The organism is Kitasatospora sp. NPDC088548 (genome assembly GCF_044753005.1).
GTDB lineage: Bacteria > Actinomycetota > Actinomycetes > Streptomycetales > Streptomycetaceae > Kitasatospora.
Window position 1 is genome coordinate 54,280 of sequence record NZ_JBIVMI010000018.1, and the last position, 56,223, is coordinate 110,502.

Here is a 56,223-nt window from a genome sequence, read left to right on the forward strand (position 1 = left end):
TGGGCGGGCTATGTGGCGGCGGCCGCCGAGGCGGGGATGGTCGGCGCGCTCGCCGACTGGTTCGCCGTGACGGCGCTGTTCCGGCGCCCCTTCGGCCTGCCGATCCCGCACACCGCGATCATCCCGACCAAGAAGGACGCCTTCGGCCGGTCGCTCGGCGACTTCGTCGGCGACAACTTCCTCTCCGGGCACGTGGTGCGCGGCCGGCTCGCCGCGCTCGGCATCGCGCGCCGGCTGGGGGAGTGGCTGGCCGCCCCCGGCAGCGCCGAGCGGGTCACCAAGGAGGCGTCGGCGGCGCTGCGCGGGGTGCTCGCGGTGCTGCGGGACGACGACGTGCAGGCGGTCGTCGGCGAGGCGGTGACCAGACGGGCCGCCGCCACCTCGGTCGCCGAGCCGATGGGCCGGATGCTCGGCAAGGTCGTCGCCGACGGCGGCCACCACGGGGTCGTCGACCTGATCGCGGTACGGGCGCACGGCTGGCTGACCGAGAACCACGAGGAGGTCATCCAGCGGGTCACCCAGAAGACCCCGGGCTGGACGCCCCGGTTCATCGACCACCAGGTCGGCGAGCGGGTCTACAAGGAGCTGATGCGGTTCGTCACCGACATCCGGGACGACCAGGACCACCCCGCGCGCGGCGCCATCGACAACTTCCTCGCCGACTTCGCCACCGAGTTGCAGACCGACCCGGAGACCATCGCCCGGGTCGAGCGGGCCAAGGCCGATCTGCTGGCCCGCTCCGAGGTGCAGGACCTGATCGCCTCCACCTGGGCCGCCGTTCGCACCCTGGTGCTGAACGCCGCCGAGGACGAGGACAGCGAACTGCGCCGACGCATCCGCGAGGGCGTGCGCGACTTCGGCGCCCGTCTGGTCACCGACCGGAAGCTCCAGGCCAAGGTGGACGGCTGGCTCCAGGACGCCGCCCAGTACCTGGTGGAGACCTACCGCGCCGAGATCACCTCGCTGATCTCCGAGACGGTCGCGGGCTGGGACGCCGACGACGCCTCCCGCAAGATCGAGGCCAACGTCGGCCGCGACCTGCAGTTCATCCGGATCAACGGCACCGTGGTCGGCGCCCTGGCCGGTCTGCTCATCCACACCGTGGCCGTCGCCCTCGGGGGGTGACTTAGGCTTGCGCCCCGAACTGTCCGCGCGGACGGTGCGGATACTGCGGACACTGCTGATACGCGCGTAGAGGAAGAAGGGCACCACCGTGGTCCAGCCGGACGGAAGTCGGATCGGAACCCCCAGCGGAAGCGACGGCGCGAACGCCGCCGGAAACCGGGGCATCGAGGCGTTCATCGCCGGGATGCCGAAAGCGGAACTGCACGTCCACCACGTCGGATCGGCCTCGCCGCGGGTGGTCGCCGAACTGGCCGCCCGCTACCGCGGCCACGCGAAGGTGCCGACCGACCCCGCGGCCCTCGCCGAGTACTTCAGCTTCACCGACTTCGCGCACTTCATCGAGGTCTACCTGAGCGTCGTCGACCTGATCCGCGACGCCGAGGACGTCCGCGCGCTGACCTACGGCGTCGCCGAGGACATGGCCCGGCAGAACATCCGGTACGCCGAGCTGACCGTCACCCCCTACTCCTCGGTCAGCCGGGGCATCCCGGACGTCGCCTTCATGGAGGCCATCGAGGACGCCCGGGTGCGGGCCGAGAAGGACCTCGGCGTCGTGCTCCGCTGGTGCTTCGACATCCCCGGTGAGGCCGGTCTGGCCGCCGCCGAGGAGACCGCCCGCCTCGCCGTGGACCTCGCCCCCGAGGGCCTGGTCAGCTTCGGCCTCGGCGGCCCGGAGATCGGCGTGCCGCGCCCGCAGTTCAAGCCGTACTTCGACCGGGCGCGGGCGGCCGGCCTGCGCAGCGTCCCGCACGCGGGCGAGACCACCGGCCCGGAGACGGTCTGGGACGCGCTGCGGGTGCTCGGCGCCGAGCGCATCGGCCACGGCACGCAGGCCGTGCGGGACCGGGCGCTGCTGGACCACCTCGGCGAGCACCGGATTCCGCTGGAGGTCTGCCCGACCTCCAACATCGCCACCCGGGCGGTGGAGCGGATCGAGGAGCACCCGATCAGGCAGATGGTCGACGCGGGGCTGCTGGTCACCGTCAACAGCGACGACCCGCCGATGTTCGGGACCGACCTCAACACCGAGTACGCGGTGGCGGCCCGACTGCTGGACCTGGACGAGGCCGGGGTCTCGGCACTGGCGCGCAACGCCGTCGAGGCGTCCTTCCTGGACGCGGCCGGGAAGGCCAGGATCGTCGGCGAGATCGATGCCCACCTGGCCGGGTGGCAGCGGGGCTGACCTGCCCGTTCCGGCCTCGCCGGGTTTCTCCGGGTGGTCTTCCGTTCCTCTGCCGTGCGGCCTTCCACCCTCTACCGCGTGATCCTCCACCGCCCCGCCGGCTGTTGCCCGCGGGGCGGTTCGCTGTCGGCCGCACCCCCTGGTGTCATGGTGGCGCCACTCCGGCGATGGTGGTGCCAAAAAGGTCTGGCCGTGGCGCCACGGGTGTGCCACGATGGCGTCATGGACCTCTCCCCGTACGTCGACAACCTCCGGCACGAGCTCGCGGTGGCGGCGGGCGCGGGTGGCGACGACGCCCGCGCCCTCGCCGAGCGGCTCACCCTGCCCCTGGAGTCGGCCGTCCGGCTCACTCTGCTCAACGCGCTCTCCGCGGCCGTGACCGAGATCACCCGTGACCTCGCCCCCGGCTCGGTCGACGTGCGGCTGCGTGGGCTCGATCCCGAGTTCGTGGTGACGGTGCCCCCGTCGCCGGAGCCGTACGAGAGTCCCAGGGGGGTGGTGTCATCCATGGTGCCACCCGTGCCACCGGCGGCCCCGTTGGCGCCGGACTTGGACGACAGCAACACCGCCCGGATCAACTTCCGCCTCCCCGGTCACCTCAAGAGCAGGGCGGAGGAGGCCGCCGGGCAGGAGGGGCTCTCGGTCAACGCCTGGCTCGTCCGGGCCGTCGCCGCCGCCCTGGAGCCGGGGGAGCCCGCCGCCCGCACCCCCGGCCGTACCCGCCCGGGAGTCGGGCAGGGCTACACGGGCTGGGTCCACTAGCCCGGGATCCGCCGCGCCCCGCCAGCAAGCGAGTCACTTCTCTTCCACGTCACCCCCGCTCCCACCAGCGGGAACACACACCAGAGCCAAGAGGACGGGACAGCCATGCCTACTTTCGACACCCCCGACGCGATCTCCGCCATCCTCGAATTCGACATCGGGTCGGTCCGGATCATCGCGAGCAAGCGCATCGACACGGTCGTCGAGGTGCGGCCGGCGGACGGCACCGTGGAGGCGGACATCCGGGCCGCACAGCAGACCAAGGTCACCTACGCGAGCGGCAGGCTGTCGGTGAAGGGGCCGAAGAAGCGCTCGCTGTTCGGCCGGACGGGCTCGATCGATGTCACCGTCGAGCTGCCGGCCGGCTCCGAGGTGCACGGCAACTCGCCGATGGCGGACTTCATCTGCGAAGGCCTGCTCGGTGACTGCCGGCTGAAGACGTCCCTCGGCAACATCCAGGTCGAGCAGGCCGCCACCGTCGAGCTGAAGGTCGACCACGGCGACATCCGGCTGGAGCAGGCGAGCGGGGACGCCGAGATCGCCGGGTCGGGCCGGGTCCGGATCGGCGAGGTCGGCGGCGCGGTGACGGTGAAGAACGGCAACGGGGAGACGGAGATCGGCGAGGTGCGCGGCGACCTGCGGGCCAACGCCTCCAACGGACGGATCGACGTCGGGGTCGCGCATGCGGACGTGGACGCCAAGACGGCCCACGGCGGCATCCGGATCGCCGAGGTGACGCGCGGCCGGGTGGTCCTGCAGACCAGCGTGGGGGACTTGGAGGTCGGCATCCGCGAGGCGACGGCAGCCTGGATCGACGTGCACTCCCAGATCGGCGGCGTGCGCAACTCCCTCGGTCCGGTGGAGGGGCCGGGTGAGGCACGGGAGACCGTCGAGGTGCGGGCGCGGACGCAGGTCGGCGACATCGTGATCCGGCGTTCCTGAGCATCCGTCACAGAGAAGGCAGCGAGACCGTCATGACCTCAGCGCCCAGCCCGCCCACGTCGACCGCGGCGATCTCCGCCGTCGGTCTGAGCAAGTCCTACGGCGACAGAGCGGTGCTCACCGGCATCGATCTGCACATCCCCGAGGGCACGGTGTTCGCCCTGCTCGGGCCGAACGGCGCGGGCAAGACCACCACCGTGCAGATCCTCTCGACCCTCATCCCGGCCGACGGGGGGACGGCCCGGGTGGCGGGCCACGACCTGGTCCGGGAGAGCGACGCCGTCCGGAGCGCGATCGGCGTCACCGGCCAGTTCTCGGCCGTGGACAACCTGCTCACCGCCGAGGAGAACCTGCTGCTGATGGCGGACCTCAACCACCTCGGCCGTCGGGAGGGGCGGAGGCGGGCGGTGGAGCTGCTGCGGAGGTTCGACCTGACGGAGGCGGCGGCCAAGCCGGTCGTCACGTTCTCGGGCGGGATGCGGCGCAAACTGGACCTGGCGATGACGCTGGTCGGCGATCCGCGGATCATCTTCCTCGACGAGCCGACGACGGGGCTGGACCCGCGCAGCCGGCGGACGATGTGGGAGATCATCCGGGGGCTGGTGGCCGACCACGGCGTCACGATCTTCCTGACCACGCAGTACCTGGAGGAGGCCGACCAACTGGCCGACCGGATCGCGGTGCTGGACGGCGGCCGGATCGTCGCCGAGGGGACGGCGGACGAGCTGAAGCGGCTGATCCCGGGCGGCCACATCCGGCTCCGGTTCGCGGACGCGAAGGAACTCGCCGCGGCGGCCCGCCTGTTCGACTACGCCACGGCGGACGACGAGGCGCTCACCCTGGACATCCCCGGCGACAACTCCGTCCTCACCGTGAAGGCCGTGTTCGACGCGCTCGACAACGCGTCCGTCCGCGCGGAGTCGCTCACCGTGCACGTCCCCGACCTGGACGACGTGTTCCTCACCCTGACCGGGGAAGGCGCCGCCCGATGAGCACCATGAGCTATGCCGTCAGCGACTCGCTGACGATGCTGCGACGCAACCTGAAGCACGCGGTGCGGTATCCGTCCATGACGTTCGCGGTCGTGATGATGCCCGTGATGATGCTGCTGCTGTTCAACTACGCGTACGGCGGGGCCCTCGGCGCGGGGATCGGCGGCGGCAAGTACATCGACTACGTGACGCCCGGCATCGTCCTGATGGCGGCGACCTCGGGCGCTCTCGTCACCGCGGTCGGCGTCTGTGTGGACATGACCGAGGGGATCGTCAACCGCTTCCGGACGATGGCGATATCCCGTTCGGCGTTCCTCACCGGGCATGTCGTCGGCAGCCTGATCCAGACGGTGATCGGCCTCGTGCTCGTCATCGGCGCGGCCTTCGCGATGGGGTTCCGTCCCGACGCCACCCCGGTGGAGTGGCTCGCGGCCATTGGGCTGCTGGTCTTCGTGACCCTCGCCCTGACCTGGCTGGCGGCCGGCATCGGTCTGGTCGCCAAGACCCCCGAGAGCGCCAGCAACATCCCGATGCCGCTCCAGTTCCTGCCCTTCATCGGCAGCGCCATCGTCCCGCCCGACTCCATGCCGACCGCCCTGCGCTGGTTCGCCGAGTACCAGCCCTTCACCCCGATCATCGAGACCCTCCGGGGCCTCCTGATGGGCACCCCCATCGGCACCAGCGCCCTCAGCGCCCTCGCCTGGTGCCTCGCCCTGACCCTCACCGGCTACCTCTGGGCCCGCACGGTCTTCCACCGCACCGCGCGGCGGTAGACGCCTCGCGGGTGCTCGTCGCGGATCGGGCGCTCGGCACCGAGGTGCAGCCCCGGCAATGGCCTTTTCTCAGCGAGGGTTGAGGGGCGCATCGGCTGCCTCGCGTCCACCTACCGGTCCTCTCGTCTGCTGCGGTGGAGCGAACGCCGGAAGTGATTCGAGTACGAACGGCATGCATGGGGCACTTCCCGTGCGGCTGGGCGGTCGCCCGGTCGCACCGATCTGACGGGAGTCACCCATGCGACGTGCGGTAACTGTGTTCGGAGCCCTGGCCGCGGCGGGGATGATGGCGCTCGCCGTGCCCACCTCGGCCTCGGCGGCCCACGGCACCTTCGTCTTCGGCGGCGGGCAGGTGGTCGAGAACCCGAGCGGGTGTGTCAATGCCGATATCTGGCCGCTCATCCTCCACAACCGCACGAACGAGTACGCCGTGGTCTACAGCGGCCCGAACTGTACGGGTGACGTCCTGACGGTCGTTCCCCCGGGCGGCCGGACGACCCAGGAGTTCGGCTCAAGCGTGTACGTCGCCTGACCGTACGCGGTTCCAGCCGAGGCCGGCCCGGCATCGCGGGCCGGCCTCACTGTGTGTGGCCGCAGGTGCCATGGGAGCATCGGCGAGGCCGACCGGGGCCGGGGCGGGCCGGGTGGCGGTCACTCCCTGGCGTTAACTTTCGTGTGGGGATCACTCGTTCGACGGATGGGTGGCTTGGTCATGCCGATCCGGCCGTGGTCGGGTGTCGGCATGACCACCACCGCAATTCGGCGGCTCGTCGCCTCCGCCGCTGTCGCCGTCGTCATCACCACCACCCTGGGGGCCGCCCCTGCGACACGGCCGGCCTCGGCCGACTCGCTCGGCCTCCTTCAGCTCTCCGTCACCCGTGACGAGGACGGCTCCCTCGTGGAGAACTTCGTCCTCACCTGCGACCCGAACGGCGGCACCCACCCCGATCCGGACGCCGCCTGCGCAGCCCTGACCGCAGCCGACGGAGACTTCGACCGCCTTGTCGGCGATCCGGACCGCTTCTGTCCCGACTACTACGACCCGGTCACCGCCGACGCCGAGGGCGAGTGGAACGGCCAACGGGTCGCCTGGCAGAAGACCTTCACCAACCAGTGCTTCCTGGAGCGCGCCACGACCCCGGTCTTCTGAGGCCGAGGACGCCCCGCATCAGCAGCCCGGCCCTCCGTCGAAGGACGGAGGGCCGGGCTTTCTGGAGCGTCGGGGCTACGGAGGCGGCCGGGAGGGGGAGACCGAGGTGGCCATGAGTGGGGGCGTGCCGACAGGTCTGTCAGTGACCGGTACTACGGTCGCGCCTATGGAAGCGGAACTCGCCAAGCACGTCGACCCCCTGCCCGGACGGGTCGGCCATGTCGCCGGTATCGAATCGCTCACCCTCGACGGGCATCGCTACTACTTCGGATTCGACTACGGCAGCGACATGGTCGTCTCGCCGCTGATCGACGACCCTGACGCGATGGCGGCATTCGCGAGTGAGCACCTGCGGCAGACCACGGGTCGGCACGACAGGGCTTACTGGGCGGACCTCGTCGCCTCGGCGGTCGAGAGCTCCGCGTTGGTCTCGGAGGAGGCGCAGCGGGAGTGGACCACGGAGGGGTTGCGCGTTGACCTGCCGGCCCCTGGGGGTCACCTGCTCTATCTCCTGGGCGCCGCCACCGAGTGGGACGACTGGTTCGCCGAGTCGCCGCCGGCACAACAGGCCTACCAGCGACTGGGGTTCGAGGAGGAGGATTCGGACTTCGTCGACCACTGCCTGGAGGCCGTCCGGGACCATGGGGTGGCTGCCCGGCCTGACGAGTGGACAGTCATCCGCTTCCACCTCACGGCCGCGGTGCAGCATCTCCCGGGCAACTGGAGGCTGCTGTTCGACCCGCTTGCGGAAGGCGTCGCCAGTTACGAGTGATGTGACGCGTCGCTTCGGAGGGGGTATCGCGTGCCGACGGACTCCAGCCGGTGCTCGGTCGCTCCGGTGTCCGGCACGGTGCTGACCGCGGCGAGGTTCACGGCGCGACCGGCTGGAGCGTCGTCGTCCACGACCGCGACGAAGGCGGCTACCACGAGCACGCCATGGGCTTCGCCGAGTGGCTCCACCGGCACCTGCTCGGCGAGGAGGTCATCCACCCGGGCGGAACGTACGTCACTCCCGGACCGGTCAAGCCCCAGCACCTTCCGATGAGCCCGAACGACCGCCCCGTCCCCTGGTACGGGCCTGAGCGCGGCGTGTGAGCCGCCGTCTCTCCCGGTGACGGCGGGTACCCGGACCTGCCGGCGCCGCATGGGCGGCGCACCGTTCTTGACGCCCGGGTCAACGGTTCGGGCCCTTTCTGGGATCTAACAGCCAGGAGGTGCTCATGAGAGAACCGAAGAAGGCGCAGGACGAAGACTTCCAGGTGTTCGTGGTCGCCGTCTGGCCGCGCCTGCTGCGTACGGCCTTTCTACTGACCGGCCAGCAGCAGGCGGGCGAGGACCTCGTCCAGTCGACCCTCGAACGTGCCTACGCGGCATGGGGAAAGGTCCGAAAGGCCAACACTCCGGAGGCGTATGTGCGCCGGATCCTGGTCAACGAGCACGCACGCCGGCTGCGGCGCCGGGTGCCCGAGCAACTGGTCACCGAGCTGCCGGAGCGGGCCGCGCAGGACGGCTTCGGCGGGCTCGACGAACGCGGCGTGCTGCTGAAGGCACTGGCCGAACTTCCGCCGCGCCAGCGGCAGGCCGTCGTGCTGCGGTACTGGGAGGACCTGAGCGAGAGCCAGGCGGCGGCGGCCATGGACTGCTCCGTGGGCACGGTGAAGAGTCACGCGTCGAAGGGCATCGCGAAGCTGCGGGCCTCCTCGGCACTGACCGGTATGACACAGATCAAGGAGACGGTATGAGCGAGAACAGCCACGCGGGCTCGGCCGGGGACGCGCGGATCGGTGCCGGGCTGACGGAGCTGACAGCGGCGGTGCGGATCGTGCCCGCCCCCCTCGCCGAGATCATCACGGGCGGGCGGCGACTGCGCAGGCGCCGGAACCTGCTGACCGGAGCCGCGGCCCTGACGGTGACCGCGGTGGCGGCGGCCGTGCTGGTGGCCCTGCCGGGCCTCCGGCCGGGCGGTGACGGTTCGGTGGCGCCCGCTGCCGCACCCGTCCTCGGCGGCGCCCTGCCCGGGAGTGCCCCCGCGAGTCCTTCGGCAAGCCCCGGCGCCGCCCGGGACCCGTTCCAGCCGGTCCGCACCCTGGTGGCGGAAGGCACCACCGACGGCAAGCAGTGGCAGGCGTGGGCGGCGCTGTGGCCGCTGTCGACCAGGGAGCAGTCCTTCCAGCAGGCCCAGCTGATCTGGCAGGAACAGCACGCCGCGGGCTCCGACCTGAGCGAACCGACCCCCGATTACGTTGCCCGGTACTGGCAGCCGACCACTGACATCGTCGACCTCTACCTCGTCGTCGACGGCGCCCGCCTGCCCGACGACCGCCTCTCCGACACTCCTGTCCCCGGGACCGCGGAGCCGCTGACCACCGGCCCTGACGGCAGTCTGACGGGCTGGCTGCTCGGCGGCGGCAGCGACAAGAGCGGAAAGCCCAAGGTCCTCCCGGTCATGATGGGCGCGGTCCGGTCCGATGCCGCCAAGGTGGTCGTGAACTGGTCGAACGGGACCACCTCCGAGCCCCGGCTCGCCCCCGTCGGGGACTCCCCGCTCCGCTGGATCGCGGTGGCCCAGCCGGCCGGTCTGCACGCGACGTCCTTCAAGGTCTTCGCCGCGGACGGCCGGCTCCTGGGCACCAACAAGAGCTGGCTGAACGGGTAGCCGGGCCCGGCGGCGGTACGAGTCCGACGTCCTCGCACCACAGGGCCCGCCGTCCCTTCCGGAGGCCGGCCGCGCCGTACTCCGGGGAGCGCGGCGCGGCCGGTCCGTCCCGCGTCAGCGCAGGGTGTCAGGTGCCGTCAGGGCTGGCGGGAACGTGCCCGTGGGCGGGGCGTCCTTGCCGCAGGCGGCCTTGATCACGAGATTCTGGAACGCCCGGCCCGGCCCCTCCGGGTCGCCCTCACCGTACGGGGTGTGCGAGAGGGCGAACTGCTTGCCGCCGTCCAGCGATCCGAGCAGCACCGTCCCGTACCCCGGGAGCCCGCCGAGGTGCCCCCAGGCCGGCCCGCACGGGAGGTCGAAGCGGATCAGGCCGAGGCCGTAGTCGGCGCCGATGGCGGGGGCCGGCACGGTGGTGGTCATCTCGGCGAGCTGGGCCGGAGGCAGCAGGCGGCCGCCGAGCAGGGCGGCGTGGAAGCGGGTGAGGTCGTTCGTGGAGGAGATGCCGTTGCCCGCCGCGTCGCCGAAGGTCGGGTTGATCCGGGTCATGTCCACCGGACCCTCCGGGAGTTTGGCGTAGCCGTGCGCGTGCGGCCCGGGGATGCCGGTGCCGGAGGTCGGCATGACGGTGTCGTCGAGGTGCAACGGGCGGATGATGCGCTGCTCGACCTCCTTCTGCCAGGTCCGGCCGGTGGTCTTCCCGATCAGCATTCCGAGCAGGACGTAGTTGGTGTTGGAGTAGTGCCAGCCCTGGCCCGGCGCGAAGTACGGCGGGTGCTCGAAGCCCGCCGCCACCAGCTGCCGCGGGCGGTAGTCGGTCCAGCGGCCCTGCGCCAGGTAGGTCCGCAGGCTCGCGTCGTCGTGGTAGAGGAACCGAGGGTCCTCCAGGTAGTCGAACAGGCCGCTGGTGTGGTTGAGCAGTTGGCGCACGGTGATGCCCGCGCCGTTCGGCACCACACCGGGCAGGTGGCGTTCGACCGGATCGTCGAGGCCCACCCGGCCGTCGGCGACCAGCTGGAGTACGACGGTCGAGACGAACGTCTTGGTGACGCTGCCGATCCGGAACCGGCCGTCGGCGCGGGCCGGTTCGCCGGTGGTCAGGTCGGCGCTGCCCGCCGCGCCCCGCCAGAGCGGGCGGCCGTGGTCGCGGACCTCGACCAGGGCGGACGTCGAGCCGCCCTGCTCGACCAGGGCCTCCAGTTCGGGGCGCAGGTCGACGGACGGGCGGCGCTCGTCCGCCGCCGGGGTGGACGGGCCCGGGGCGGACGGGCCCGGGGCACTGGTACCGGCGGCCATGGCGGCCGTCGGTACCAGCGGGACGACGGTGGCGCCGGCGATGGCGACGGCGGCGAGCCGCAGCCCCAGGCGGCGGCGCGAGGTGGTGGTGGTCATGGTGATTCCCTCCCCTGGAGCCCGGCTGCCGGGCCCCTGGGACCACGTTCGCATCCACGCTTCGCCGATCGCGTCACCCTCGGGGCGGGGCCGGCTGTACACCCCGCGACGGGTGTCGGCCGGCCGTCCGGCGGGGGTGGACGCCACCGGTGGTATGACTCAAATCACTTGACCTGCAAAGGATTTGATGATCAGTCTGGAGTTCTCAGCGGAGCCGGGAGGAGGAGAGGATCGACGCGAGGTGGGCGACCACCATGCCCCAGGTGATCGCGGCGATCGCCGCCACCGCGACCCGGGTCGGGTCCGTGCTGCCGACCGCCGCGTCCGCCACCGCGACCGCCAGCAGCACCAGCGACGCCTCGATGCCGTTGGTCACCCGGTGGATCTTGAGGACGGAGGCCAGCCGTCGCGCCGTCGCGATGCCCTGCGAGCGCGGCTGGGTCGACTCGTCGTCGGCCGGTGCCAGACCGCTGCGGGCGCGTGCCACATCGACCAGGTCCGTCGAGGCCTTCAGCAGCACCACGCCCAGCGCCGCCGCCAGACCGACCGAGACCCACAGCTCCGACCCGCCCCGTGCCGCCCGGACACCCGCCCCGATCATCAGGGCGGCGTCGGCCAGATAGGCGCCCAGCCGGTCGACGTAGACACCCGCCGTACTGAACTGCTTCTTCCAGCGGGCCACCTCGCCGTCGACACAGTCGAACAGCAGGAAGAGCTGGAACAGCACCGCCGCCAGCACCGCTCCCGGCAGCCCGGGGATCAGCAGCGCGGCCCCGGCGCCGACACCGCAGACGACCATGGTCCAGGTCAGCGAGTTCGGCGAGACGGAGGTGCGCACCAGCTGCCTGGTCGTCCGCAGCGAGACCCGGCGCATGTACAGCCGCCCCGCCCAGTGCTCCCCGTTGCGGCTCCCCAGCTTGGCCTGCGGCTGGCAGACCTCCCGCAACTCCGCCAGCGCCGGAGCAGCCACCATGATGATTTCCTCCACCTGTCCGGCCTGCCCTGGGCCCGATCCGGCCCGTCCCGACCTCGGCCCGACCTCGGCCCGGCCCCGATCCGGCCGCCGACGACCGACGACCTCGAAACGATCTTCACAGGCTGGGGCGTGTCTGACAATTCGCGGCGGATCAGTGTGCGGCGGTGGGGTGCGTGCACCGCAAGGCGGAGGAGGGAGCCACTGCGGTGGGGGTACCTCCCGGCCGAAGGCTGGGGGAGCGTCGCACGCCCGGCGGGAATTGCCAGACACGCCCCTGGACCGCGACGGCGACCGGGCGCGAAGCGGGCCAGGACCGGGCGGGGTGGTCCGGCCCGCTTCGCGCCCGTGGGGTGCGGCCGTCCGGCGGCGTGGGCCGTCAGACCAGGGCCACCCCCGGGACCGGGGCGCCGCGGTGCAGCCAGGCGCGTTCGGCGGCGGACCAGGTGGTCGTGGTCAGCAGGTAGATCGCGGCGGCCAGCGGCACCAGCGAGGCGAACAGCACCGTGCCGAAGGACAGGTACGGCAGGAAGGCCGCCCCCGGTTGCGGGGTGGGCTGCGCCGCCGCGGCCCGCCGGGCCCGCCGGAAACCGACGTACGCCACCGCCGCCAGACCCGCGTACAGCACGCCGAAGACCGCCAGTTGCGCCGGGCCCGTCGCGCCGTGCACGTGCAGGCCGAGCGGGACGCCGAAGAGGGTGTGGCCGAGCAGGTCGTTCGGGGTGGTGAAGAGGCGGTACATCACCGAGAAGAACGGGAGCTGCACCAGCATCGGCAGGCACCCGGCGAACGGCGAGGCCTTCTCCTTCCTGTACAGCTCGGCCAGCGCGGCCTGGAGCTTCTCCGGCTTGCCCTTGTGCTTGCGGTTCAGCTCGGCGACCTGCGGGGCGAGCCGTGCCCTGGCCTTCTCGCCGCGCGCCGCCGCCCGGGCGAGCGGATGCAGGGCCAGGCGGACGCAGACGGTGAACAGGACGATCGCCAGCGCCGTCGGCAGCAGACCGGCGAGTGCGGAGACGACATCGTGGGCCAGGCCGACGGCCGGGTCGAAAAGCGCGAAAACAGACATGACGGGGTGAGCCCTCCGGGGTCTCAAAGCATGAGTGCATGAGTGATCGGCGGAGGACGGCCGCGCAACGGCGGTGGGAAGACGAGGGGTTACGCGGCCGCCGGGGCCGCCCCCGGTGCCCTGGGGCGTCGCCTGCCCCGGGCGTCCGGATCGCGCTGCGGAAGGAAGGCGGTCCGGAACGCGCGTCGGCGCAGCGTCCCGTCCCGTACGGCGGCCGGCGCCCGCGCGCCCAGCAGCCGGGCGGCGGCCAGCGTGCCCGCGGCTGCCCCGGCCAGCAGCACCACGGCCGCGGCGGCGGCCACCGAGGTCAGCGTGCCGCCTTCGGTGAGCAGCTCGCCGGTCAGCACCCGGAGCAGCCCGAGGAGCACCGCGACCACGGACATGGGTGCTCCTCCTCGTTTCTCCGGCGCCGGTGTGCCTCGACCGGTGTGCTCCGACCGGCGGGTGTCAGACGTTGACGACGATCGTACGGCCTGCCGGGTTCCCGGGCACAGGGCCCGGAGCGGGAGGGCGTGCGAGGGCGTGCGAGGCCGTCGCGCGCGCCGTAGCCAGGGGCGCTACACGGGGCTACCGTGGACAGATGAAGGTGATTACCCAGCGGGAGTTCCGGAACAACTCCGCCGCGGTGATGGACGCCGTCGAGGCGGGGGAGACCTTCCACATCACCAGGAACGGGGTCGAGGTCGCCGAGTTGCGGCCGGTGCAGGGGCGGCGACGGCTGACGGCGGAGGAGCTGGTGGCGCGGCACGTGAAGCTGCCGCGGGTCGACTACCAGCAGATGCGCAAGGAGGCCGAGGAGTACTTCGGGCCCGAGGAACTGGTCGGGGACGAGGGCGACGACCCCTTCGAGCGGCCGCGTGGCTGAGCGGCGCAGGGCGCCCCGGCGGCGGCCGGCCGGGGTGCTGGACACCTGCGTCTACATCGACCTGGCGCTGCTCAACCCGGCGGAGCTGCCGGCCGTCCCCGAACTGACCGCGATCACCTTCGCCGAACTGCAGCAGGGCGTCTCGATGGCGCGGGACGCGGTCAGCCGGGCGGCACGGCTGGAGGTGCTGGGGGCGGCGATGGCCGACTTCGACCCGCTGCCGTTCGACGCGGCCGCCGCCGCCCGCTACGGGACCCTCGTCACCCTGACCATCGCCGCCGGGCGGCAGCCGCGCCCGCGCCGGATCGATCTGATGATCGCCGCGGTGGCCTCGGCCCATGGGCTGCCGCTGTACACCCGCAACGTGGCGGACTTCCGGGGGCTCGGCTCGGCGGTCGAGATCATCGGCGTTTAGGCGGGGTGGCTGCCAGGGTGCTGGAGATCGGCGGCTACAGCACCACCCCGGGTGCTCCGGCGCAGTCGTGGTGGAAGAACGGCGGCGACAATCAGCGCTGGGTGGCGCGGGCCGCCTGACCCGTTTTGTTGGTGCAGGCTTTCTGCCTACCAAGGTTCTTCTCGGCGGGCAGAACGTTTCCGCTCGTGGCTGGTCCGTTCAGTGGGGCGGTCCAACCGGTCGGTCCGGCCGGTCAGTCCAGCCGGACGGTCGTCCCCGTGGCGGCCGCGGCGCGGGCCGCCTCCAGCACGGCGAGGGTGGCGACGGCGTCGTGCGGGTCGACCGGGGGCGGGGTACCGGGGGAGGCCAGGGCGGCGGCGATGCCCGCGTAGAAGGCCGGGTAGTCGCCCGGGTCGGTGGGGATCGAGGCGGCCGACTCGTCGGTGCCGAGGGTGCCGTAGTGGGCAGGCTGGTCGGTGCCCCAGGGATGGGTGCCGTCCGGCCGGCGGCCGGCGCGGAGCTCGGCCTCTTGCGGGTCCATACCGGACTTGACGTACCCGGCGGCGTCGCCGAGCACCCGCAGACGGGGGCCGACGAGCGGCGTGATGGCGCTGGTCCACAGGTGGGAGCGGGTGCCGGAGGCGTGGGTGAGGGCGAGGAAGGCGTCGTCGTCGACCACCGCGCCGTCCCGGCGGACGTCGATCTCGGCGTACACCGTCTCGACCGGCCCGAACAGGGTGAGCGCCTGGTCGACCAGGTGGCTGCCCAGGTCGTACAGGGTGCCGCCGACCTCGGCCGGGTCGGCCAGCTCCCGCCAGCCGGGCTTGGGCTTGGGCCGGAACCGCTCGAAGCGCGACTCGAAGCGGTGCACCCGGCCGAGCGCGCCCTCGCGGACCAGCCGCTGGGCGGTGAGGAAGTCGCCGTCCCAGCGCCGGTTCTGGAAGACGGAGAGCAGGGTGCCCTGCGACTCGGCCAGTCGGCACAGCTCCAGCGCGTCGGTGGCGGTGGCGGCCAGCGGCTTGTCGACCACGGTGGCCAGCCCGGCGTGCAGCGCGGCCCGGGCCAGCGAGGCGTGGGTGCGGTTCGGGGAGGCGATGACGACCAGGTCGAGCGCGTCCGGATCGGCGAGCAGCTGCTCGGGGGTGTCGACGGTCCGGGCGTCGGGGTGCTCCCGGTGCAGTCGGGCACGGCGGTCGGGGTTGGCGGTGACCACCGCGTCCAGCCGAAGCCCGGGAGTGCTGGCGATCAGCGGGGCGTGGAAGGCGGAGCCGGCCAGGCCGTAACCGATCAGGCCGACGCGGAACGGGCCGGAGGGACCGGACAGGCTGGACGGACGCAGCGGGGGGCGCGACGTGGGGCTCATGCGCTCCACTCAATCACGGGGCGCCCGGTTGGCCCCGGTTTCGGGGCGTTCCCGGCGACGCCTTCGGCGGGGCCGGTGCTCAGCGGGCCCGGGCGTCCCGGCCGCGGCGCTGGCGGTGGATGACGGCGATGGTGGCGCCGGTGAGCAGGACGGCGGAGCCGACCGAGGCGAGGATGCCGAGGGAACGGTCGGCACCGGTCCGGGCGAGGTTCGCGGAGGCGGCGGCCGGGGTGCCGGCCGAGGCGGCCACGGGGGCGGATCGCGCGGCGACCGTGCCGCCGACGGCGAGGGCGACGGCGAGGCCGGTGGCGGCGATCGGGCGGACGACGGCGGGGAGGAGACGGCGCACGGGCATGGCCGGAGGACTCCTTGGCGGGAGCGGGGTGAGGGTGGTGCCGCTCACGCTAGCCGGGCGGGGCCGAGGCGCTGAGGGGCGATCAGTGGGATTAGGGGTGGCTTAAGGCTTCTTTGAGGTGCGGGGCCGCCGGGGTGAGAGCGCCCGGGGCGGGCCGGTCAGGGTGGACGGCCGGCGGTGGACGCGTATTCCGGTGGGCGGGACCGGCTGCCGTCGAGCAGGTGTGCGGATTAGGCTGTGCCCCGTTGGGGCAGCCAGCAATACCCCCGGCGGTCCGGTGTCCCGAGGAGGGTCCGGCCGGTGGGAGGCGCAGCGGTGACGGCGGTGCGCCGCGGTTTTCGTACGACCAACGCAAGACGTTGCAAGACTTCGGGAGACACGCACGTGGCAGACCGCAAGCCCATCGAGTCCTGGCTGACCGACATGGACGGGGTCCTCATCCACGAGGGCACGCCGATCCCCGGCGCGGAGGAGTTCCTGCGTCGGCTGCGGGAGTCCGGCAAGCCGTTCCTGGTGCTGACCAACAACTCCATCTACACCCCGCGCGACCTCAGCGCCCGCCTGGCCGGCATGGGTCTGGAGGTGCCGGAGGAGTGCATCTGGACCTCGGCCCTGGCCACCGCGAAGTTCCTCAAGGGCCAGCGCCCGGGCGGCACCGCATACGTGATCGGCGAGGCGGGGCTCACCACCGCGCTGTACCAGGCCGGCTACGTGCTGACCGACAACAACCCGGACTACGTCGTCCTCGGCGAGACCCGCACCTACAGCTTCGAGGCGCTCACCAAGGCGATCCGCCTGATCAACCAGGGGGCTCGTTTCATCTGCACCAACCCGGACGAGACCGGTCCGTCCACCGAGGGCGTGCTGCCGGCCACCGGTTCGGTCGCGGCGCTGATCACCAAGGCGACGGGCGTCGAGCCGTACTTCGTCGGCAAGCCCAACCCGCTGATGATGCGCGAGGCGCTGAACACCGCCGGCGCCCACTCGGAGACCGCCGTGATGATCGGCGACCGGATGGACACCGACATCGTGGCGGGCATGGAGGCCGGTATGGAGACCATCCTGGTGCTCACCGGCCTCACCGCGGCCGCCGACGTGGAGCGCTTCCCGTACCGGCCGACCCGGGTGGTCAACTCGATCGCGGACCTGGTCGAGCTGGTCTAGCGGTTGCATTGCTGTACCGCTGTACCGCTGCACCGCTGCACCGGGCCCTGCCCTGGCCGACGGCCGGGGTGGGGCCCGTCTCGCGTGCCCGGTGGGGTTCACCGAGGAGGGCGGACGAGTGCGGCGGGGTCACGTGGGGATCGCGGCTGCTGCGGGTGCGGTGGCCCGGACGGATGTGGCTCCGGCGGAGTGGAGTGTCAGTCGGGCTGTGTAGCGTTCGGGGTGGAAGAGGGCGTGCGGCGCAAGGGCCGCGGCGCGTCCGAGGTCGGGGCGGTGCCGCGGTGAGCGGCCGTCCGGTGGGAGGTTGATGTCGTGACGGACACGGTCGAGGCAGGCGTGGTCGAGGCGGACGCGGTCGAGGCGGGATCGGGGGCCGGGCTGGAGCTGCCCGAGTCCTGGCGCGAGGTGCTGGGCGCCGAGGCGGAGAAGCCGTACTTCGCCGAGCTGGCGGCCTTCGTGGCGGCCGAGCGCGCGCAGCACCAGGTCTTCCCGCCGAGCGGGCAGGAGTTCTCCGCGCTGGAGGCCACGCCGTACGAGAAGGTCCGGGTGCTCGTCCTCGGCCAGGACCCGTACCACGACGACGGCCAGGCCCACGGCATGAGCTTCTCCGTGCTGCCCGGCACCAAGACGCCGCCGTCGCTGCGCAACATCTTCAAGGAGCTGGACGCCGACCTCGGCATCCCGGCCCCGGACAACGGCTACCTGATGCACTGGGCCGAGCAGGGCGTGCTGCTGCTCAACGCGGTGCTCACGGTGCGCGCGCACGAGGCCAACTCGCACAAGGCCAAGGGCTGGGAGAAGTTCACCGACGCGGTGATCAAGGCGGTGAGCGCGCGCGAGGAGCCGGTGGTCTTCGTGCTCTGGGGCAACTACGCCAAGAAGAAGCTGCCGCTGATCGACACCGAGAAGCACGTCGTGGTCCAGGGCGCGCACCCGTCGCCGCTCTCCGCCAAGCTGTTCTTCGGCAGCCGCCCGTTCTCACAGATCAACGAGGCGCTGTCGGGCTTCGGCGTCGACCCGCTCGACTGGCGGATCCCGAACCTGAAGCAGGGCTGACGCCGCTGGTCAGCTGACTCCTCGTCCGCCCGCCGCCGTCACCGGCAGTTCACCGGCCACGGCTGTCGGCCGGTGCCCGGTGTGCGAAGCTGGGGGCCGACCAGGTCGCCGGACCAGGTCTGGGGAGGGGCGGTACGTGCGCCGGGTAGGGCGAGGAGCGGGGTTCCGGTTGGCCGCGGGGGCGGCGCTGCTGGGGCTGATGGCGGGCACCGCGGGTTGCACCGACGGGAGTTCGGGCGTGGCGGGCAGGGCCGGTGGCGCGAGCGGGGGAACGAACGGCGGTACGCAGGGGGCGCCCGTGCCGGCGGCCACGGGCGCCGATACGGGCGGGGCCGGTGCCGGGCTCGCCCAGCTCCCCGGCCAGACCTTCTACGTCTCCGACCAGACCTCCGCCGCCCAACAGCTCGTCGCCCTGCGCGGCCAGGGCCGGACGGCGGAGGCCGACGCCCTGCTGAAGATCGCCGCCCAGCCCTCGTCCCAGTGGCTCGGCGACGAGGCGGCCGGCGGCATCGCCGAGAACGTGAGCCGGCGGGCCGCCGCGGCGGACCGCACCCCGGTCTTCGTCGCGTACAACATCCCGCACCGCGACTGCGGCCTCTACTCGGCCGGCGGCGCGGCCGACGCCGCGGCCTACCGGGCCTGGATCACCGGACTGGCGGAGGCGCTGGGCGACCGCAAGGCGTGGGTCGTGCTGGAGCCGGACGCCATCGCGCACACCCTGGACACCTGCGGCGGCGGGGCCAGGAGCGAGGTCTCGGCCGAGCGGTACGGACTGCTGGCCTTCGCCGTCCAGGAGCTGAAGAAGCGCCCGCAGGTCCGGGTCTATCTGGACGCGGGCAACCCCGGCTGGGCGCAGGACCCTTCGGCGATGGCCGAGGCGCTGCGCAAGTCCGGTATCGGCGTGGCGGACGGTTTCGCCGTCAACGTCTCCAACTTCTACGACACCGGCCGGAACGTGGCGTACGGCGGCGGACTCTCCGCGGCGCTCGGCGGCAAGCCCTTCGTCATCGACACCAGCCGCAACGGCAACGGCCCGCTGAGCGGCGAGGCCTGGTGCAACCCGCCCGGCCGCGCGCTCGGCGAGCCGCCCACGAACAACACCGGCAGGCCGGGCGTCGACGCCTATCTCTGGATCAAGAACCCCGGGGAGTCGGACGGCGAGTGCGGGCGCGGCGAGCCCCGGGCGGGCGAGTTCTGGCTGCCGTACGCGCTGGGGCTGGCGCGGGCGTCGGCCTGAGGCCGGGCAGTCGGGGGCTGTTGGGGTCGTGGTTCGTCGGGGCCGACCGGTGGTTCAGGCCGTCACCTGGATCCAGCGCGCGACCGACGGCGTCCCGGCGCCGTCCGTCACGAACAGCATGTACCAGCCGGGCGGCAGCAGGTTGGGGTTGGCGGGCAGGGTGAGCGAGACGTCGGCGGCCGATCGCCCGGTGATGTCCAGTGCCACCGAGCGCTGCTCGACATCGGTCGCGTGGGTGACCGAACTCGGCCGGATCAGCTTGGCGGTGGCGACGCCGTTCGGTGCCGCGGTGTTCACCGTGACGGTGCCGCCGAGCTTCGCGGTGGCCGGGGCGGCGGTCAGCTGCGGGCGCTCGCCGTGGAACAGGTACGGCGGGGTGTAGATCTCGATGCGCTGCTCGAAGGTCCCCGGCACGGTGTCGGCCTTGTCCGCGAAGAGCGGGTCGGAACCGAGGACGACCACCCGGCCGTCGGGCAGCAGCAGCGCCTCCGAGTGGTAGTTCCGTCCGACCGTGGGCTCGGCGGCGGTGGTGAACCGGTTGGTGTCCGGGTGGTAGACCTGCGCCTTGAGCAGGTCGCTGTGGTGCTTGCCCCGGTAGTCGCTGGAACCGCCGGTGGTGAACACGGTGTCGTCCGGCAGGATCACGCTGTTCAGGTAGCGGGTGCCGCCCGCCGGCAGGTCCGGGCCCGGGGTGAAGGCCGGCTTCGCGGCGGTGAGGTCGGCGATGTCCGTGCGGGCGGTGGAGAGCGGTGACTCGCCGACGCCCCCGCCGCCGAGCACCATCACCTTCTGCGCCTGCGCGGGCGGCAGCAGCACCGAGGAGGAGGTCTCGGTGAGGCTGGGATCCCGCAGCCCTGGGACCGGCTGGAAGCTGTTGTCCTTCAGGTCCCACAGCCCGGGCACGCGGCCCTTGTCCGCCGGGCCGTAGCCCGCGTTGGAACCGGAGTAGAAGAGCTTGCCGGAGGCGGTGAGGAAGATCGACGGGTACGTCGGAAAGTAGCGGTCCGGTGCCTTGGACCAGGTCTTGGCGGCCGGGTCGTAGATCTCGTTGTCGTTGCCGCTGAGGATCTGCCCGGTGTCGTCCAGCCCCGAGACGGTCACCACCCGGCCGTCGCCCAGCCCGGTGAGCGTCGGGTACCACCGCGCGTACGCCATGTCGGTGACCTGCTCGTACATCTCGGTGTCCGGGTTGAACTCGAAGGCGGAGCGGATGCCCTGGAAGTCCTGCTTCTCCAGCGTCATGCGGTCGCTCATGCCGTAGAGGTTCCGCGCCTCGGCACCGCTCAGGCCCTTGATGGTGTACTGGGCGGGGGAGTTGTCGACGTACGCCGCGCCCTGCGCCACCGCCTCCACGAACACGTGCTGTTCGCCGGCCTTGACGACGGTCCGGTCACCGGCGCCGGTCTTCACCGCCGCGGGGACGGTCACCTCGGCGGTGGACACGTACTCGCGCCCGTTCGGGCCCGTGAACACGGTGCCCTTGGGGAACGTCCGGGCGGCGTCCGGGTTCTCGTTGCGCACCCGCATGGTGCCGGCCGCCTTCTTCACCGTGCCGTCCAGTGCCTCGTAGCGCAGCGTGCCGCCGGCCACCAGAAGCCGGCCGTCGGGCAGCGCGGTGTGGCCGCCGCAGAACATGTCGGCCGGGGTCGGGACCGACTTGTAGGTGTTCTTGACCGGGTCCCAGAGCAGGCTCTTGAAGGTGCCCGCATCGAAGTTGCGCTGGTTGTTGCCGGAACCGGCGATGATCAGGATCTTGCCGGTGCGCAGCAGGGAGGCATGGATGGCGTTGATCCGGAACTCGGCGGGCAGGATGACGGTCTGCCAGTGGCCGTACTCCGCCTTGTAGCCGGGCTGGCTGATCACGTACTGGTGGTACTGCTCGTTGGCGAAGCCGAGCACGGCCGGCGCGTTCATCCCGGCCACGGTCAGGGCTACCGTGCTGCCGAGGGCGAAGCGCTTGGTGCGGCCGGTGTTGCGGATCTTCACGGTGGTTCGTCCTCTCGTGGTGCGTCCCCTCGTGGTGCGGGCTCAGTGGGTGGTGGTCCGTGCGGTGGGCGCGGTGTCGCTGGTGCGGCCGGTGCTGGCGGTGTCGGTGGTGCTGGTGCGGCAGGTGGGGCCGGTCGCGGGGGTGGTGCTGGTGCTTGTGCCGGCGCTGGTGACCGAGAGGGTGGACGTCGGCCGGGCCCGGCGTCGGCGGATCGCGTCGGCGGCCAGGACGAGCATCGGCAGCAGGCTGAGGAACAGCGCGATGCAGGCCCAGGTGCGCATCGCGATGTGGTCGTGGCCGGTGAAGAAGGAGGCGGTGACCGCGCCGCCGAACACCAGGACCCAGAACAGGTGGATGCGAAAGGTGGCCACCCGGTCGCGGCTGGTCGAGCCGCCCTTCGGAGTCACCACGAAACGGCTGCGGAGGCGAAACACCGCTTGGAGAAACGATGCTGCATAGATCGGCCCGCTCACCGCCGACATCACCATGCCCGCCACCCCGGACGACCCGGCCGGCTCGTGCGGGCTCACGTTGTGCTTGCGGTTCCAGGTGTAGAGCAGCACCTGGAGGGCGGCCGCGTCGCTGTACAGCATCATCCAGATCTCGGACGACACATGGATGCCCGAGGCCCCGAAGCCCAGGTAGAGCACGCTGGACACGCCGCCGAGCAGCCAGGTCAGCGCCGCCATCGGGTAGAAGCAGACCATCAGCGTGTAGTTGAGCAGCCGACCGGGCGACAGCCCCCAGACGGCGCGCCAGTACTGGGTGAGGAGTGTCTCGTAGGTGCCCCGGCTCCAGCGGAGCTGCTGGGAGAAGAAGTCCGTCCAGGAGGACGGCCCCTCGCCGACCGCCAGCACGTCCGGGGTGTAGACGGACTTCCAGCGCTCGCCGGTGGCCGGGTTGCGGCGGCGGTGGAACTCCAGGCCGGTCGCCATGTCCTCGGTGATCGAGTCGTACAGACCGCCGATCGACTGCAGGGCGCTGATCCGGATGGCGTTGTTGGTGCCGACGAACATCGGTGCGCCGTAACGGTTCCCCGCGCGCTGGATCAGCGCGTGGAAGAGGAACTGCTGGCTCTCCGAGAACTTGGTGACCGCCGAACCCGAGCTGCGGTAGTTGCCGTACACCTGCGGGCCGACGACGAAGGCCACGTCCGGGTCGCGGAAGTAACCGAGCATCCGCTCGCAGAACTCGGGCAGCGGGACGTGGTCGGTGTCGACCGCGACCCAGAAGTCGTAGCCGCCGCCGTAGGCCTGGAGCCAGCTGTTGTAGTTGCCGTGCTTGGTCTTGGCGCGAAACCTGCCCTTGCGCTGGTTCCAGCCCGCCACCCCGTGCCGGCTGAAGTGCCGTACGCCCAGCTCCGCGCAGAGTGCGCGCATGGCAGGATCGTTTCCCTCGTCGAGCAGCCAGACGTCGTACGGGCCGTTGTGCCGGACGGCGAGCGCGGCGGTGAGCGTGGTGCGCACCATCTCCGGCGGTTCCTTGCCCGGCACACAGGTGGTGATGAACGCGACCCGGCTGCCGGCCTCGGGCGTGACCGGCACCGGGTCGCGGGCGGCCAGGGTGGCGTGGGTGTTGGAGACGACGTTGACCAGCCGGAACATTTCGACGACCGCGATGATTCCGATCATCACCTTGTCGCCGATCAGTAACCAGGAGTGGGTCTCGCCCGGCCGGACCGGCCAGTGCCCGGGCAGCAGCAGCCAGACGAGCAGCACGGCCTCGACCACCGGGGCGGCCAGCAGGAGCAGCGCCGCCCGGATCCGGTGCGGCTCGCGCCTCAACAGGCTGCGGTACTGGACGCGGTAGGGGGGGTGTGGGGCGGCCTCGGTGACGGTGCGGGGGTGGGCGTAGACGGAGGCGTAGTCGTAGGCGTGCGTGCCAGGGTGGGTGTCGGGGTGGTCTTCCGGAGCGACGGGCGGGCCGGCGAGGCGGCTGAAGTGCGCGTAGTCGTACGGGGCTTCGGGGACGGGTATGGAGATCAGCTCGTCGTCGACGGCGGCCGCGCCAATGGTGGAAGCGGCCGAGGACTCGGGGCCCGACTGCCGTGAGAACAGCTTGATCATGTGTGGCTCCCCCCGTGGCCGGTCGTGCGGACCGGCCCGTTCGTGCGTGTTCCGACCGGGGGTGGGCGATCCGTAGTCCCGTTGCTGCGACCGTACTTGGGCCGCGCTCGCGACTGACCGCTCCCCCCGGAGCCTTGCTTTCGAAGCAGAACACCGCCCGGACAGTCGTGGTGCGTCCAGGCGGTGTCCGGGCCGTCAATCGCTAAAACGTGTACGACCGATTTTGACATGTGACTGCTTGGCTGCTTCGAATGCGGGATAACCGATCCGCCCCGGACTCCCCTCCGGGTGTGCGGGATCCCCGACGCGCCCAACTCTCCCGGAGCCCCGGCCTGATCGCAACCGATCTGAGAAATGATCATTGCGCAAGAGTGAAGATATGACGGTTCTTGGCCATTCGATCATTGGGGGGTGCTATTGAGATGGATTTGTGCACAGGTCGCTTCACGGCTTTGTCGCTTTGGATAGTTCGAAAAACATACGACGGCCGGACCACTGCACGGGGTGGTCCGGCCGTCGGGTCTTCGAGTGCTCCCGGGGTGGTGTGTCCGGTTGCTGTGGGGCTGGGTGTCGTGGGGCTGGGTGTGGCGGGACTGGTTGCCGTTCGGCCGGTTTCTCAGCCGACGGCCGGCAGGAGGGTGGGGCCGGTGGCCGCCTGAACTTCGCCGAACCCCACCCCCGGGGCCGTCTCCACGAGGCGCAGCCCGGCGGGCGTGACATCGATGACTGCCAGCTCGGTGACGATGCGGTCGACAACTCCACGCCCGGTGGCGGGAAGTGAGAGCTCCTCGACGATCTTCGGCGATCCGTCCTTCGCGGTGTGCTCCATGACGACGATCAGCCGCCGGGCGCCGTGCACCAGGTCCATGGCACCCCCCATGCCCTTGACCATCTTGCCCGGGATCATCCAGTTGGCCAGATCGCCGGTGGCCGAGACCTGCATCGCGCCGAGCACCGAGACATCGATCCGGCCGGCTCGGATCATGCCGAAGGAGAAGGCCGAGTCGAAGTACGAGGCGCCGGTGGTGACCGTCACCGTTTCCTTTCCGGCGTTGATCAGATCAGGATGCTCGGTCCCCTCCACCGGGTACGGGCCGACGCCGAGGATTCCGTTCTCCGAGTGCAGCACCACATGGACGTCCGGCGGAAGGTGACTGGGGATCAGGGTCGGCAGACCGATTCCCAGATTGACGTACTGCCCGTCCCGCAGCTCCCGCGCGGCCCGTGCGGCGAGCGCGTTCCGCAGGTCGACCGCGGCGGACATGTGGGTGGGCAGGTGGGGAGGTGTGGGTGCGGACGCGGCGGCGGGTACCGCGGCGGACAGTTCGGTCGACATCGCGGTCAGGCCTCCTGAAGTGCGGTGCGGACGGTCCGGCGCTCGATGCGGCGGTCCTCGGGATCGGCGGCGACCACCCGGTCGACGTACACCCCGGGCAGGTGGACGGCGTCCGGGCCCAGTTCGCCCGGCTCGACGATCCGGTCCGCCTCGACCAGGGTGATCCGGCCGGCCGCCGCGCAGAGCGGGTTGAAGTTGCGGGCGGCGGCGTGGAAGACGCAGTTGCCGTGGCGGTCCGCCACCTCGGCGCGGACCAGGGCGAAGTCGGCCGTGATGGCCTCCTCCAGCAGGTACCGTCGGCCGCCGAACTCCCGGACCTCCTTGGGCGGCGAGGCCAGCGCCACCGAACCGTCCGGCGCGTACCGCCAGGGCAGCCCGCCCTCCTCGACCTGGGTGCCGACCCCCGCCGGGGTGAAGAAGGCCGGGATACCGGCACCCCCGGCCCGCAACCGCTCGGCCAGGGTGCCCTGCGGCGTCAGCTCCACCTCCAGCTCGCCGGAGAGGTACTGCCGGGCGAACTCCTTGTTCTCGCCGACATAGGAGGACGTCATCCGTGCGATCCGCCCGGCCCGCAGCAGCAGGCCGAGCCCCCAGTCGTCCACCCCACAGTTGTTGGAGACCACCCGCAGGCCGGTGGTGCCGGCGGCCGCCAGGGCGCCGATCAGGGTGCTGGGGATGCCGCAGAGGCCGAACCCGCCGACGGCCAGCACGGCTCCGTCGGGGATGTCCCCGACCGCGTCGGCGGGGGAGTCCAGGACCTTGTCCAAGTGGTCACCTCATGAGGGGGAGGGGCGGAGAGGGGTGGGGGCGAGGGAGGCGGGCGAGCCTGTGCAGGCGGAGGGCGACGGAATGCCCGCGTGCGTCCCGTTCGAGCCCCACCACCGTCACCGGGCGCGGGCCGCCCCTGCCATGGCGGTGGCCGCCACCCATGTGCGCGGATGCATGGTGGACATCCACACTCGGTGGCCGACGGCAGGGCTCTGGTTCAGCGGTATGGCGGTCCGAACCACATCCTGGGCTCCTGATGCGTCGTCCGGGCACATGTCGCGGCTCTCATGGCACACCTACGGTTCCGGCATCCACCCCCGCAGCACCCTCAGGAGTCGGTCACCATGCGCAGCTCGACAGCCCTCACCAGGACCGCCTCCGGCACCCTCGCGGGCGCGGCCGTGACCGCCGGCCCCGGGCGCAAGCTCGTCGCCGCCGCGGCGTGTGTCCTCCTCGCGGCCGGCTGCGCCAAGGCCGGCACCGCCGGTACCACCGCGGCGGACGGTGGAGGCGGCGCGAAGAGCCCGGTCAAGGTGGGCCTGGTGTACTCCAAGACCGGGCCGCTGGCCGCGTACGGCAAGCAGTACCTGGAGGGCTTCAAAGCGGGGCTGGACTACGCGACCAAGGGCACCGGCGCGGTCGACGGACACAAGATCGAGTTCGAGGAGCAGGACGACGCCGGGGACCCGGCCAAGGCGGTGTCGGCCGCAAAGGACCTGATCGGCAAGGGCCACAAGATCCTTGCCGGCTCCACCGCCTCGGGCGTGGCCCTTCAGGTCGGCCCGATCGCCGCCCAGAACAAGGTGCTCTTCATCAGCGGTCCGGCCGCCGCCGACAAGGTCACCGGGTTGAACAAGTACACCTTCCGTTCCGGCCGCCAGTCCTACCAGGACATCAAGACCGCGGCCTCGTTCATCGGCGACGCCAAGGGCAAGAAGGTCGCCGTGCTCGCTCAGGACAACGCGTTCGGGCAGGCCAACGTGGCCGCCGTCAAGGCCGTGCTCGGTACCCAGGGCGCCACGGTCGACTCGGTGCTCGCCCCGCCGAGCGCGACCGACCTGACCCCGTTCGCCACCCAGGCCAAGACCGCCAAGCCCGACCTGCTGTTCGTCGCCTGGGCCGGTGACACCTCCTCGGCCCTCTGGACGGCGCTGAACCAGCAGGACGTGTTCGCCGACACCAAGGTCGTCACCGGTCTCGACCTCGCCGCCTCCTACCCGCTCTTCGGCCCGGCCAGCGAGAAGATCTCCTTTCTGAACCACTACTTCGGTGGAGCCGCCGGTACCCCGGTGGAGAAGGCCATGGACGATGCCGTGACCGCCGGCGGTGGCAAGTCGGACATCTTCACCCCCGACGGCTTTACCGCCGCCCAGATGATCGTGCACGCGGTCGAGGCCAACCACGGATCCACCGACGACACTTCTGCTCTGGTGAAGGCGCTGGAGGGCTGGAGCTTCGACGGGGTGAAGGGCCCGACCACGGTGCGCGCAGAGGACCACGCCCTCCTCCAGCCGATGTTTCAGGTCCGGTTGACGGGCAGCGGGGCGGCTGCCAAGCCCTCCGTGGAGAAGACGCTGACCGCGGACGAGGCGGCGCCCCCGGTCACTCCGATGGCGGGCTGATCGACATGCCCGGTCCTGCTTCGTCCACCATGGCCCCACCGGTCCTGCGACTGAACGGCCTCGGCTGGTCCGTCCGAGGGGTGCCGATCGTCGAGGACGTCTCGTTCTCGGTCGGGGAAGGCGAGTTCGTCGCCTTCATCGGACCCAATGGTGCTGGAAAGACCTCCCTCTTCAACCTGATCTCCGGCATCTACCCGGCGAGCCACGGCAGTCTCGAACTCGACGGCGCCGACATCACCGCCGAAGCCGTCCACGCCAGGGCGCGCCGCGGGCTCGGCCGTACCTTTCAGACCTCCTCTCTCTGGCCGGGGATGACGGTGGCCGACCACGTCCGCCTGGCCGCCCAGGCCGCAGCCGGACCGCGTGCCTCCTACCGGCTCTGGCGTCGGGCCGACCGCTACCCGACCCAGGTGGCCGACACCCTGGAGCGCACCGAACTCACCCATCGGGCAGACACCTTGGCGAGTGCGCTTTCGCACGGCGAGAAGCGGAAGCTCGAACTCGCCGTCCTGCTGGTGTCCGACCCCCGGCTCATCCTGCTGGACGAACCGATGGCCGGCGTCAGCGCCGAGGAGGTACCGGCGCTCACCGAACTGATCCGCTCCGTGCACCGCGATCTCGGCCGCACCGTACTGATGGTGGAGCATCACATGGACGTCCTGCTCGACCTGGCCGACCGCCTTGCCGTGATGCACCACGGCACGCTGCTCGCACTGGACACTCCCGAGGCAGTGATGGCCGACGCCACCGTGCAACAGGCCTACCTGGGGGAGGCGCTGTGACCGACTCTCCGCTCCGTGCCTCCTCCTCCTCGGGTTCCTCCGCTGTCTCCTCCTGCCCTGTATCTGCGGACTCTGCTTCCCGGGCTCTCCTCTCCGTCCGTGGCCTGCGGGTCGTCATCGATGGGCTGCACATCCTTCACGGGGTCGACGTCGACGTGGCGCCGACCGGGGTCACCGCCCTTCTGGGTCGCAACGGCGCCGGCAAGACCACCACGGTCAAGGCCGTCATGGGCCTCGTGCCGCGCACCGGCAGTGTTCTCTTCTCCGGGACTGAACTCTCCTCTCTGCCAACACATCTCGTGGCCCGTCAGGGCATCGGGTACGCCCCTGAGGACCGGGGGATCTTCGCCGGTCTGACGGTCGCCGAGAACCTTCGCCTCGCCGAGCGCGACCGGAACGGCGAACCGGCCTACCGGCTCGTCCATGAGCTGTTCCCCGAACTCAAGCAGCGGTCCGGCCAGTTGGCCGGGACGCTCTCCGGCGGTCAGCAGCAGATGGTGGCCATCGGCCGAACGCTGCTCAACCGCAACCGGCTGATCATCGCCGACGAGCCCACCAAGGGCCTGGCGCCGAAGATCGTTGCCGAGGTTGCCGATGTCCTGGCGCGAGCGGCCGAGGCCGTGCCCGTCCTCCTGGTCGAGCAGAACCTCGCGCTCGTCCGCCGTCTGGCCGGCACCTGCGCCGTCCTGGCCGACGGGCGAACCGCCCACCAGGGCGACACTGCCGAACTGTTGGCCGACGAAGAGGCCGCCCGCCGCCTGCTGGGCGTCGGCAGCCACCGCCCGGGCGCCAGACCCCTCTCGGCCGCCTCGCGGCCCGGCCCTGCGGCGGCCGGGCAGGCCCCGGCCGCTCCTGTTGTCACCACGGAGGTGAACCCCTGATGGACACCGTCGTCCTCCTTACCTGCACTGGACTTGGTCTGGGTGCGCTGTACTTCCTGGTGGCCTCCGGTCTCTCACTGATCTTCGGGCTGATGGACGTGCTCAACTTCGCGCACGGCGCTCTGCTCTCCATCGGCGCCTATGCCACCTGGTGGGCCGGGACAGAGGCCGGCTTCGCCTTCTGGCTCGCCGTGCCGTTCGGCACGCTGGTCGGTACGGCCGCCGCCGTCCTGCTGGAACTCTTTCTGATCCGGCCGCTCTACAGCCGCCCACGCGACCAGATCCTTGCCACCGTCGGTGTCGGGCTGGCCGTCCCCGCTCTCCTGATGGGCATCTGGGGCGCTGACGCCCGCCCCTTCCCGCAACCGGCCCTGCTCTCCGGCACCTGGCACGTGCTCGGTGCGACCGTCCCGGTCAACCGCTTCGTCCTCGTGGCCGCGGCCGCGTTGCTGCTGCTCGCTCTTCGGTTGTTCCTCGCCCGGACCCGCTACGGGCTGATCGTCCGGGCCGGCGTCGAGGACCGGGCGATGGTCACCGCGCTCGGCATCGACGTCCGGAAGGCGTTCACCCTCGTCTTCGCCATCGGTGGGGCGGCCGCCGCCCTCGGCGGCGCGCTCGGCGGCCTCTACTTCGGTTCGGTCAACCCCGGCCAGGGAACCAGCCTGCTCATCTTCGCCTTCGTCGTCGTCGTGATGGGCGGCATGGGCTCCGTCACCGGAGCCGCCGTCGCCTCGGTATGTGTCGGTCTCGTCCAGCAGTTCGCCAACTACTACACCGCTGCGGGACTGGGCGACCTGTCGGTCGTCGTCCTGCTGGCCGTACTGCTTCTCGTACGACCCCGCGGACTCACCGGGAGGCTCGCGTGAGCGCCAACACCCCGATCACGAGCACCGGTGGCGCCGCGGCCGACCGCACCGCCGCCACTCCGGCAGGGGGGACTGTCACCAGCCCTGCCGAGACACATTCTGGACGAGTGAGCGAGGGTCGCGCTATCCCTCGAACAGGTGAATCAGTCACTGAGCGCTCGACACCGGTGCACCGAGCGCTACGCTGGTGGCCGATCGCTCTGCTGATCGTGCTCCTTGTCGCCCCCTATAGTGCGCTTCCCGTTCCGGGACTGCTCGACGGCCCGCTCGGCAGCCCCGGAAGTCTCCAACTCATCGCCCTGTGCCTGCTCTACGGGGCCCTCGCCACCGGCTACGACCTCCTGCTCGGCCGTACCGGGCTGCTCTCCTTCGGCCACGCGCTCTACTTCGCGACCGGCCTCTATGCCACCAACCTGGGCATGCTGGAGCTCCAACTGCCCTTCGCCGCGGCCGCCCTCTTCGGTGTCGCCTGTGCCGTCGCGCTGGCCCTGCTGCTCGGCTCGGTCAGCCTCCGCGTCACCGGCATCGGGTTCTCCATGGTCACACTGGCCTTCGCGCAGGCCGGTTCGATCCTCGTCCAGCGCAACCCCGGTGGCGTCACCGGTGGCGAGGAAGGGCGGTCCGCGCCGGCCGACCAACTGCCGTCCGCGTTCCTGGGCATCGAGAACACCGCCAACCTCTACTGGATCGCCGTCGCCTACCTGGTGCTGACCCTGGCCGCCGTCCACTGGGCCGTCAGCTCGCCTCTCGGCCGGGTCTGGGAGGGCATCAAGGAGAACGAGCGCCGGGTTGAGGTGCTCGGACTCCGGCCTTACGGGTACAAGTTGATCGCGTTCGTCCTCGCCGGCGCCCTGGCCGCCGTGGGCGGGGTGGTCTACCTCCTGCTGACCGGCGGCGCCACCCCGCAGGCCGCCACTTCCGACGCCACGCTCTCGCTCCTCGTCATGGTCGTCCTCGGCGGATCCGGCACGCGCTGGGGTCCCTTGCTGGGTGGCGTCATCTACACCTGGGCCGGTCACCGACTCGGGGACCTCGCCAACTCCGAGACGATCGCCGACCTGCCGGCGGTCCTGCGGGTCCCGCTCTCCCAGCCGCTCTTCCTCCTGGGCGGCCTCTTCGTCGCCGTGGTCTACCTGCTGCCCGGCGGCCTGGCTAGACTTCCTGCCCGCATTCGAGCCGCCCGTTCCGCCCGCTCGGCCCGGCCCTCTGCCGGTGCCCGCAGCGCCCGTCCCACAGGAGGTAGCCCCGCGTGAGCCAGTCACCGCTGCACCCCGAGGAGTTGACGGTGCCGGTCCCAGGAGGGGACCTGGCCGTCCTTCGCTGGCCCGCCACCGACCCGGGGGCCCCGACCATCGTGGCGGTGCACGGCATCACCGCCAACGGCCTCGCCTGGTTCGAGGTCGCCCGCCGGCTCGCCGGCCGGGCCACCCTGCTCGCGCCCGACCTGCGCGGACGCGGAGCCAGCCACACCGTGAGCGGACCGTACGGTCTGGCCCGGCACGCGGATGACGTGGCCGCGCTGATCACGGCGCTCGACCTGGGTCCCACCGTCGTGGTGGGGCACTCCATGGGTGCCTGGGTCACAGCCCTGACGGCGGTGCGGCATCCGGACCTCGTCAGCCGGGTGGTGCTGGTCGACGGCGCGGTGACCTTCCCCCTGCCGGAGGGCGTCCGGGAGGAGGACGTTCTGGCCGCGGTGCTCGGCCCGGCGCTGGCGCGGCTTTCGATGACCTTCCCGGACCGTCAGGCCTACCGCGCGTTCTGGCAGCAGCACCCGGCCTTCGGCGCCGACTGGTCGGACGAGATCGACGCCTACACCCAGCGCGATCTCATCGGAACCGCACCCGAGCTGCGTTCCTCCTGTGTGCTGGAGGCCGTTCAGGTCGACGGGGCCCAGGTCCTGCTCGACCAGGAGGCGGCCGCCGCCGTGCACCGGCTGCCGTGCACGGGTGAACTGCTCTGGGCGGAACGCGGCCTGCTCGACGAGTCGCAGGCCCTCTACGACGGCAAGCGGATAGCGATGGCCGGACTGGATCCGGCCCGTGTGGTGGCGGCCGAGCTCGTACCGGACACCAATCACTACTCGATCCTCTGGGGCCGAGCCGGGGCCGAGGCCGTGGTGCAGCGCCTCCTCGGGGCCGGCCCGGCCGGGTCTTCCATCGGGTAACAGACCTGGCCGGGTCGGCCGGTGGGGTGGGGGGCCCCCCCCCCCGGCCGGCCCCCCCCCCCCCCCCCCGGCGGGGGGGCGGGGCGGGGGGGGCGGGGGTGAGCCCGGCGGTACCCAGCAGGGATACCACGCCCCCGCGGGGCCCGGGGCGGGGGGCCCGCCCCCCCGGGGGCCCGCCCCGGCGGGCTTTTCCTTGGGTAACCCCCCGGGGGGGGGGGGGGGGGGGGGGCCCCGCCCCGCCGCCCGGCCCCCCACCCCAGCAGCACCCTCGTCGGCCGTTGTCCCTGCGGTCGTCCGGGTTTCAGCCGGCCGTACCCAGGAAGGTCTCCCACCCGCCGGTGGGCGCCTGCCCAACGTTCAGCGTGCGCAGCTTGCGGAGGGTCGACTGGTCCTGGGCCTCCAGCCAGTCGACCAGCTGCCGGAACGACACCAGCCGGACCTCCGGTTTGCCCGCGATCGTCTTGAGAGTCTCCTCGACGGCGTCCATGTAGATCCCGCCGTTCCACTGCTCGAAGTGGTTGCCGATGAAGAACGGCGCGCGGTTGCTGTTGTAGGTGCGGTCGAAGCCGGCCAGGTAGGCGTCCCTGGCCTGGCTGCGCCAGTCGTTGTACTTGCCCGGGTCGCCCTTGGTGCTGCCGGCCGACTGGTTCGCCAGGATGTTGTAGTCCATCGACAGCACCTGGAAGGTGTGCCCGGGGAACGGGATGCTCTGCAGCGGGAAGTCCCAGACCTTGCCGTCCTGCACCTTCTGCGGCCAGATCTGCAGGCCGCCGGAAGAACTGGCGTCGTACTTCCACCCCATCTTCGCCGCGGTCGGCAGCAGGGCCTTCTGCCCTTCGAGGCAAGGGGTTCGCCCGCCGATGAGCTCCTTCTTGTAGTCGAAGGGAAGCGGGTCGACGTCGGTGAAACCGGTGTTGGTCCGCCACTGGGTCACAAACGAGATCGCCTGGTCTATCTCGCTCTGCCAGTCCTCGGACGTCCACTTGTTGACCCCGTTGCCGTCCGAACGGGTCGAGCAGAAATGCCCGTTGAAGTGGGTGCCGATCTCGTGGCCGGCCAGCCAGGCCTGGCTGATGAGCTTGAGCGTGCTCTTGACCGCGCCGTCCGAGAGGTACGGGATGTCGGACGCGCCGACCGAGTGCTTCGGCGGGTGGTAGAGGTCGGCCTTGCCCTTCGGGAGGGCGTAGATCCCGGAGAGGAAGAACGTCATCGAGGCCTTGTGCTCCTCGGCCAGCTTGAGGAAGCGGGGGAACTGGCCGTCCTCCGTGCCACCGGCGCCGTCCCAGGAGAACACCACGAACTGCGGCGGTCGCTCACCGGGCTTGAGCTTCTCGGCCTTGGGCTGGTTCGGCTGGGGGCCGGTGTCGGCGTTGGAACCATCACCGATGGGCGTCCCCTTGGGCGGCACGCCCTTGGCGGGATCTCCGGTTCCCGTCCGCCCGTTGCCGCTACTGCTGCCGGAAACAGGGGAGGAGGTGGTGGAGCCAGGACTCGATCCGCCGCTGGAACACGCCGCGACCGCCCCGAGAGCCGCAGTCGCAGCGGTGGCACTGAGCACGGTCCTTCGAGAGATGCTGGTCATGGTCTCCCCTGGATGCCCTGGCCGGGTGCCGAGGGTGGCGGAGGGCCACACCGGTCAAATCGGGCAATTGATGAATATTCCGCCGTTAGCATGTCACGCGGACTCAGGGGTCACCAAGGTGCCGAGGTCCGTCGACAGCCAACACGCGCAGCGTGCCCACATAGGCTGCGAAGACCGGCCTTCTGTTTCCGTCCTGTGACGCTTTGCGCTCACTGGCCCGTGCCACCGCGGCGGATCACCGAGCCCTCAGCCCCCAGCCGTCAGCCCTCAGGCGGCGGCCCCCAGCCCCGTCAGCCCTCAGGCGGCGGCCAGCCGCCGGCTGCGGCGCACGACGCGCGCGATGGCGGTGCTGACGATGGTGGCGGCGGTGCAGGAGACCGCGAGGCTCAGCCAGGCGGTGTCGAACCAGTGGCTGTTGAGCCAGCCCAGCGTCACGATGTAGGCGGCCCAGACCAGTGCGGCCAGCGCGGACCAGCGGAGGAAGCGGCGCGGGTGGGCGGGGGAGTGGCCGATGGCCAGGTCGAGGACGGTCCGCCCGGCCGGTACGAACCGCGCGATCACCACCATCGCTGCCGCCGCCCCGGTGGTCCGGCCGTCCAGAGCCCGTTGGACCTTGGCGACGTTCGCCGCCAGCTGTGGGCGGTGCTCAAGCCGTCGACTCACCAGAGGGGCGCCGCGCCGGGCGAGGCTGAGCAGCAGGAGATCGCCGAGGAACGAGGCCAGTGCCACGCACAGCCCCAGCACCACCGGCGCGCCGTCTATCTGTGCCGTCTTGAGCACGGCCAGGATGACCAGCGTCCCGCTGGGGATGAAGGGCAGAAAGGCGTCGCCCAATACGGCGCAGAGCGCCAGGGCGCAGATCCACGAGGATCCGATCACCGCCGCGATGTCCAAGGTCCATACTCCCTCCAGGCTGCCCGAGGGAGCAGATGGCTGCAGGGGTCAACGCTAGCGCCTCGACTTTTCATGCCATGAAGCACCCCGGGCATGCCCTGCGTCACAAGGCGCGAGCCCCTGGAGCGGGGTGCCGCTCCAGGGGCTCACGGGGATCGATCGGCGCTGGTCCAGCCCGACGACCTTGCTGGTGGAGTGCGGATCCGGTTGGGTGATCCGCTCCTGATCACTAGCCTGCCGGACGTCGGCTGCCGATCGCGAGCCCTGCGGTTGGCGACTTCCCGCTCTGGCGTGAAGTCGCCACGCGTGTCCGCCCGCTGGCTCTGAGTCAGCCGAACGGTCGGTAGCCGCATCCTCACCCGACCGGGGCGGCGCCGGCACCAATGGCACCAGCACCAACGGGACCGGCACTCGGACGGGCCGCCCGGCCCCGGGAACAGCCGACTCGGCCGTGTGGTTGACCTCCGTCGGCAGAAGCGACCACCGGCGCATGGGCACGGTCGCTCCACGACAGCCCGGAGGGCGGACGGTATGACCACCGAGGACCAGCAGGAGCGCGGACCCGAACCGCAGACCCACGCGGCGATCCGAGGCACTGTCCGGGGGGCGGCGCCCGCGCCGCTCTCGATCCTCGACCTGGCCACCGTCGGCGTCGGCTACACGCCGGGCGAGGCGCTGGCCGCGACCACGACGCTGGCACGCAGCGCGGAGGAGTGGGGCTACCACCGCTTCTGGGTGGCCGAGCACCACGGCATGCCGGGCGTCGCCAGCTCCACGCCGGCCGTCCTGCTGGCCCACCTCGGGGCCCACACCACGACACTGCGGCTCGGCTCGGGCGGAGTCATGCTGCCGAACCACGCCCCGCTGGCGATCGCCGAGCAGTTCGGCCTGCTGGAGGCTCTGCACCCCGGCCGCATCGACCTCGGCCTCGGCCGGGCCCCCGGCACCGACCCCGCCACCGCGCGAGCACTGCGGCGGGGCCTCGCCGACGGCGCGGAGGACTTCCCCCAGCAACTCGCCGAGCTGACGCACTTCCTCGACGGCGACTTCCCGGCCGGCCACCCCTACGCCCGGTTGACGGCTGTCCCACAGGGGGACGGGCGGCCCCCGATCTGGCTGCTCGGCTCGTCGGGCTTCAGCGCCCAGCTGGCCGGCCGCCTCGGCCTGCCGTTCGCGTTCGCCCACCACTTCAGCAGCGTCAACACCATCCCGGCCCTCGATCTCTACCGCTCGGCGTTCCGCCCGTCGGCCGTGCTCAGCGAGCCGTACGCGCTGATCGGGGTGAGCGCGGTCGCGGCCGACGACGAGACGACCGCCCGACGGCTCGCGCGCTCGGCGGCGCTCGGGATGCTCCGGCTGCGCAGGGGGAACCCGGGCCCGATCCCCACCCCCGAGGAGGCCGAGTCCTACCCGTACAGCCCGGTGGAGGCGGACTTCGTCGACGACTGGCTGGGCAATGTCGTCCTGGGCTCACCGGGCGAGGTCGCCGACGGGCTGGAGGCGTTGCGCAAGCGGACCGGGGTGGACGAGCTGATGGTCACCTCGCACATCCACGGTCACGAGGCCCGGTACCGCTCGTACGGGCTGATCGCCCAGGCGTACGGACTGACCGGGCAGTCCGGCACCGCCTGAGCCGGGCCGAGGCCGGTCGCGGCGGACCGGCGCCCGGTCGGCGCCCGAATCCGCGCCCGTCCCGGCGCCGCCGCGCACACACTGTGCGAACACCGCGCGGACACCGTTCCGGCCGAGCCGCGGCAATCCGCCGCTATCGCCCGCCCGGCCCCGGGCGGCCCTCACGGAGTATGGCGGCGACGAGCTCGGCCTCGCCCGGCCTGGCGAAGTACCAGCCCTGGGCGGTGTCGCAGCCGGTCAACCGCAGCCGCTCGGCCTGCGCCGCGCTTTCGATGCCCTCGGCCGTGACGGTCAGGCCGAGGGTGTGGGCCAGCTGCACCATCGCGCCGACGATCTGCTCATCGGCGTCGCTCCGGCGGGTGCCGGCCCCGGGGAGCTCGGTGCGGCCCGCCGGGGCCGGGTCGCGGAACCCTTCGATGAACGTGCCGTCGAGCTTCAGCACGTGCACCGGCAGCCGTGAGAGGTACGCCAGGTTGGAGTAGCCGGTGCCGAAGTCGTCGATCGCGATCCGGACGCCCATGTCGGCGAGCGCCTGCAGGGCCTGCAGGGGGCGCCCGCCCGGGCCGAGCAGCGCGCTCTCGGTGATCTCCAGTTGCAGCAGCCGGGCCGGCAGACCGGTACGGTCGAGCGCCTGCGCCACGTCGGCGACCACGTCGGAGTCCCAGATCTGCCGGGCGGCGAGGTTGACGCTCACAAACGTCTCGGTGTCGGGGAACTCGGTGAGCCAGCGCTGCGCCTGGCGGCAGGACTCCTCCAGGACCCACTTGCCGAGCGGCACGATCGCACCGGACTCCTCGGCCAGCGGGATGAAGCGGTCCGGGGAGAGCGTCCCGTAGCGGGGGTGGCGCCAGCGGACGAGGGCCTCGGCGCCGCGCACCGCACCGTCGGAGAGGCCGACGAGGGGCTGGTACTCGATGGTGAACTCGCCGCGCTCCAGGGCCGGGCGCAGTGCGGTGGCGAGCAGCTGGCGGGTGAGCTGGTGGGCGCCGCGGTCCGGGTCGTAGAGGGTCCAGCGGGCCCGGCCGTCCGCCTTGGACCAGTACAGGGTGGCGTCGGCGTCCTTGACCAGGTCGGTGGGTGTGGTCTCGTGCACGGACCGTTCGACGACGCCGACGCTGGCGGTCACCACCAGCCGGTGCCCGGCCACGTCGAAGGGCTGTTCCAGCACTGCGAGGATCCGGCCGGCCAGGTCGGTCAGCTGGTCACTGCCCTTGCTGTCGGTGACCAGGACCGCGAACTCGTCGCCGCCCATCCGGGCCACCAGATGGGCGGCCTGTTCGGAGAATCCGTGCCGGAGCCGGGTGGCGACGGCGATCAGCAACTGGTCGCCGATGTGGTGACCGAGTGTTTCGTTGATCGCGGCGAAGCCGTCGAGGTCCAGGTAGCAGACCCCGACCCGGCGCCTGTCCGGCCCGGCGGGGCCCGCCCCGGTCGCCGGGGAGGCGGCTGCGGCCCCGCCCGGCCCGGCGGCCGGGCTGTCTCCCGGGCTGTCTCCCGGGCCGCCGGTCTGGCCCGCCGCCGGGCCGCTCGTGGTGAGGCAGGCGGCGTCGAGCCGTTCGAAGAAGGACGTCCGGTTGGGCAGCCGGGTCAGCGGGTCGTGCAGTGCCTGGTACTCCAGGCGGTCGCCGAGCCGGCGCTGCTCGGTGATGTCCTCGACCATCGCGAGCGTGTAGAGCGGGCTCCCCACCTCGTCCCTGATCAGGGAGATGGTCACCTTGCTCCAGACCGTGTGGCCCTCGCGGTGCTTGAGCTGTTTCTCCACCCGCAGCCGTTCGCGCTCACCCCGGACGAGTTCGGGGAAGAGGCGGTGCGGCATGCCCTCCGGGTCGATGATGTCGTGGATGTGGGTGCGGACCAGTTCGCCGACCCCGCGGCCGATCAGTGTGGCGAAGGCGGGGTTGACCTCGATGATCCGGTCGTCGGGGTCGATCAGTGCCATCCCGATGCCCGCGTCGCAGAAGGCGGCCCGGAAGCGGGACTCGCTGGCACGCAGCGCGGCCAGTAGCCGGTCGGTCCCCTCGGCCGGCTGGTCGGCTCCGGCGGCCGGCCGGTGCGAGCCGTTCGTCAGCGGGGCCGAGCAGGTGGGGCAGCGGACGACGGTGCTGTCGACCGCGGTGGCGATCCTGCCGACCGCTCCGAAGCCGGGTACGGCAGCGTGTCCGATGTCGGCACCGGTGCCGGGCCCGGTACCGGTTCCGGGCGTGGCCCTGTCACCGGTGACGGTGTTGACGGAGAAGCCGTGAGTGCCGTCCCGTGCGGCGCCGGAGGTGCCGACGGGGCCGTCGGCCGGGCGGAGGGCCGGCGACAGCAGACGGCGGTGGTGTTGCGGTTCTTCGTGCCGCACGCCTGGGTGGTGTGCGTCGGCCCCCTCGTTCTGGCCCGGCACGGCATGCTCCCGTCCGCTGCTGACGCTTGACGCTGGTCCGGCCGGACACCCGGGACTGCGGCGGCCGGCTCCCGCACTCTGTCGAGGTCCTCGGAGTCCGGTGCTGAGCGCTCGTTGGTGAGCGTTCGTGTGGAGACCCGCGTGAAGAACAGGGCGCTGCGGCCGATCATAAGACGCGGCGACAACGCGCGGTGACCGCCGCCAGGGTGATTCGTCCGCTTTGAGATCAAGTGTGGTGGTACGTGCGGACGCCCCCGGTGCACATCACATGATGTGCACCGGGGGCGCGTGCTCCGAGTGCACGCCGTCGGGCGCTCCTTGAGTACCCGGAGCGCGCCCACATGTTCATGCCGCGCACCGGCCCGCCGGGCCCGCATGACCCGCCGGAACGCCGGCCCCGGGATCGGAGCCGGCGGCCCCGGCAGAGGGGTCAGGCCAGCTTGGCCGTGAGGGTGATGGTGGTGCCGGTCAGGGCCTGGCTGACCGGGCAGTTCGCCTTGGCGTCCTCGGCGGCCTTCACAAAGCCGGCCTCGTCGAGGCCGGGCACCTGGCCGGTGACGGTCAGGTGGATGCCGGTGATACCGGTGCCGGGCTGGAAGGTGACATCGGCCTGGGTGTCCAGCTTGGTGGGCGGGGTGCCCGCGCCGGCCAGGCCGTGCGAGAGGGCCATCGAGAAGCACGCGGAGTGCGCGGCGGCGATGAGCTCCTCCGGGCTGGTCTTGCCGTTGGGCTCCTCGGACCGGGCCGGCCAGGAGACCGGGTACTCACCGATGCCGGAGGAGGCGAAGGTCACCTGACCCTTGCCCTCGAGCAGGTTGCCTTCCCACGCGGTGCGGGCGGTGCGAGTGGTTGCCACGATCGGTACCTCCAGGTATGAGGAACTGCTGATTCGTCACTTCCGGTCATGCCGCGCACCAGCCTACGGGGAGGTCGGGGGCCGACCACGCGCAGCGACTCGGGGCGCCGTGCCCGGAAGTACCCGGGCCCGCGCCGGCCGGTGCGCGGGCGCCGGTCGCCCATCGGTCCGTACGCTGTCCGGATCGTGGACGGATACGCCGAATGGTGCGGATCCGCGCCGGGCGCCCTGTTAGATTTGCCCGGGCCCGAGCCCGGCCGTCGGACGGTCGGGTGCCCACCACCAGACAGCCGCGGAGCCGCCCCGATGACGGATCACCCCACGACCCCCGATGCCGGACTTCCCGAGGGGATCGACGACGCCGTGCGGGCCGAGCTGACCAGCCTGCGCGAGAGCATCGACAACATCGACGCCGCGGTGGTCCACATGCTGGCCGAGCGCTTCAAGGCGACCCAGCGGGTCGGCCGGCTCAAGGCCGAGCACAGGCTGCCGCCGGCCGATCCGGCGCGGGAGCGCGACCAGATCCGGCGTCTGCGGGAGCTGGCCGCCGGGGCGCATCTCGATCCGGTGTTCGCGGAGAAGTTCCTCAACTTCATCATCGCCGAGGTGATCCGCCACCACGAGGCGATCGCCCGCGCCTGAGCCCGCGGACCCCAGCCCGTACCCGAGCCCGTGGGCCCGGGTCCGTGCCCCTGAGCCCGCCCCTGCGGCCGTGCCCGAGGCCGCGCGGGTGCCGCGACTCACCGGGCGATCCGCAGGTGATCGCGTCGTGCTCTCCTCGACATGTCCTCGGCCGCAATGTCGGGCGCAGCTAAAAGCCGGATTTCGTGAGGCTTCACGGTTGGCGTAGCGTGCAGGTTCCCCCAGCCGGAGAGGTGAGCAGCGACGATGGCGGTGAACCTGCCCGATACGCACAGCGACGCCGGGGCCGGCCAGCCCCCGGCTGTCGGCGGCGGCCACAACGGCCACGGTGGCTCCAGCGATGGCGGTGGCGGTGGCCGCGCCGAGGCACGCCGGGCACGGACGCGGAAGGCGCCGAGGCCGTCGAAGCCGCAGAAGGACGCCGGGGACCGGCGGGCAGGGCGTCGTCACCGACCGTGGTGGATCGAGATCCCCGCGATGGCGGCGGTCGGCCTGGTGGTCGCGCTGCTGATCAAGACCTGTCTGTTCCAGGTGTTCACCATCCCCTCCGGGTCGATGGAGAACACGCTGCGGATCGGCGACCGGGTCGGGGTGAACAAGCTCGCGCCGTTGACCGGCTGGGAGCCGGAGGCCGGCCAGCCGGTGGTCTTCAAGGACCCGGGTGACTGGCTGCCGCCGCAGCCGACCGGCGGGAACCCGGTGTCCAACGCCCTGGGCTCGGTGCTCGGCTTCGTCGGGCTGATCCCGCCGAAGGACGACAACTACCTGGTCAAGCGGGTCATCGCGACCGGCGGCCAGACCGTGCAGTGCTCGGGTACCACGCTGACCGTCAACGGGGCGAAGGTCGACGAGCCGTACCTCCACCCCGGGGACGACTCCTGTGCCGGGATGAACTTCGGGCCGGTCACGGTGCCCCAGGGGTACGTCTGGGTGGAGGGCGACCACCGCAGCGACTCGGCGGACTCGCGCTACCACCAGCGCGGCCCCGGTGGTGGGGCCGTGCCGGTGGACAACGTGGTCGGGCCGGTGTCGGCCGTCGTGTGGCCGCTCAGCCACCTCGACTGGTTCGGCTGGGTCGGTCGCTGACCTCGCGCTGGGAGGCCGCGCGTCCCCCGGAACCACGGGCGGTACCGGCCGCCTCCGCTCCGGCCGCGACAGCACCGGTCACCTCGGCCCCGGTCACCTCGGATCCGGCCGCCACGGCACCGGCCGGTTCGACCGCGGGCTTGCTCGCCTGGGCCGCGAAGGCGCCGGCCAGGACGAGCAGGCCGCCGGCCATCTGCGGCAGACCCAGGTGCTCGCCGAGCAGGATCCAGGCGAGGACGGTGGCGACGACGGCCTCCAGGTTGGCCACCACCCCGGCGACCGGGGGCGACAGGTGCCGGACGGCGACCACACCGGTCAGGTAGGCGAGCACGGTCGCGATCAGGATCATCCAGGCCGCCGGGACGAGCGCGGGCAGCGTGTGCCCGTTCATCACGACGTCACCGCCGAGCGGGCTCCAGTCGGCCTGCCAGGGGCGGGTGAAGGCGGTGAGCACCACCGCGCCGATCAGCAGCCCGTACGCGCTGACGGCGATCGGGTCCACCGGGCGGTCCCCCCGGCTGCCGGCGTCGGCCAGGACGAAGTAGCCGACCTGACAGCAGGCCGCCCCGAGCGCGAACAGGACGCCCAACGCGTCGAAGCTCAGACCGTTCCAGACCTCGACCACGCAGGCCAGCCCGGCCACGGCGACGCCGGCGCCGATGGCGGAGCCCCGGCTGATCGGCCTGCGCTGGACGAACTTGACGTAGCCGATGAGCAGCGGGGGGCCGAGGTACTCGATCAGCAGGGCGACGCCGACCGGGATCCGAGAGATCGCCGCGAAGTAGCAGGCCTGGACGCCGGCCACGGCGAGCAGGCCGAACCCGAGGAGCAGGCCGGGCCTGCGGAGCACGACGGCGCGGTGGCGGTAGGCCAGCGGGAGGAGGACCACGGCGGCGCCGGTGACCCGGAGCCAGACCACATGCAGCGGCGAGAGGCCGACCTCGATCAGAGGCTTGGCGGCGGTGCCGGAGCCGCCGAAGGCGACGGCGGAGACCAGCGCGAGGGCGAGGCCGAGGGTTCTGCCCGAGGAACGGTCGAGCCGGGGCGTTGAGCTGTGCACCGACGCATTGTGACAGTCATACCGGCGCTTGGGTAAGGCGCCATTTCGGTATTTGGTCCTGCCTGAACCTGTGCAGGGTGGCGGGTACACCTGGGATCGCCCGAAAACGCCCGTCGGCCGCGACCACCCCCAGGCGGTCGCGGCCGACGCGCCCCGACTACTGCCGCGCGCCCGCTCCGGAGAGCGCGCCCGCGCCCGTGCCGCCACCCGTACCCGTATCCGAGCCCGTGCCGGAGCCCGAGCCGCCCGTGCCGGAGCCCGTACCGGAGCCCGAGCCCGAGCCCGTACCGGAGCCCGAGCCGCCGCCCGTACCGCCCGAGGGCTCGGGCGCGGTGGTCGGACCGGTGGTCGGCGCCGGCGTCCGGGTGGGCTTGCCGCTCGGCCGGGGCGTCGTGGGCTGGGTGGGGGCGGTCGCCCCGCCGCCCGAGCCCGAACCACCGGAACCGCCCGAGCCACCCTGTCCACCGGACGAGCCCGAGGACCCGGAGGACCCGGAGCCGCCCGAGGACCCGGAGCCGCCCGAGGACCCGCCGCTCGACGCACCCGGCGGGGTGCCCGCGCCGGAACCGGTGCCCGAGCCGCCCGTCGCACCGCTGCCGCCCGAGGAGGCCGGGGCGGAAGCCGACCCGGACGGGGTCGAGGAGCTGTCCGGGCCACCGGAGGATCCGCTGTTCGACGAGGAGTCGTCCGCGCCCGACGGCGAGGCGAAGTTCGCGACCGGCTGCCCCTTCAGCGCCGCCTTCATGTAGCTGGTCCAGATCTGCGCGGGGTACTGGCCGCCCGCCGCGCCGTCGATCCCGCCGGTGCCGCTGAGGCTGACCTGGGCACCGGTGGTCGGGTCCTGGCCGAACAGCGCCACGGAGGTCACCAGCTCGGGGGTGTACCCGACGAACCAGACCGACTTCTGGTCGTCCGTCGTGCCGGTTTTGCCGGCGACCGGGCGGCCCAGCGCCTTGGCCCGCCAGCCGGTGCCGCCCGGGTCGCTCACCACGCCCTGCAGCATCGAGGTGACCTGGCGCGCGGTCTCCTGGCTGACCGCCTGGGTGGTCTTGTGGGCCGGGAGCGGGAGCTGCTCGCCCTCGCGGTCCACCGCCTGCACCAGCCACGGGGTGATCTGCTTGCCGTCGTTGTCCAGCGTGGCGTACACACCGGCGATGTCGAGCGGGCTCGGGGTGGCCGCGCCGAGCGGGATGGACGGCACCGGGTCGAGCCCGGGGGTGTTGCTCGGCAGGCCGAGCGCGATGGCGGTGTCCCGGACCTTCTGCAGCCCGGTGTCCTGGGCGAGCTGGGCGAACACCGAGTTCACCGACCAGTCGGTGGCCTGCTGAAGGGTGACCTGGCCATAGCTCTTGTCGCCCTCGTTCGGCGGCGCGTACGGGGTGCCCTTGCCGCCCCGGACCTTGCGGCCGCTGGTGCCGTCGTACACCGTGCGCGGTGTGATGGTCTGACCGGACTGGGTCTTGGCGCCGTTCTCCAGTGCCGCGGCCAGCGCGATCGCCTTGAAGGTGGAGCCGGCCTGGTAGTCACGCCGGGTGGCGTTGTCGATGTAGTGCTTGGTGTAGTCGACACCGCCGTACAGGGCGACCACGGCACCGGTCTTCGGGTCGACCGAGACGGCGCCGGCCTGGGCGGCCGCGTCCTTCTTCCGCTTGTCCGGGTTGAGGGTGTCGTGCAGCTGCGCCTGCACCGAGTCCTGGAGGGCCTGCTGGCGTGCCGGGTCGACGGTCAGCCTGATGCTGTAGCCGCCCTTGGCCAGCTCGGCCTCGGTGATGATCTGGTTCGAGGTCAGGTACTGGGTGGCGGCGTCGACCAGGTAGCCGGCCTGGCCGGACAGACCGGGATTGCCCTGCGGGTCCTTGACCTCGGGGAAGGCGGTGGCGGTCCGCTCCTCGGCGGAGAGCCAGCCCTCCTTCACCATGCCGTCCAGGACGTAGTTCCAGCGGTTGAGGGCGTTCTGCTTGCCCGCCGGGGTCGCGGTGGCCACGTCGTAGGCGCTGGGCGCGTTCAGGAGCGTGGCCAGGTAGGCGCCCTGGGCGGCGTTGAGGGCGGACGCGTCCACGCCGAAGTACGCCTGGGCGGCGGCCTGGATGCCGTAGGCGCCGCGCCCGTAGTAGGAGGTGTTGAGGTAGCCGGAGAGGATCTCGTCCTTGCTCTCGGTGGCGTCCACCTTGATCGCTATGAAGAGTTCCTTCACCTTGCGGGTGACGGACTGCTTCTGGCTCAGGTACGTGTTCTTCACGTACTGCTGGGTGATCGTGGAGCCGCCCTGGGTGCCCTCGCCCTTGGCGGTGTTGAAGGCGGCGCGGGCCAGACCGGGCACGTTGACGGCGCCCTCGTGGTAGAAGTTGCGGTCCTCGGCGGCCAGCGCGGCGTGCTGGGCGGCGGGGGAGACCTTGTCCAGGCCGACGTTCTGCCGGTTGGTCTGGCCGGTCCGGGCGATCACCGAGCCGTCCTGGTAGAGCCAGGTGTTGCTCTGGGCGGTCGCGGCGGCGTGCGCGTCCGGCACCTTCACCAGGGCGACGCCCAGGGCGAACAGGCCGACGCCGAGCAGCAGCGAGGCCGCGAGCCCGAGCAGGGTCATCCGCCAGGTCGGGATCAGCCGGCGCCAGCCGGTGCGCTTCGGACGCTTCGGCTTGCCGCTGCGGGCGGGGCGCTCCGATGAACGCTTCAGGCGCTTCACCGGGCGGAGTCTGACGGACGGCACACGGCGGCCGCTCTGGGCATTTCGGGACAAAGCGGCGGCCTTTCCTGTGGGTGGACCGAGCCAGCCTGCACAGACGGGTTCGTCGACGGTTAGGGACCTTTGTCCCGTTTCCGGTTTACAGCCCAGAACGCGTGGAAAGGGTCGGTTGGCTCCGCCAGAACAGGAAGCGAGACCGACATCACACGCAAATCGGGCACCATGGGCAAAAAAATCGGGGAGCCCCTCGCGTGTGCGAGAGGCTCCCCAATGTCTGTGCGCCGCCAGGGACTCGAACCCCGGACCCGCTGATTAAGAGTCAGCTGCTCTAACCAACTGAGCTAGCGGCGCCTGCTGACCTGGAAAACAATACACGGTTTCGAGGGGTGCGTCGTACCGCCGCGGTCCGGCCGGGGGTCCGCTGCCCGCCGAGGGTGCCCGTTTCCGCCCGGTTGGGGCGGAGTTTTCCGCCGGTTAGGGTGGAAACGTGCCCAGCCCAGACCCCGGCCGCCGGAAAGCTCGGCTCGCCGTCGCAGCCCTGCTGCTGCTCAGCGCGGTGGCGTACACGGCGTGGGTGCTGGAGGTGGTGCTGAGCACCGGCCTCGACCCGGTCCAGGCGTACATCAGCGAACTCGCCGCCGAGGACCAGCCGCTGGGCGGGCTGTTCCGGGCCACCGACCTGGTCGCCGGGCTCGCCGTCCTCGCCGCGGCCGTCACGGCCCTGGTCGCGGGCGCCCGGTCCGCGGCGCGCCGCACCGCGCGGGCCGACGGCGCCCGAGCCGGTACCGGGCCGGTCGGCGGCGTGGGGCCCTGGCTCCCCTGGGCGGTGACCGGCTGGGCGGCGCTGGCCCTGTTCGGCGTGGCCACGGCTGCCGACTCCCGCCTGCCACTGAGCTGCGCGCCCACCAGCGACGAGATGTGCGCGGCCCGGGAGACGGCCGGGCTGGTCCCGGCCACCCATACCGCGCACGCCGTGACCAGCAGCCTCGCCATGGTCGGGGCGCTCACCGGGCTGATCGCGCTCACCGTCGCGGCCCGGCGCTACGGCTGGTGGCCGCCGGTCCGCCGGTTCGGACCGTGGCTGCTGGCCGGCGAGCTGCTGGCCACCGGCTGGAGCCTGGCCGCGATCGCCGCCTTCGAGGCCGGTCACGGCACCTGGTCACTGGGCGCGGGCCAGCGGCTCCAGGTCCTCCTGGTCGCACTCTGGCTGGCGGTCCTGGCCCGGAGCGTCGCCCGCTTCGAGGGGCCGGCGGCCGTTCACGGCGGCACCGGACGGCACGCCGGGCAGTGCACCGGGCGGCACCCCGAACGGCACGTCGAGCACGACGCGGCGCGGGGCCAGGCCGGGGCCGAGGGGTGGGAGTCGCGATGACCATGGAAAGAGGGGGCGCGACGGCGACGTTCCTACGCATCGACGGCATACCCCTGCATGTGCGCATCGAGGGCGACGGGCCGGTCTGCCTGCTCACCGGCGGGCTCGGCAGCAGTTGGTTCGACTGGGACCTCGTCGTCTCCTTCCTCGCCCCGTACCGCACCGTGGTCCGGTTCGACCGGCCCGGGTACGGGTTGAGCGCGCCGGAGCCCGCGACCCGTCCGGCCCCCTCGGCGGCGGGCGAGGCCGAACGCATCCGGGGCGTGCTGGACGCGCTCGGGCTGCACGGGCCCTGCACGGTGGCGGGCCACTCGCTGGCGGGGTTCCACGTCGAGGCCTTCTCCCGGCTGCACCCGGAGCGGGTGGCCGGGCTGGTCCTGCTGGACGGCAGTGTCGAGTCGGACCCGCGCCCGCGCCCGGCTCCCGGACTGCGGGATCTGGCGGCCCGTACGATCGCGGGCGCGGCCACGGCGGTCGCGGTGCCCTACCTCTTCGGGCCGACCGCGCGCCGGCTGACCGCCAGAGCGTCCACGGTCCGCCGGGAGGACCTCGCCCCGGCGCCCCTGGTGCGGCACTGTTACCGGACCGGCCGGGCCCTGCGCGCGCTGCTCCGGGAGAACGCGCGCTACCTGGACATGGCCGCCGAGCTGGACGAACTGCGGTGCACCGCGCCGCTGCCGGACGACCTGCCGGTCACCGTGCTCGCCGCCGACGACGGGTGCCGGACCCGCCGTACCCAGGACTGGCTGGGCGGCCAGCGGGAACTCGCGGCGCTGCTCGGGGCCGACTTCCGGACCACCGCACCGGCCGGTCACCTGCTGATGTTCGACCGGCCGGACGCGGTGGCCTCGGCGATCCTGGACACCCGCTGAGACCGGGGCACGCCGCCCCGCACTCGGCGTCCGGTGCCCTGGCCCCGGAAACGCCTCAGGCCGTCCATCTGAGGTGAACGGCCTGAGACCTTGCCATGTGCGCCGCCAGGGACTCGAACCCCGGACCCGCTGATTAAGAGTCAGCTGCTCTAACCAACTGAGCTAGCGGCGCCTGCTGACCTGGAAGAGGTTACACGGAGCCGGGCCGATCCGCCGAATCGCGACCGCGCGACCACACTCCGTCGCGAGCGAGGTCAACCTCGTCGCCGTCGTGGTGGCGACCCGCAAGGGCCTGGCCGGCCTGGGCTCGCCCGGTCTGGCGGGCGTGGACTGCGTCAAGGTGGGCCGGGAGAAGTGGCTCGCCTTCGCCGCCCTCCGCGGAAGGACCGCGGCCGCCCGCGGGAGGGCCGCGGCCACAGCGACGGCATGGCAGGCGCTGGCGAGCAGCGCGGTGATCACGAGGCCGGTGGTGCGGACACGGGGGGAACGGCGCCGCCCCCGCTGTCCTGCCACCGGCCTTGACCTTCCGCGTTGCCCGCAGGCCACCCGTGTCGTGGAGTCCGCCCGGACCCGCTCCCTGTCAACCGGGACGAATCTAGCGGGGTGATCCGCCGGGCCGTGGCGTACGGCGCGCGGGCATGCCCGGAAACCCGCCGAGCTGTCACCCGGTTCGCGCACGGCGGCGTCAACTGGGGCTGACGGAGCGGCGAAACGGGCGAAACGGGCATGTCGGGAGCGCCCTCATCGCGCCGTGCCGTCGCCCGAGGTGCCGCACGCCAGGGAGGGCGGAGCCGCCGGGACGGACTGAGCCGCGCGGGCCTGCCCCTCGGACGGGCGGTCGTCGAGGTCCTGGCCCAGCAGGTGGTGCAGTGCCTGGTCGTGTCGGACCAGCCAGGCCAGATAGGCCGGATTCACCCGGGCCAGGTCCAGGTAGGCGGCGCGCAACTCCCCGTAGAGCGCGTCGAGCGCGCGCGGGCTGAGCGCGCGCGGCCGCCAGGCCAGCAGCAGCCGGACGGCCAACGGGTCGCCGTGCACCGGCCGGACGACCGTGCCGGGCCCGGGGGACGAGGTCGGCTGGCAGGGCCGGACGGCCTCGCCGGAGGCGACGAGTTCGGCGGCGGTGGCGTTGTCGCGGACCTGTACCACCCGCGGGTTGAGCCCGGCCTCGGTGAACACCCGGCGCATCGCCGCGTATTCGTGGTCGGCCGTCGGGTCCACCATCCAGGTGTCCTCGGCGAGGTCGGCCAGGTGGACGACGGGCAGTGTGGCGGCCGGATGGCCGGCGGCGAGTGCGACGAACTGCGGCTCACGGGCCATCAGTACCCGGTGTTCGGCATCGGGCGGCACCCGCAGCGGGAAGCCCTCGCTCTCGTGCACGAAGGCGACGTCCAACTGGTCGGCGGCGACCATCCGCAGCAGGGCGTTGGCGGAGATGTCGATGTGGATGGTGGTGTCCGTCTCCGGCAGCCGGTCGTGCACCCGGCGCAGCCAGGCCGCCACCGCCCGGCTGCCCACGCTGCCGATCCGCAGCCGCCGTTTGCGCTCGCTGCCCGCGGACTCCAGGGCCTCCTGCCGGGCGGCGGCGACCAGCGCGGTCATCTCGGCGATCACCGGTCTGGCCCGGGACAGCACCGAGTGGCCGAGCGCGGTGGGCCGGCTGCCGGTCTGCTCGCGGGTGAACAGGCTGCCGCCGACGGTCCGTTCGATGCGGTGCAACTGGGTGGTGAGGGAGGGCTGGGTCATGCCGAGCTGCAACGCGGCCTTGCGGAGGCTGCCGGTGTCGGCGATCGCGCACAGCACCCGGAGGTGTCTCACGTCGAGCTCCACATCGGGAGCATAACGGCGCCAACCTGACTCGCCAAGGACATGACATGCGTCAAGGTTGTGACGGTCCTGCGGTATTGGGCGCCGCTATCGCCGATTGACATCATCCGCCGGGAGGCGGGCCGGGTCGAAGCTCTGGGGCAGAGAGCCCATCCCCGCCGCCGCCGCGGCCGGCCCCCATCGGCCGACGGCGCTCCGGCATCCGTGAATCGGAGCCCCCACGTGAAGCGACCCGTTCTGTCGGCCGCCCTCGGCCTGGTCCTCGCGACCGGTCTCGCCGCAGTCCCCGCCACCGCGACGGCCGCCGTCGCCGCGCCCGTCCAGGGCTACACGGCCACCGCCCATGCCGGGACGGCCGCGCACCGGTCCGACAGCCTCGCCTTCTACCAGGCCGTGATGAAGTCGGCCCTGGCCAAGCAGGCGAAGACGCCCTACCTCAAGTCCGTCGTGGTCACCTACGACACCACCAATGCGCCGTCCTTCGCCGGTGAGATAGCCCAGGCCGCCCAGATCTGGAACGGCTCGGTCGGCAACGTCCAGCTCCAGGAGGGCGGCAACGCCGACTTCTCCTACTACGAGGGGGACGACCCGAGCAACGGCTCGTACGCCAGCACCGACGGCCACGGCCACGGGTACATCTTCCTCGACTACACCCAGAACCAGCAGTACAGCTCACTGCGCGTCACCGCGCACGAGACCGGCCACGTGCTCGGCCTGCCGGACGACTACTCCGGCCCGTGCAGCGAGCTGATGTCCGGCGGCGGTCCCGGCCCGTCCTGCACCAACCCCTACCCGGACGCCGCCGAGCGCCAGCAGGTCGACGCCCTCTGGGAGAACGGCCTGCGGGCCGCGCACTGACGCCCGACCGGCACCGGTAGCGGGCCGCCCGGCCGGTACGGGCGGCCCGCTACGCGTTCGCGTTTTCCGCTCGTCCTGTCCATGTCCGCCTCCTCGCCGGGAGCCTAACCGCCGCCCGAGTGGAATGCCAGGGGCATGTCAGAGTCAAGGCGATTCAAAGACACCTCAAAGGCCCCGGATAGCAGGGGTATTGGGCGGCACTATCACCGGTTGACATCATGCGCCGGGCCGCCGCGCTGCCCGAAGCTCTGGGCATCGACCCGCTCGACAGGTGTCCCGCCGCCGACCCCCATCGGCCGCGGCGCTCATGAATCGGAGCCCCCACATGAACCGCATTTCACGGACGTTCTCCGCCGCCGTCGGTCTCGCGCTCGCCGCCGGCCTGGTCGCCCTGCCCACCGCGGCCGCCGCCGCGCCGGTCCAGGGCTACACGGCCACCACGGGGTACGCGGGCTCGGCCGCCGAGGACGCCGGCAACAAGGCGTTCTACGAGGCCGTGATGAAGTCCGCGCTCGCCAAGCAGGCGGCCACCCCGTACCTCAAGGCCGTCGTGGTCACCTACGACGCCAGCAGCGCCCCGAGCTTCGGCAGCCAGATAGCCCAGTCCGCCCAGATCTGGAACAGCTCGGTCGCCAACGTCCAGCTCCGCTCGGGCTCGGCGGCCGACTTCCGCTACTACGAGGGCAACGACTCGCGCGGCTCGTACGCCAGCACCGACGGTCACGGCCGGGGCTACATCTTCCTGGACTACCAGCAGAACCGGCAGTACAGCTCCGTCCGGGTCACCGCGCACGAGACCGGCCACGTGCTCGGCCTGCCCGACCACTACTCCGGCCCGTGCAGCGAGCTGATGTCGGGCGGCGGCCCCGGCACCTCCTGCACCAACCCCTACCCGAACAGCGCCGAGCGCAGCCGGGTGAACTCCCTCTGGCTCCGCGGCTGACCGGTTCGCACCGGCCGCAGCCCTGACGGCCCGGCCGCTCCCCGGAGCGGCCGGGCCGCACGCGTCCGCGCGGTCCTTCCGGCGCCGCGATCCCGCCGTCGCGGCGCTGTCGGTGTCGGTGTCGCTGTCGGTGCCGCGTGCGAGCATGCGGACGAGGACCCGTCCGCCGACCGTGAGGTGCCACCGCCATGCCCCTGTCCGTCCCCGACCGCCTGGCCGACCTGCCGTACGCGGCACTGCTGCGCCCGCACACCGGGCCGCTGCGCAGTGACGAGCGCTACGACACCGTCCACTTCGACGGCGGCGAGTACCGCGACCAGTCGGCCGGCGGTGCCACCTTCCTGGAGTGCGCGTTCACCGGCGTCTCGCTGAGCGGGATGAAGCTCCGCCAGGCCCGCTTCAACGAGGTGTGGGCACAGGCCGGGCGCTGGGTGGCCTGCGAACTCAGCGACAGCGACTGGCAGGACAGCGCCGTCACCGGCGGCGTCCTGGCCGGCGTCGCCGCGCACGGCTCGGCGCTGCGCCGGGTGGTGTTCCGCAGCTGCAAGCTGGAGGCCGTCAATCTGCGCGCCGCCGTCCTGCGGGACGTCGTCTTCGAGGACTGCCTGCTGCGCGACGTGGACTTCGGCGACGCGAAGCTGACCGATGTCTCCTTCCCCGGTTCGACCCTGGAGGAGGTCCGGCTGCGCGGCGCCAGGATGACCAGGACCGATCTGCGCGGCGCCGTCCGGCTCGGCCTCACCGACGGGCCCGAGGGCCTGCGCGGCGCCCTGATCAGCTCGCTCCAACTGATGGAGCTGGTGCCCCAGTTCGCCCACGCCCTGGGCATCACCGTGAAGGACGGCTGAGCTCGCGCCCGACCCGCCCTCAGGCCCGGCCCGCCGCCGGGTCCGGCACCCCGGTGGGGCGGCCCGCCGTTCAGCTCCCGGCCGCTCGGTGACGGCGGGGAGAACAGTCCGCCAACCCTGGCGCGGCCCTCTGGTGGGGCCGTTCGGGGCGGGAGGAGGATGCTGCGCGATCGATGAGCGCCGACTTGTGTGCACAACATCGCCAGCGAAGGGACGGGCCGGGCTGATGGCCGAGCTGAGTCGTAGGAAGTTCGTCACGCTGTCCGGCGCCGCCGCGGCGGGTCTGGCCGTGGCCGGGAGCACCGGAGCGGGGGCGGCGCCCGCCGCGGGGCCCGCCACCGTGCCCTCGGCGGCGCTGTCGCAGACCGGCACCATCGCCGACGCGCGCCACATCGTGATCCTGATGCAGGAGAACCGCAGCTTCGACCACTACTTCGGCCTGCTGCGCGGCGTGCGCGGCTTCGCCGACCGCAGCGCGATCCAGATCGCCGGCGGCTACAGCGTCTTCAACCAGCCCAACGGGCTCGGCCGGCAGTACCCCTGGCAGTTCAGCGCCACCAAACCGGCCGGCGGCGCCGACCCCGCGCGCCTGGCCCAGTGCAATGGGGATCTGAGTCATGCCTGGAGCGACCAGCACCGGGCGTGGAACGGCGGCAAGCTGGACTCCTGGGTCGCCGCCAAGGGGAACGTCCGCACCCTCGGCCACCTCACCCGCCAGGACATCCCGTTCCACTACGCGCTCGCCGAGAACTGGACCATCTGCGACGCCTACTTCTGCTCCGTCCTCAGCGCCACCGGCCCCAACCGCACCTACCACTGGTCCGGCCAGATCGACCCGGCCGGCACCGCGGGCGGCCCGGCGTACGACGGCGGCGACGAGAAGGGCCTGCGCTGGCAGACCTACGCCGAGGCGCTGGAGAACGCCGGTGTGAGCTGGAAGGTCTACCAGAACGCCGCCGACAACTACGGCGACAACGCCTTGGCCTATTTCACGCAGTTCACCGGTGCCCCGGCCGGCAGCCCGCTGGCCGTCAAGGGCATGGGCTCCGTCCCCAGGGCGACCGGCCGCACCCCGGACGACATCGTCGCCGCGATCAAGGCCGACGTCCGCGGCGGCACCCTTCCGCAGGTCTCCTGGATCGTCCCCGACCAGGGCACCTCGGAGCACCCGTACTCGACCCCCACCGACGGCGCGCACTTCGTCCACAACGTGATCGACGCGCTCAACGCGGACCCGGACGTCTTCAACTCCACCGTCCTCTTCCTCAACTACGACGAGAACGACGGCTTCTTCGACCACGTCCCGCCGCCCGCGGCCCCGGCCGGCACCCCGGGCGAGTTCTACAACGGGACCAACATCGGCCTCGGCTTCCGCGTCCCGATGATCGCCATCTCGCCCTGGACCCGCGGTGGCTGGGTGAACTCCGAGGTCTTCGACCACACCTCCGTCCTGCGCTTCCTGGAGCAGTGGACGGCCGCCCTCGGCAAGCCCGCCACCTGCCCCAACATCAGCGACTGGCGGCGTCGCGTCTGCGGCGACCTGACCAGCGCCTTCGACTTCGCCAACCCGGTCTACGGCCTCCCGGCGCTGCCCAACACCGACGCGGTGATCGGCATGGCGAGCTGTGGACCGCTGCCCAACCCGGCGCCGGTCGACAACAAGCTGCCCGTCCAGGAGCCCGGCACCCGCCCGGCGCGCGCCCTGCCGTACCAGCCGAACGCCAACCTGGACCACCTGGAGTTCGGCTCCGGCGGCGTGGCCAAGGTCTGGCTGGCGATGGCCAACGAGGGCCCGGCGGCCCGGAAGTCGGCCCACTTCGCGGCCTACGCCAACGCCTACCGCAGCGGCGGGCCCTGGCAGTACACCGTCGACCCCGGCGGCAGGCAGAGCGACTTCTTCAACTGCGGCACCGGCTACGGCGGCGGCCAGTACGACCTGTCCGTGGTCGGCCCCAACCGCTTCCTGCGCCGCTTCAAGGGCGACACCACCAAGGCGGGCCGGAACGCGGCCGTCACCGCCTCGTACGCGGTCGAGCCGGGCACCGGCCGGCTGGCCCTCTACCTCCGGCTCGCCAACTCCGGCACCACCGCGCTGACCTTCACCATCGCCTCGAACAACTACCGCACGGACGGCCCCTGGACGTACCAGGTGCCGGCCGGCGGCAGCGTGAGCGACTTCTTCAACGCGGTGGCCTACACCGACGGCTGGTACGACTTCACCGTCACGGTGGACGCCGACGCCACCTGGTCGCAGCGGTTCACCGGCCACCTGGAGAGCGGCGCGGCCAGCGTCAGCGGTTGAACGGCCCGGGCCGCAGGCCCTGGGGGAACCACGGGTCGTGGACCTCCCGGGGCCCGTCGGGCGTCAGCAGGGTGAGGGTCAGCGGCCCGGCCGCGTACTCGGCCAGCAGCACCGCGCCGTGCCGGGTCTCCAGTTCGGCCTGCACCGGTACGGGCAGCTTGCTCAGCGCCCGTCGCAGGTGCAGCGCGTCCCGTCGGCTGACCGGCTGCGGGGCGCGCAGCACCAGCCGCAGCGGGCTCAGCGGTCCGGTCACCGGTTCGCCGGTGGCCAGCTCGTAGCCGATCGCGCCGATCGGGCCCCAGGCCAGCCGGTGGTCCGCGACCAGCTCGTCGACCACCGGCAGCACCGCCAGCGCGGGGACGGCCGCCACCCGGGCGGCCGGCAGCAGGGCGTGCCGTCCGATCAGCTGCTCGGGCCGCAGCGTGCGCGCCACCGCCGCCTTCGGCGCCAGGGCGTCCAGCCGCTGCCCGCGCTCGGGGCCGCGCACCGTCACCGGGAGCCAGTGTTCGGGCGCGGCCGAGACGTCCCGGGTGCAGCGCACCGGGTGCGGGGTGTCCAGCGGAGCGCCCACCCGGGCGGGCGCCCGCCCGACCGTCACCCAGGGGTGTGCGCGCAGCACCAGCCGCGCCCAGTCCGGCAGCTCGCCGCCGCCGAGCGGCCGCAGCGAGCTCGGGCACTGCATCAGCAGCAGGTCGTGCGTCCCGGGCAGCCGCCCGTCCAGCGCGGCCAGCGGTCCGACCAGTCGGCGCGGTCCGCCGACGTGTTCCTCGTGGGCGCGGCGGCGGGCGGTCGGTTCCGGCTCGGCGGCGACAGGCATGGCAGGCTCCAGCGGTGAGAGGCGGCGGATCGCGTCCGGCCCGTGCGCGGTGGGGATCCCGCGCGCGGCCGTGACCTTTCGGGGTGACCTGTTCGGGGACGGCCTGTTCGGGGTGGCCTTTCGCGGGTGGGCTGCGGGGTCGCCCGGCGGCGCTGCCGGGAGCGGCTGACGTCTCCACCCTCCGCCCGCCCCGTACGGGGCGGCTACGGCCCTTGGATGCTTCCTACCCGGGACCAAGGACCCAACCGGCGGCCGGTCCGGTCCGGCCGTCTGCTCAGGTCGTCCGCTCCGGCCGTCTGCGGATGCGCTTGTCCGGCCCCGGTGTGAGAGTGGGGGCAGCCCGGTATCCGTCCGGAGGAGGAGTCATGGGCATCTTCGACAGGTTCCGCCACAGGGCGCACGACGCCGGGGAGGCCAGGTCCTCCCTCGGCGGGAGCCATGAGCAGGACACCACCGCGGCGACGGAGGCCGCCCGGCGTGCCGCCCTCGCCCACGACGAGGCCGCCGACGCGTTCAGCGACGAGACGGAGAAGGTCCGCGAGGCCAGGTCGGCGGAGCGGCTCACCGAGCGGGAGGCCGAGGAACGGGCCCGCGAGGACATGACCGCCGAGGGCGATCCCTGGGACTGAGCGGGACTGAACGGCGCGAGCGCCGACGGGGCGTGTCCGTCGGCGCTCGCGCCGTTCGGCGTCCACCGCGGCAGCGCCCGGTTCAGCGCTCACGCGGGGGCAGCGGCGGCCGCCGCAGATCCGGACGCGGGGTGTCGTCGGGCGGCGGGACGGCGGCCGGGGCGTCCTCCAGCAGCTCCAGCGCCAGCTGCACCGCGGTGACCAGCTCGGTGTGCCGGCCCCGGGCCCAGTCGTGCGGGGTGCGCAGCACGTGCACGTCCGGTTCCACGCCGTGGTTCTCCACCGACCAGCCGAGCCCGCCGGTGAACCAGGAGGCGTTCTTCGGTACCGAGATCTGCGTCCCGTCGCCGAGCAGGTGCCGACCGGTCATGCCGACCACCCCGCCCCAGGTGCGGTTGCCGACCACCGGGCCCAGCCCCAGCAGCTTGATCGCCGCGATGATCACATCGCCGTCCGAGCTGGTGGCCTCGTCGGCCAGCGCCACCACCGGGCCGCGCGGGGCGTAGCGCGGCCACCGCACCGGCTGCCGCCCGCGGCTGAAGTCCCAGGCCAGCACGCGCCGGGTGAGCTTCTCCAGCACCAGCTCGGAGACGTTGCCCCCGGCGTTGCCGCGCACGTCCAGCACCAGGGCCGGCTTGTCCAGCTCGCGGCGCAGGTCGCGGTTGAACTGGGCCCAGCCGGAGCCGCCGAGGTCAGGGATGTGCAGGTAGCCGCACCGGCCGTCGCTGAACTCCCGGACCAGCGCGCGGCGTTTGGTCACCCAGTACTGGTAGCGGACGGCCCGTTCGTCGGTCAGCGGGGTGACGGTGATCCGCCGGACCGGGGCGTCCGGGCCGGCCGCCCCGCGCAGGGTGAGTTCCACGGTGGTGCCGCCGGTGCCGGCCAGCAGCGGCGCCGGGCCGCGCACCGGGTCCACCGGGCGCCCGGCCACCGCGAGCAGTTCGTCGCCCGGCTGGACGCCCCGGGTGGCGAGCGGTGCGCGGGCGCGCGGGTCGGAGGATTCGCCGGGCAGGACGCGGT

General features: G+C 72.3%; 53 protein-coding genes and 2 tRNA genes (2 of these 55 cut by a window edge). 34 read left to right on the plus strand and 21 right to left on the minus strand.

Annotated elements, in window-relative coordinates; genetic code table 11:
* The 12 genes from ACIP82_RS22740 to ACIP82_RS22795 form a co-directional block, all read left to right on the plus strand.
* A protein-coding gene (locus ACIP82_RS22740; RefSeq protein WP_363606674.1) for a DUF445 domain-containing protein crosses the window boundary here: on the plus strand, positions 1-1,125 show its 3' portion. Its footprint begins 171 nt before the window's first position; only the last 1,125 of its 1,296 coding nucleotides appear in the window; its start codon lies beyond the left edge, outside the window; the stop codon is at positions 1,123-1,125.
* Positions 1,126-1,288: 163 nt separating this feature from the next.
* Entirely contained in the window at positions 1,289-2,308 is a 1,020-nt protein-coding gene (locus tag ACIP82_RS22745; protein WP_363606793.1) for an adenosine deaminase, read from the plus strand.
* Between the two features lie 222 nt (positions 2,309-2,530).
* On the plus strand, positions 2,531-3,070 hold the full coding sequence (locus ACIP82_RS22750) for a hypothetical protein (RefSeq protein ID WP_363606675.1): 540 nt from the start codon (positions 2,531-2,533) through the stop codon (positions 3,068-3,070).
* Positions 3,071-3,175: 105 nt separating this feature from the next.
* Positions 3,176-4,012 (plus strand): DUF4097 family beta strand repeat-containing protein, encoded by an 837-nt coding sequence (locus ACIP82_RS22755; RefSeq protein ID WP_400655614.1) that lies wholly within the window; start codon positions 3,176-3,178, stop codon positions 4,010-4,012.
* A 32-nt stretch (positions 4,013-4,044) separates the two neighbouring features.
* Positions 4,045-5,004, plus strand: coding sequence for an ATP-binding cassette domain-containing protein (locus ACIP82_RS22760; protein ID WP_400655616.1), 960 nt, complete (start codon positions 4,045-4,047; stop codon positions 5,002-5,004).
* Positions 5,001-5,777, plus strand: a complete 777-nt coding sequence (locus ACIP82_RS22765) for an ABC transporter permease (protein ID WP_400655618.1) — start codon at positions 5,001-5,003, stop codon at positions 5,775-5,777. The genes ACIP82_RS22760 and ACIP82_RS22765 overlap by 4 nt, the downstream gene beginning before the upstream one ends.
* Before the next feature lie 238 nt (positions 5,778-6,015).
* Positions 6,016-6,309 carry a hypothetical protein gene (locus ACIP82_RS22770; protein WP_363606681.1) on the plus strand — a complete coding sequence of 98 codons (294 nt, stop codon included), beginning with the start codon at positions 6,016-6,018 and terminating at the stop codon, positions 6,307-6,309.
* A 210-nt stretch (positions 6,310-6,519) separates the two neighbouring features.
* Complete coding sequence (locus ACIP82_RS22775; RefSeq protein WP_400655620.1) at positions 6,520-6,927, plus strand: SSI family serine proteinase inhibitor; 408 nt, start codon at positions 6,520-6,522, stop codon at positions 6,925-6,927.
* Between the two features lie 166 nt (positions 6,928-7,093).
* Positions 7,094-7,699, plus strand: coding sequence for a hypothetical protein (locus ACIP82_RS22780; protein WP_400655622.1), 606 nt, complete (start codon positions 7,094-7,096; stop codon positions 7,697-7,699).
* A gap of 50 nt (positions 7,700-7,749) precedes the next feature.
* Complete coding sequence (locus ACIP82_RS22785; protein WP_400655624.1) at positions 7,750-8,022, plus strand: hypothetical protein; 273 nt, start codon at positions 7,750-7,752, stop codon at positions 8,020-8,022.
* 125 nt (positions 8,023-8,147) lie between these two features.
* Positions 8,148-8,669, plus strand: coding sequence for a SigE family RNA polymerase sigma factor (locus tag ACIP82_RS22790; protein WP_363606696.1), 522 nt, complete (start codon positions 8,148-8,150; stop codon positions 8,667-8,669).
* On the plus strand, positions 8,666-9,583 hold the full coding sequence (locus tag ACIP82_RS22795) for a hypothetical protein (RefSeq protein WP_400655626.1): 918 nt from the start codon (positions 8,666-8,668) through the stop codon (positions 9,581-9,583). Before ACIP82_RS22790 ends, ACIP82_RS22795 begins: the two co-directional genes overlap by 4 nt.
* A gap of 114 nt (positions 9,584-9,697) precedes the next feature.
* On the opposite strand, the gene ACIP82_RS22800 is transcribed toward ACIP82_RS22795, so the two are convergent.
* The 4 genes from ACIP82_RS22800 to ACIP82_RS22815 form a co-directional block, all read right to left on the minus strand.
* The gene (locus ACIP82_RS22800) at positions 9,698-10,972 is read right to left on the minus strand and encodes a serine hydrolase domain-containing protein (protein ID WP_400655629.1); all 1,275 of its coding nucleotides are present in this window, start codon (positions 10,970-10,972) and stop codon (positions 9,698-9,700) included.
* 205 nt (positions 10,973-11,177) lie between these two features.
* Positions 11,178-11,945: a CDP-alcohol phosphatidyltransferase family protein gene (locus tag ACIP82_RS22805; protein WP_400655632.1), complete on the minus strand. Its 768-nt coding sequence runs from the start codon at positions 11,943-11,945 to the stop codon at positions 11,178-11,180.
* Between the two features lie 379 nt (positions 11,946-12,324).
* Positions 12,325-13,011, minus strand: a complete 687-nt coding sequence (locus ACIP82_RS22810) for a YidC/Oxa1 family membrane protein insertase (protein WP_363606701.1) — start codon at positions 13,009-13,011, stop codon at positions 12,325-12,327.
* Positions 13,012-13,100: 89 nt separating this feature from the next.
* Complete coding sequence (locus ACIP82_RS22815; protein WP_363606702.1) at positions 13,101-13,394, minus strand: DUF6412 domain-containing protein; 294 nt, start codon at positions 13,392-13,394, stop codon at positions 13,101-13,103.
* Positions 13,395-13,591: 197 nt separating this feature from the next.
* Between ACIP82_RS22815 and ACIP82_RS22820 the strand changes: the two genes are divergently transcribed.
* Genes ACIP82_RS22820 through ACIP82_RS22830 form a run of 3 tightly spaced genes read left to right on the plus strand, consistent with a single transcriptional unit; the run spans position 13,592 to position 14,410 of the window.
* Positions 13,592-13,876 (plus strand): type II toxin-antitoxin system prevent-host-death family antitoxin, encoded by a 285-nt coding sequence (locus ACIP82_RS22820; RefSeq protein WP_363606703.1) that lies wholly within the window; start codon positions 13,592-13,594, stop codon positions 13,874-13,876.
* Complete coding sequence (locus tag ACIP82_RS22825; protein ID WP_363606704.1) at positions 13,869-14,291, plus strand: type II toxin-antitoxin system VapC family toxin; 423 nt, start codon at positions 13,869-13,871, stop codon at positions 14,289-14,291. The genes ACIP82_RS22820 and ACIP82_RS22825 overlap by 8 nt, the downstream gene beginning before the upstream one ends.
* 5 nt (positions 14,292-14,296) lie before the next feature.
* Positions 14,297-14,410 (plus strand): RICIN domain-containing protein, encoded by a 114-nt coding sequence (locus ACIP82_RS22830; RefSeq protein ID WP_400655638.1) that lies wholly within the window; start codon positions 14,297-14,299, stop codon positions 14,408-14,410.
* 113 nt (positions 14,411-14,523) lie between these two features.
* Here ACIP82_RS22830 and ACIP82_RS22835 read toward each other — a convergent pair whose 3' ends face one another.
* Positions 14,524-15,633 (minus strand): Gfo/Idh/MocA family oxidoreductase, encoded by a 1,110-nt coding sequence (locus ACIP82_RS22835; RefSeq protein ID WP_400655641.1) that lies wholly within the window; start codon positions 15,631-15,633, stop codon positions 14,524-14,526.
* A 79-nt stretch (positions 15,634-15,712) separates the two neighbouring features.
* Positions 15,713-15,988 (minus strand): hypothetical protein, encoded by a 276-nt coding sequence (locus ACIP82_RS22840; RefSeq protein ID WP_363606706.1) that lies wholly within the window; start codon positions 15,986-15,988, stop codon positions 15,713-15,715.
* A gap of 384 nt (positions 15,989-16,372) precedes the next feature.
* Here ACIP82_RS22840 and ACIP82_RS22845 point away from each other — a divergent pair, with 384 nt between their 5' ends.
* The 3 genes from ACIP82_RS22845 (at position 16,373) to ACIP82_RS22855 (ending at position 19,445) form a co-directional block, all read left to right on the plus strand.
* On the plus strand, positions 16,373-17,152 hold the full coding sequence (locus ACIP82_RS22845) for an HAD-IIA family hydrolase (RefSeq protein ID WP_363606708.1): 780 nt from the start codon (positions 16,373-16,375) through the stop codon (positions 17,150-17,152).
* Positions 17,153-17,530: 378 nt separating this feature from the next.
* On the plus strand, positions 17,531-18,208 hold the full coding sequence (locus ACIP82_RS22850) for a uracil-DNA glycosylase (protein ID WP_363606795.1): 678 nt from the start codon (positions 17,531-17,533) through the stop codon (positions 18,206-18,208).
* Between the two features lie 199 nt (positions 18,209-18,407).
* A complete protein-coding gene (locus ACIP82_RS22855) occupies positions 18,408-19,445 on the plus strand; it encodes a glycoside hydrolase family 6 protein (RefSeq protein ID WP_400655765.1) in 1,038 nt (345 codons plus the stop codon).
* 54 nt (positions 19,446-19,499) lie between these two features.
* On the opposite strand, the gene ACIP82_RS22860 is transcribed toward ACIP82_RS22855, so the two are convergent.
* The 4 genes from ACIP82_RS22860 to ACIP82_RS22875 form a co-directional block, all read right to left on the minus strand.
* Positions 19,500-21,431, minus strand: a complete 1,932-nt coding sequence (locus ACIP82_RS22860; RefSeq protein WP_400655643.1) for a galactose oxidase-like domain-containing protein — start codon at positions 21,429-21,431, stop codon at positions 19,500-19,502.
* 42 nt (positions 21,432-21,473) lie between these two features.
* Positions 21,474-23,498 carry a glycosyltransferase family 2 protein gene (locus ACIP82_RS22865; RefSeq protein WP_400655645.1) on the minus strand — a complete coding sequence of 675 codons (2,025 nt, stop codon included), beginning with the start codon at positions 23,496-23,498 and terminating at the stop codon, positions 21,474-21,476.
* A gap of 616 nt (positions 23,499-24,114) precedes the next feature.
* Entirely contained in the window at positions 24,115-24,762 is a 648-nt protein-coding gene (locus ACIP82_RS22870; RefSeq protein WP_400655767.1) for a 3-oxoacid CoA-transferase subunit B, read from the minus strand.
* A gap of 77 nt (positions 24,763-24,839) precedes the next feature.
* Positions 24,840-25,601 (minus strand): CoA transferase subunit A, encoded by a 762-nt coding sequence (locus ACIP82_RS22875; protein WP_400655647.1) that lies wholly within the window; start codon positions 25,599-25,601, stop codon positions 24,840-24,842.
* Positions 25,602-25,946: 345 nt separating this feature from the next.
* On the opposite strand from ACIP82_RS22875, the gene ACIP82_RS22880 reads away from it, so the two are divergent.
* The 6 genes from ACIP82_RS22880 to ACIP82_RS22905 all read left to right on the plus strand — a co-directional run bounded on the left by ACIP82_RS22880 (position 25,947) and on the right by ACIP82_RS22905 (position 31,920).
* Positions 25,947-27,224 (plus strand): substrate-binding domain-containing protein, encoded by a 1,278-nt coding sequence (locus ACIP82_RS22880; protein WP_363606714.1) that lies wholly within the window; start codon positions 25,947-25,949, stop codon positions 27,222-27,224.
* A 29-nt stretch (positions 27,225-27,253) separates the two neighbouring features.
* Entirely contained in the window at positions 27,254-28,006 is a 753-nt protein-coding gene (locus tag ACIP82_RS22885; protein ID WP_363606715.1) for an ABC transporter ATP-binding protein, read from the plus strand.
* 104 nt (positions 28,007-28,110) lie between these two features.
* Positions 28,111-28,887, plus strand: a complete 777-nt coding sequence (locus ACIP82_RS22890) for an ABC transporter ATP-binding protein (RefSeq protein ID WP_400655769.1) — start codon at positions 28,111-28,113, stop codon at positions 28,885-28,887.
* Positions 28,887-29,753 (plus strand): branched-chain amino acid ABC transporter permease, encoded by an 867-nt coding sequence (locus ACIP82_RS22895; RefSeq protein ID WP_363606717.1) that lies wholly within the window; start codon positions 28,887-28,889, stop codon positions 29,751-29,753. Before ACIP82_RS22890 ends, ACIP82_RS22895 begins: the two co-directional genes overlap by 1 nt.
* Before the next feature lie 167 nt (positions 29,754-29,920).
* Positions 29,921-31,006: a branched-chain amino acid ABC transporter permease gene (locus tag ACIP82_RS22900; RefSeq protein ID WP_400655650.1), complete on the plus strand. Its 1,086-nt coding sequence runs from the start codon at positions 29,921-29,923 to the stop codon at positions 31,004-31,006.
* Complete coding sequence (locus ACIP82_RS22905) at positions 31,003-31,920, plus strand: alpha/beta fold hydrolase (RefSeq protein ID WP_400655652.1); 918 nt, start codon at positions 31,003-31,005, stop codon at positions 31,918-31,920. Before ACIP82_RS22900 ends, ACIP82_RS22905 begins: the two co-directional genes overlap by 4 nt.
* A gap of 301 nt (positions 31,921-32,221) precedes the next feature.
* Here ACIP82_RS22905 and ACIP82_RS22910 read toward each other — a convergent pair whose 3' ends face one another.
* Complete coding sequence (locus ACIP82_RS22910) at positions 32,222-33,502, minus strand: hypothetical protein (protein WP_400655654.1); 1,281 nt, start codon at positions 33,500-33,502, stop codon at positions 32,222-32,224.
* A gap of 297 nt (positions 33,503-33,799) precedes the next feature.
* A complete protein-coding gene (locus ACIP82_RS22915; RefSeq protein ID WP_363606722.1) occupies positions 33,800-34,396 on the minus strand; it encodes a VTT domain-containing protein in 597 nt (198 codons plus the stop codon).
* Positions 34,397-34,927: 531 nt separating this feature from the next.
* On the opposite strand from ACIP82_RS22915, the gene ACIP82_RS22920 reads away from it, so the two are divergent.
* A complete protein-coding gene (locus tag ACIP82_RS22920) occupies positions 34,928-36,028 on the plus strand; it encodes an LLM class flavin-dependent oxidoreductase (RefSeq protein WP_363606723.1) in 1,101 nt (366 codons plus the stop codon).
* 133 nt (positions 36,029-36,161) lie between these two features.
* On the opposite strand, the gene ACIP82_RS22925 is transcribed toward ACIP82_RS22920, so the two are convergent.
* A complete protein-coding gene (locus ACIP82_RS22925; RefSeq protein ID WP_400655657.1) occupies positions 36,162-38,372 on the minus strand; it encodes a putative bifunctional diguanylate cyclase/phosphodiesterase in 2,211 nt (736 codons plus the stop codon).
* A 472-nt stretch (positions 38,373-38,844) separates the two neighbouring features.
* Positions 38,845-39,270 carry an OsmC family protein gene (locus ACIP82_RS22930; protein ID WP_363606726.1) on the minus strand — a complete coding sequence of 142 codons (426 nt, stop codon included), beginning with the start codon at positions 39,268-39,270 and terminating at the stop codon, positions 38,845-38,847.
* A 306-nt stretch (positions 39,271-39,576) separates the two neighbouring features.
* Between ACIP82_RS22930 and ACIP82_RS22935 the strand changes: the two genes are divergently transcribed.
* Positions 39,577-39,912 carry a chorismate mutase gene (locus ACIP82_RS22935; protein ID WP_363606727.1) on the plus strand — a complete coding sequence of 112 codons (336 nt, stop codon included), beginning with the start codon at positions 39,577-39,579 and terminating at the stop codon, positions 39,910-39,912.
* 246 nt (positions 39,913-40,158) lie between these two features.
* The gene (gene lepB, locus ACIP82_RS22940; RefSeq protein ID WP_363606729.1) at positions 40,159-40,998 is read left to right on the plus strand and encodes a signal peptidase I; all 840 of its coding nucleotides are present in this window, start codon (positions 40,159-40,161) and stop codon (positions 40,996-40,998) included.
* Here lepB and ACIP82_RS22945 read toward each other — a convergent pair.
* From ACIP82_RS22945 to ACIP82_RS22955, 3 genes are all read right to left on the minus strand, one after another.
* Positions 40,961-42,058, minus strand: coding sequence for an EamA family transporter (locus tag ACIP82_RS22945; protein WP_400655660.1), 1,098 nt, complete (start codon positions 42,056-42,058; stop codon positions 40,961-40,963). The genes lepB and ACIP82_RS22945 overlap by 38 nt on opposite strands.
* Before the next feature lie 157 nt (positions 42,059-42,215).
* Positions 42,216-44,738, minus strand: a complete 2,523-nt coding sequence (locus ACIP82_RS22950) for a transglycosylase domain-containing protein (protein WP_400655662.1) — start codon at positions 44,736-44,738, stop codon at positions 42,216-42,218.
* A gap of 277 nt (positions 44,739-45,015) precedes the next feature.
* Positions 45,016-45,089: transfer RNA gene (locus ACIP82_RS22955), tRNA-Lys, on the minus strand.
* A gap of 136 nt (positions 45,090-45,225) precedes the next feature.
* Here ACIP82_RS22955 and ACIP82_RS22960 point away from each other — a divergent pair.
* On the plus strand, positions 45,226-46,110 hold the full coding sequence (locus tag ACIP82_RS22960; protein WP_400655664.1) for a DUF998 domain-containing protein: 885 nt from the start codon (positions 45,226-45,228) through the stop codon (positions 46,108-46,110).
* The gene (locus tag ACIP82_RS22965) at positions 46,107-46,982 is read left to right on the plus strand and encodes an alpha/beta hydrolase (RefSeq protein ID WP_363606735.1); all 876 of its coding nucleotides are present in this window, start codon (positions 46,107-46,109) and stop codon (positions 46,980-46,982) included. Before ACIP82_RS22960 ends, ACIP82_RS22965 begins: the two co-directional genes overlap by 4 nt.
* 98 nt (positions 46,983-47,080) lie before the next feature.
* Here ACIP82_RS22965 and ACIP82_RS22970 read toward each other — a convergent pair.
* Positions 47,081-47,154 (minus strand) — tRNA-Lys (locus tag ACIP82_RS22970).
* 569 nt (positions 47,155-47,723) lie between these two features.
* Complete coding sequence (locus tag ACIP82_RS22975; RefSeq protein WP_400655666.1) at positions 47,724-48,809, minus strand: LysR family transcriptional regulator; 1,086 nt, start codon at positions 48,807-48,809, stop codon at positions 47,724-47,726.
* A 219-nt stretch (positions 48,810-49,028) separates the two neighbouring features.
* Here ACIP82_RS22975 and snpA (ACIP82_RS22980) point away from each other — a divergent pair, with 219 nt between their 5' ends.
* The 4 genes from snpA (ACIP82_RS22980) to ACIP82_RS22995 all read left to right on the plus strand — a co-directional run bounded on the left by snpA (ACIP82_RS22980) (position 49,029) and on the right by ACIP82_RS22995 (position 53,757).
* Positions 49,029-49,664, plus strand: coding sequence for a snapalysin (gene snpA, locus ACIP82_RS22980; protein WP_400655668.1), 636 nt, complete (start codon positions 49,029-49,031; stop codon positions 49,662-49,664).
* 325 nt (positions 49,665-49,989) lie between these two features.
* Positions 49,990-50,607: a snapalysin gene (snpA, locus tag ACIP82_RS22985; RefSeq protein ID WP_400655670.1), complete on the plus strand. Its 618-nt coding sequence runs from the start codon at positions 49,990-49,992 to the stop codon at positions 50,605-50,607.
* 188 nt (positions 50,608-50,795) lie between these two features.
* The gene (locus ACIP82_RS22990; RefSeq protein WP_400655672.1) at positions 50,796-51,455 is read left to right on the plus strand and encodes a pentapeptide repeat-containing protein; all 660 of its coding nucleotides are present in this window, start codon (positions 50,796-50,798) and stop codon (positions 51,453-51,455) included.
* Positions 51,456-51,681: 226 nt separating this feature from the next.
* On the plus strand, positions 51,682-53,757 hold the full coding sequence (locus ACIP82_RS22995; protein WP_400655674.1) for a phosphocholine-specific phospholipase C: 2,076 nt from the start codon (positions 51,682-51,684) through the stop codon (positions 53,755-53,757).
* Here ACIP82_RS22995 and ACIP82_RS23000 read toward each other — a convergent pair.
* Positions 53,747-54,574, minus strand: coding sequence for a phosphoribosyl-dephospho-CoA transferase MdcG domain-containing protein (locus ACIP82_RS23000; RefSeq protein ID WP_400655676.1), 828 nt, complete (start codon positions 54,572-54,574; stop codon positions 53,747-53,749). The two genes, ACIP82_RS22995 and ACIP82_RS23000, sit on opposite strands and share 11 nt — an antisense overlap.
* Positions 54,575-54,939: 365 nt before the next feature.
* On the opposite strand from ACIP82_RS23000, the gene ACIP82_RS23005 reads away from it, so the two are divergent.
* Complete coding sequence (locus tag ACIP82_RS23005) at positions 54,940-55,203, plus strand: hypothetical protein (protein WP_363606744.1); 264 nt, start codon at positions 54,940-54,942, stop codon at positions 55,201-55,203.
* 82 nt (positions 55,204-55,285) lie between these two features.
* Here the strand turns inward: ACIP82_RS23005 and ACIP82_RS23010 are convergent, their stop codons facing one another.
* Positions 55,286-56,223: the 3' portion of a S41 family peptidase gene (locus ACIP82_RS23010; RefSeq protein WP_400655679.1), read on the minus strand. The gene runs 2,359 nt beyond the window's last position; 938 of the gene's 3,297 nt are visible here — the last part of the coding sequence; its start codon lies off the right edge, out of view; its stop codon occupies positions 55,286-55,288.

Coding starts and splice junctions, on each gene's coding strand:
- ACIP82_RS22750 (WP_363606675.1), top strand. CDS start 2,531: ATGGACCTCTCCCCGTACGTCGACAACCTCCGGCACGAGCTCGCGGTG.
- ACIP82_RS22755 (WP_400655614.1), top strand. CDS start 3,176: ATGCCTACTTTCGACACCCCCGACGCGATCTCCGCCATCCTCGAATTC.
- ACIP82_RS22760 (WP_400655616.1), top strand. CDS start 4,045: ATGACCTCAGCGCCCAGCCCGCCCACGTCGACCGCGGCGATCTCCGCC.
- ACIP82_RS22765 (WP_400655618.1), top strand. CDS start 5,001: ATGAGCACCATGAGCTATGCCGTCAGCGACTCGCTGACGATGCTGCGA.
- ACIP82_RS22770 (WP_363606681.1), top strand. CDS start 6,016: ATGCGACGTGCGGTAACTGTGTTCGGAGCCCTGGCCGCGGCGGGGATG.
- ACIP82_RS22775 (WP_400655620.1), top strand. CDS start 6,520: ATGACCACCACCGCAATTCGGCGGCTCGTCGCCTCCGCCGCTGTCGCC.
- ACIP82_RS22780 (WP_400655622.1), top strand. CDS start 7,094: ATGGAAGCGGAACTCGCCAAGCACGTCGACCCCCTGCCCGGACGGGTC.
- ACIP82_RS22790 (WP_363606696.1), top strand. CDS start 8,148: ATGAGAGAACCGAAGAAGGCGCAGGACGAAGACTTCCAGGTGTTCGTG.
- ACIP82_RS22795 (WP_400655626.1), top strand. CDS start 8,666: ATGAGCGAGAACAGCCACGCGGGCTCGGCCGGGGACGCGCGGATCGGT.
- ACIP82_RS22800 (WP_400655629.1), bottom strand. CDS start 10,972: ATGACCACCACCACCTCGCGCCGCCGCCTGGGGCTGCGGCTCGCCGCC.
- ACIP82_RS22805 (WP_400655632.1), bottom strand. CDS start 11,945: ATGGTGGCTGCTCCGGCGCTGGCGGAGTTGCGGGAGGTCTGCCAGCCG.
- ACIP82_RS22810 (WP_363606701.1), bottom strand. CDS start 13,011: ATGTCTGTTTTCGCGCTTTTCGACCCGGCCGTCGGCCTGGCCCACGAT.
- ACIP82_RS22815 (WP_363606702.1), bottom strand. CDS start 13,394: ATGTCCGTGGTCGCGGTGCTCCTCGGGCTGCTCCGGGTGCTGACCGGC.
- ACIP82_RS22820 (WP_363606703.1), top strand. CDS start 13,592: ATGAAGGTGATTACCCAGCGGGAGTTCCGGAACAACTCCGCCGCGGTG.
- ACIP82_RS22835 (WP_400655641.1), bottom strand. CDS start 15,633: ATGAGCCCCACGTCGCGCCCCCCGCTGCGTCCGTCCAGCCTGTCCGGT.
- ACIP82_RS22840 (WP_363606706.1), bottom strand. CDS start 15,988: ATGCCCGTGCGCCGTCTCCTCCCCGCCGTCGTCCGCCCGATCGCCGCC.
- ACIP82_RS22855 (WP_400655765.1), top strand. CDS start 18,408: ATGGCGGGCACCGCGGGTTGCACCGACGGGAGTTCGGGCGTGGCGGGC.
- ACIP82_RS22865 (WP_400655645.1), bottom strand. CDS start 23,498: ATGATCAAGCTGTTCTCACGGCAGTCGGGCCCCGAGTCCTCGGCCGCT.
- ACIP82_RS22870 (WP_400655767.1), bottom strand. CDS start 24,762: ATGTCCGCCGCGGTCGACCTGCGGAACGCGCTCGCCGCACGGGCCGCG.
- ACIP82_RS22880 (WP_363606714.1), top strand. CDS start 25,947: ATGCGCAGCTCGACAGCCCTCACCAGGACCGCCTCCGGCACCCTCGCG.
- ACIP82_RS22885 (WP_363606715.1), top strand. CDS start 27,254: ATGGCCCCACCGGTCCTGCGACTGAACGGCCTCGGCTGGTCCGTCCGA.
- ACIP82_RS22895 (WP_363606717.1), top strand. CDS start 28,887: ATGGACACCGTCGTCCTCCTTACCTGCACTGGACTTGGTCTGGGTGCG.
- ACIP82_RS22910 (WP_400655654.1), bottom strand. CDS start 33,502: ATGACCAGCATCTCTCGAAGGACCGTGCTCAGTGCCACCGCTGCGACT.
- ACIP82_RS22920 (WP_363606723.1), top strand. CDS start 34,928: ATGACCACCGAGGACCAGCAGGAGCGCGGACCCGAACCGCAGACCCAC.
- ACIP82_RS22935 (WP_363606727.1), top strand. CDS start 39,577: ATGACGGATCACCCCACGACCCCCGATGCCGGACTTCCCGAGGGGATC.
- lepB (WP_363606729.1), top strand. CDS start 40,159: ATGGCGGTGAACCTGCCCGATACGCACAGCGACGCCGGGGCCGGCCAG.
- ACIP82_RS22965 (WP_363606735.1), top strand. CDS start 46,107: ATGACCATGGAAAGAGGGGGCGCGACGGCGACGTTCCTACGCATCGAC.
- snpA (WP_400655670.1), top strand. CDS start 49,990: ATGAACCGCATTTCACGGACGTTCTCCGCCGCCGTCGGTCTCGCGCTC.
- ACIP82_RS22990 (WP_400655672.1), top strand. CDS start 50,796: ATGCCCCTGTCCGTCCCCGACCGCCTGGCCGACCTGCCGTACGCGGCA.
- ACIP82_RS22995 (WP_400655674.1), top strand. CDS start 51,682: ATGGCCGAGCTGAGTCGTAGGAAGTTCGTCACGCTGTCCGGCGCCGCC.
- ACIP82_RS23000 (WP_400655676.1), bottom strand. CDS start 54,574: ATGCCTGTCGCCGCCGAGCCGGAACCGACCGCCCGCCGCCGCGCCCAC.
- ACIP82_RS23005 (WP_363606744.1), top strand. CDS start 54,940: ATGGGCATCTTCGACAGGTTCCGCCACAGGGCGCACGACGCCGGGGAG.